This window comes from Rhizobium sp. N731, from assembly GCF_001664145.1.
Classification (GTDB): Bacteria; Pseudomonadota; Alphaproteobacteria; order Rhizobiales; family Rhizobiaceae; genus Rhizobium; species Rhizobium esperanzae.
In genome coordinates this window covers 2,817,684-2,873,180 of the sequence record NZ_CP013601.1, presented here as the reverse complement: position 1 = coordinate 2,873,180, position 55,497 = coordinate 2,817,684, and the positions used below count along the sequence as shown (strand labels likewise).

Annotated in this window: 53 protein-coding genes and 1 pseudogene (2 of these 54 running past the window's edge); 31 read left to right on the top strand and 23 right to left on the bottom strand. The window is 62.2% G+C overall.

Features of this window, described 5'->3' with window-relative positions:
* Positions 1-773, top strand: the 3' portion of a protein-coding gene (gene miaA / locus AMK02_RS14205) for a tRNA (adenosine(37)-N6)-dimethylallyltransferase MiaA (RefSeq protein WP_189636971.1). Its footprint begins 124 nt before the window's first position; 773 of the gene's 897 nt are visible here — the last part of the coding sequence; its start codon lies beyond the left edge, outside the window; its stop codon occupies positions 771-773.
* A gap of 37 nt (positions 774-810) precedes the next feature.
* On the opposite strand, the gene pdxR is transcribed toward miaA, so the two are convergent.
* Positions 811-2,289, bottom strand: a complete 1,479-nt coding sequence (gene pdxR, locus AMK02_RS14200) for a MocR-like pyridoxine biosynthesis transcription factor PdxR (protein ID WP_189637019.1) — start codon at positions 2,287-2,289, stop codon at positions 811-813.
* A 95-nt stretch (positions 2,290-2,384) separates the two neighbouring features.
* Here pdxR and AMK02_RS14195 point away from each other — a divergent pair, with 95 nt between their 5' ends.
* Both AMK02_RS14195 and AMK02_RS14190 read left to right on the top strand, forming a co-directional pair.
* On the top strand, positions 2,385-2,999 hold the full coding sequence (locus tag AMK02_RS14195; RefSeq protein ID WP_064806241.1) for a LysE family translocator: 615 nt from the start codon (positions 2,385-2,387) through the stop codon (positions 2,997-2,999).
* Between the two features lie 20 nt (positions 3,000-3,019).
* A complete protein-coding gene (locus AMK02_RS14190; protein WP_064803715.1) occupies positions 3,020-3,946 on the top strand; it encodes a dihydrodipicolinate synthase family protein in 927 nt (308 codons plus the stop codon).
* Here AMK02_RS14190 and AMK02_RS14185 read toward each other — a convergent pair.
* On the bottom strand, positions 3,931-5,955 hold the full coding sequence (locus AMK02_RS14185) for an ATP-binding protein (RefSeq protein WP_064803714.1): 2,025 nt from the start codon (positions 5,953-5,955) through the stop codon (positions 3,931-3,933). The genes AMK02_RS14190 and AMK02_RS14185 overlap by 16 nt on opposite strands.
* Positions 5,956-6,277: 322 nt before the next feature.
* Here AMK02_RS14185 and AMK02_RS14180 point away from each other — a divergent pair, with 322 nt between their 5' ends.
* Together AMK02_RS14180 and ilvN are read left to right on the top strand one after the other, a co-directional pair.
* Positions 6,278-8,068, top strand: a complete 1,791-nt coding sequence (locus tag AMK02_RS14180; protein WP_082929670.1) for an acetolactate synthase 3 large subunit — start codon at positions 6,278-6,280, stop codon at positions 8,066-8,068.
* 26 nt (positions 8,069-8,094) lie between these two features.
* A complete protein-coding gene (gene ilvN, locus AMK02_RS14175) occupies positions 8,095-8,667 on the top strand; it encodes an acetolactate synthase small subunit (RefSeq protein WP_011426035.1) in 573 nt (190 codons plus the stop codon).
* A gap of 195 nt (positions 8,668-8,862) precedes the next feature.
* Here the strand turns inward: ilvN and AMK02_RS14170 are convergent, their stop codons facing one another.
* Positions 8,863-9,711 carry an aldo/keto reductase gene (locus AMK02_RS14170; protein WP_064803712.1) on the bottom strand — a complete coding sequence of 283 codons (849 nt, stop codon included), beginning with the start codon at positions 9,709-9,711 and terminating at the stop codon, positions 8,863-8,865.
* Between the two features lie 152 nt (positions 9,712-9,863).
* On the opposite strand from AMK02_RS14170, the gene AMK02_RS14165 reads away from it, so the two are divergent.
* Positions 9,864-10,457 (top strand): LysE family translocator, encoded by a 594-nt coding sequence (locus AMK02_RS14165; RefSeq protein WP_064803710.1) that lies wholly within the window; start codon positions 9,864-9,866, stop codon positions 10,455-10,457.
* 27 nt (positions 10,458-10,484) lie between these two features.
* Here the strand turns inward: AMK02_RS14165 and AMK02_RS14160 are convergent, their stop codons facing one another.
* From AMK02_RS14160 to AMK02_RS14150, 3 genes and pseudogenes are all read right to left on the bottom strand, one after another.
* Positions 10,485-10,925, bottom strand: coding sequence for a DUF2269 family protein (locus AMK02_RS14160; protein WP_064803708.1), 441 nt, complete (start codon positions 10,923-10,925; stop codon positions 10,485-10,487).
* Positions 10,925-12,197, bottom strand: a pseudogene (locus AMK02_RS14155) (SDR family oxidoreductase). The gene AMK02_RS14160 and the pseudogene AMK02_RS14155 overlap by 1 nt, the downstream one beginning before the upstream one ends.
* 156 nt (positions 12,198-12,353) lie before the next feature.
* Positions 12,354-13,304: an IS110 family transposase gene (locus tag AMK02_RS14150; RefSeq protein ID WP_064800413.1), complete on the bottom strand. Its 951-nt coding sequence runs from the start codon at positions 13,302-13,304 to the stop codon at positions 12,354-12,356.
* A gap of 394 nt (positions 13,305-13,698) precedes the next feature.
* Between AMK02_RS14150 and nthA the strand changes: the two genes are divergently transcribed.
* From nthA to AMK02_RS14135, 3 genes are read left to right on the top strand one after another with little or no spacing between them, the layout of a single operon-like run.
* On the top strand, positions 13,699-14,367 hold the full coding sequence (nthA, locus tag AMK02_RS14145; RefSeq protein ID WP_189636970.1) for a nitrile hydratase subunit alpha: 669 nt from the start codon (positions 13,699-13,701) through the stop codon (positions 14,365-14,367).
* The gene (gene nthB / locus AMK02_RS14140) at positions 14,364-15,023 is read left to right on the top strand and encodes a nitrile hydratase subunit beta (protein ID WP_064803706.1); all 660 of its coding nucleotides are present in this window, start codon (positions 14,364-14,366) and stop codon (positions 15,021-15,023) included. The genes nthA and nthB overlap by 4 nt, the downstream gene beginning before the upstream one ends.
* Positions 15,010-15,381: a nitrile hydratase accessory protein gene (locus tag AMK02_RS14135; RefSeq protein WP_064803704.1), complete on the top strand. Its 372-nt coding sequence runs from the start codon at positions 15,010-15,012 to the stop codon at positions 15,379-15,381. The genes nthB and AMK02_RS14135 overlap by 14 nt, the downstream gene beginning before the upstream one ends.
* Positions 15,382-15,384: 3 nt before the next feature.
* Here AMK02_RS14135 and AMK02_RS14130 read toward each other — a convergent pair whose 3' ends face one another.
* From AMK02_RS14130 to AMK02_RS14120, 3 genes are read right to left on the bottom strand one after another with little or no spacing between them, the layout of a single operon-like run.
* Positions 15,385-16,167 carry an anti-sigma factor family protein gene (locus tag AMK02_RS14130; protein WP_064803702.1) on the bottom strand — a complete coding sequence of 261 codons (783 nt, stop codon included), beginning with the start codon at positions 16,165-16,167 and terminating at the stop codon, positions 15,385-15,387.
* Positions 16,164-16,679, bottom strand: a complete 516-nt coding sequence (locus AMK02_RS14125) for an RNA polymerase sigma factor (protein ID WP_064806236.1) — start codon at positions 16,677-16,679, stop codon at positions 16,164-16,166. The genes AMK02_RS14130 and AMK02_RS14125 overlap by 4 nt, the downstream gene beginning before the upstream one ends.
* 16 nt (positions 16,680-16,695) lie before the next feature.
* On the bottom strand, positions 16,696-17,076 hold the full coding sequence (locus tag AMK02_RS14120; protein ID WP_064803700.1) for a COG4315 family predicted lipoprotein: 381 nt from the start codon (positions 17,074-17,076) through the stop codon (positions 16,696-16,698).
* A gap of 340 nt (positions 17,077-17,416) precedes the next feature.
* On the opposite strand from AMK02_RS14120, the gene AMK02_RS14115 reads away from it, so the two are divergent.
* Positions 17,417-17,905, top strand: a complete 489-nt coding sequence (locus AMK02_RS14115; RefSeq protein ID WP_064803698.1) for an RrF2 family transcriptional regulator — start codon at positions 17,417-17,419, stop codon at positions 17,903-17,905.
* On the opposite strand, the gene AMK02_RS14110 is transcribed toward AMK02_RS14115, so the two are convergent.
* The 4 genes from AMK02_RS14110 to AMK02_RS14095 all read right to left on the bottom strand — a co-directional run bounded on the left by AMK02_RS14110 (position 17,906) and on the right by AMK02_RS14095 (position 21,266).
* Complete coding sequence (locus tag AMK02_RS14110; RefSeq protein ID WP_064803696.1) at positions 17,906-19,387, bottom strand: cyclic nucleotide-binding domain-containing protein; 1,482 nt, start codon at positions 19,385-19,387, stop codon at positions 17,906-17,908.
* Positions 19,388-19,480: 93 nt separating this feature from the next.
* A complete protein-coding gene (locus tag AMK02_RS14105) occupies positions 19,481-19,897 on the bottom strand; it encodes a cupin domain-containing protein (protein WP_064803694.1) in 417 nt (138 codons plus the stop codon).
* A 66-nt stretch (positions 19,898-19,963) separates the two neighbouring features.
* The gene (locus tag AMK02_RS14100; protein WP_064803692.1) at positions 19,964-20,719 is read right to left on the bottom strand and encodes an SDR family oxidoreductase; all 756 of its coding nucleotides are present in this window, start codon (positions 20,717-20,719) and stop codon (positions 19,964-19,966) included.
* A 67-nt stretch (positions 20,720-20,786) separates the two neighbouring features.
* The gene (locus AMK02_RS14095; RefSeq protein WP_064803691.1) at positions 20,787-21,266 is read right to left on the bottom strand and encodes a carboxymuconolactone decarboxylase family protein; all 480 of its coding nucleotides are present in this window, start codon (positions 21,264-21,266) and stop codon (positions 20,787-20,789) included.
* A gap of 131 nt (positions 21,267-21,397) precedes the next feature.
* On the opposite strand from AMK02_RS14095, the gene AMK02_RS14090 reads away from it, so the two are divergent.
* Entirely contained in the window at positions 21,398-22,324 is a 927-nt protein-coding gene (locus AMK02_RS14090) for a LysR family transcriptional regulator (RefSeq protein WP_064803689.1), read from the top strand.
* A gap of 83 nt (positions 22,325-22,407) precedes the next feature.
* The gene (locus AMK02_RS14085; protein ID WP_064803687.1) at positions 22,408-23,535 is read left to right on the top strand and encodes an ATP-dependent DNA helicase; all 1,128 of its coding nucleotides are present in this window, start codon (positions 22,408-22,410) and stop codon (positions 23,533-23,535) included.
* A 67-nt stretch (positions 23,536-23,602) separates the two neighbouring features.
* Here AMK02_RS14085 and AMK02_RS14080 read toward each other — a convergent pair whose 3' ends face one another.
* On the bottom strand, positions 23,603-24,295 hold the full coding sequence (locus AMK02_RS14080) for a MerR family transcriptional regulator (protein ID WP_064803686.1): 693 nt from the start codon (positions 24,293-24,295) through the stop codon (positions 23,603-23,605).
* A 400-nt stretch (positions 24,296-24,695) separates the two neighbouring features.
* On the opposite strand from AMK02_RS14080, the gene AMK02_RS14075 reads away from it, so the two are divergent.
* Positions 24,696-25,448, top strand: coding sequence for a pyridoxine 5'-phosphate synthase (locus AMK02_RS14075; RefSeq protein ID WP_064803684.1), 753 nt, complete (start codon positions 24,696-24,698; stop codon positions 25,446-25,448).
* Between the two features lie 234 nt (positions 25,449-25,682).
* Here AMK02_RS14075 and AMK02_RS14070 read toward each other — a convergent pair whose 3' ends face one another.
* Entirely contained in the window at positions 25,683-26,591 is a 909-nt protein-coding gene (locus tag AMK02_RS14070; protein ID WP_064803683.1) for an SDR family oxidoreductase, read from the bottom strand.
* Positions 26,592-26,714: 123 nt separating this feature from the next.
* Between AMK02_RS14070 and AMK02_RS14065 the strand changes: the two genes are divergently transcribed.
* Entirely contained in the window at positions 26,715-27,131 is a 417-nt protein-coding gene (locus AMK02_RS14065) for a winged helix-turn-helix transcriptional regulator (RefSeq protein WP_064803681.1), read from the top strand.
* Here the strand turns inward: AMK02_RS14065 and AMK02_RS14060 are convergent.
* From AMK02_RS14060 to AMK02_RS14045, 4 genes are all read right to left on the bottom strand, one after another.
* A complete protein-coding gene (locus AMK02_RS14060) occupies positions 27,128-28,342 on the bottom strand; it encodes an MFS transporter (protein WP_064803679.1) in 1,215 nt (404 codons plus the stop codon). The genes AMK02_RS14065 and AMK02_RS14060 overlap by 4 nt on opposite strands.
* A 108-nt stretch (positions 28,343-28,450) precedes the next feature.
* Positions 28,451-29,074, bottom strand: coding sequence for a TetR/AcrR family transcriptional regulator (locus AMK02_RS14055; RefSeq protein WP_064803677.1), 624 nt, complete (start codon positions 29,072-29,074; stop codon positions 28,451-28,453).
* 60 nt (positions 29,075-29,134) lie between these two features.
* Entirely contained in the window at positions 29,135-30,052 is a 918-nt protein-coding gene (locus AMK02_RS14050; RefSeq protein WP_064803676.1) for a bifunctional helix-turn-helix transcriptional regulator/GNAT family N-acetyltransferase, read from the bottom strand.
* A 237-nt stretch (positions 30,053-30,289) separates the two neighbouring features.
* Positions 30,290-31,009 carry an aspartate/glutamate racemase family protein gene (locus AMK02_RS14045; RefSeq protein ID WP_064803674.1) on the bottom strand — a complete coding sequence of 240 codons (720 nt, stop codon included), beginning with the start codon at positions 31,007-31,009 and terminating at the stop codon, positions 30,290-30,292.
* Positions 31,010-31,164: 155 nt separating this feature from the next.
* On the opposite strand from AMK02_RS14045, the gene AMK02_RS14040 reads away from it, so the two are divergent.
* The 4 genes from AMK02_RS14040 (at position 31,165) to AMK02_RS14025 (ending at position 36,245) form a co-directional block, all read left to right on the top strand.
* A complete protein-coding gene (locus AMK02_RS14040) occupies positions 31,165-31,629 on the top strand; it encodes an Lrp/AsnC family transcriptional regulator (protein WP_064803672.1) in 465 nt (154 codons plus the stop codon).
* A gap of 242 nt (positions 31,630-31,871) precedes the next feature.
* Positions 31,872-32,399 (top strand): BA14K family protein, encoded by a 528-nt coding sequence (locus AMK02_RS30155; protein WP_082929668.1) that lies wholly within the window; start codon positions 31,872-31,874, stop codon positions 32,397-32,399.
* Positions 32,400-32,687: 288 nt separating this feature from the next.
* Positions 32,688-33,953 carry an NAD(P)/FAD-dependent oxidoreductase gene (locus AMK02_RS14030; RefSeq protein ID WP_064806234.1) on the top strand — a complete coding sequence of 422 codons (1,266 nt, stop codon included), beginning with the start codon at positions 32,688-32,690 and terminating at the stop codon, positions 33,951-33,953.
* 345 nt (positions 33,954-34,298) lie between these two features.
* Positions 34,299-36,245, top strand: a complete 1,947-nt coding sequence (locus AMK02_RS14025; protein WP_064803668.1) for an elongation factor G — start codon at positions 34,299-34,301, stop codon at positions 36,243-36,245.
* 379 nt (positions 36,246-36,624) lie between these two features.
* On the opposite strand, the gene AMK02_RS14020 is transcribed toward AMK02_RS14025, so the two are convergent.
* Positions 36,625-37,671 (bottom strand): NAD(P)-dependent alcohol dehydrogenase, encoded by a 1,047-nt coding sequence (locus tag AMK02_RS14020; protein WP_064803666.1) that lies wholly within the window; start codon positions 37,669-37,671, stop codon positions 36,625-36,627.
* 203 nt (positions 37,672-37,874) lie between these two features.
* On the opposite strand from AMK02_RS14020, the gene AMK02_RS14015 reads away from it, so the two are divergent.
* The 3 genes from AMK02_RS14015 (at position 37,875) to AMK02_RS14005 (ending at position 41,625) form a co-directional block, all read left to right on the top strand.
* Positions 37,875-38,783 (top strand): AraC family transcriptional regulator, encoded by a 909-nt coding sequence (locus tag AMK02_RS14015; protein ID WP_064803665.1) that lies wholly within the window; start codon positions 37,875-37,877, stop codon positions 38,781-38,783.
* A 101-nt stretch (positions 38,784-38,884) separates the two neighbouring features.
* Positions 38,885-39,943, top strand: a complete 1,059-nt coding sequence (locus tag AMK02_RS14010) for a glycosyltransferase family 2 protein (protein ID WP_064803663.1) — start codon at positions 38,885-38,887, stop codon at positions 39,941-39,943.
* Positions 39,943-41,625 carry a hypothetical protein gene (locus tag AMK02_RS14005; RefSeq protein WP_064803661.1) on the top strand — a complete coding sequence of 561 codons (1,683 nt, stop codon included), beginning with the start codon at positions 39,943-39,945 and terminating at the stop codon, positions 41,623-41,625. The genes AMK02_RS14010 and AMK02_RS14005 overlap by 1 nt, the downstream gene beginning before the upstream one ends.
* 86 nt (positions 41,626-41,711) lie before the next feature.
* On the opposite strand, the gene AMK02_RS14000 is transcribed toward AMK02_RS14005, so the two are convergent.
* Positions 41,712-42,716 carry a sugar-binding transcriptional regulator gene (locus AMK02_RS14000; RefSeq protein WP_064803659.1) on the bottom strand — a complete coding sequence of 335 codons (1,005 nt, stop codon included), beginning with the start codon at positions 42,714-42,716 and terminating at the stop codon, positions 41,712-41,714.
* 82 nt (positions 42,717-42,798) lie between these two features.
* A complete protein-coding gene (locus AMK02_RS13995) occupies positions 42,799-43,833 on the bottom strand; it encodes a sn-glycerol-3-phosphate import ATP-binding protein UgpC (protein ID WP_064803658.1) in 1,035 nt (344 codons plus the stop codon).
* Positions 43,834-43,984: 151 nt separating this feature from the next.
* On the opposite strand from AMK02_RS13995, the gene AMK02_RS13990 reads away from it, so the two are divergent.
* The 6 genes from AMK02_RS13990 (at position 43,985) to AMK02_RS13965 (ending at position 50,519) form a co-directional block, all read left to right on the top strand.
* Positions 43,985-45,343, top strand: coding sequence for an extracellular solute-binding protein (locus AMK02_RS13990; protein ID WP_064803656.1), 1,359 nt, complete (start codon positions 43,985-43,987; stop codon positions 45,341-45,343).
* 13 nt (positions 45,344-45,356) lie between these two features.
* Positions 45,357-46,322, top strand: coding sequence for an ABC transporter permease subunit (locus tag AMK02_RS13985; protein ID WP_064803654.1), 966 nt, complete (start codon positions 45,357-45,359; stop codon positions 46,320-46,322).
* Between the two features lie 2 nt (positions 46,323-46,324).
* Complete coding sequence (locus AMK02_RS13980) at positions 46,325-47,245, top strand: ABC transporter permease subunit (protein ID WP_064803652.1); 921 nt, start codon at positions 46,325-46,327, stop codon at positions 47,243-47,245.
* A gap of 27 nt (positions 47,246-47,272) precedes the next feature.
* Positions 47,273-48,001, top strand: a complete 729-nt coding sequence (locus AMK02_RS13975) for a glycerophosphodiester phosphodiesterase family protein (RefSeq protein ID WP_064803650.1) — start codon at positions 47,273-47,275, stop codon at positions 47,999-48,001.
* A 3-nt stretch (positions 48,002-48,004) separates the two neighbouring features.
* Positions 48,005-48,721: an HAD-IA family hydrolase gene (locus AMK02_RS13970; RefSeq protein ID WP_064803648.1), complete on the top strand. Its 717-nt coding sequence runs from the start codon at positions 48,005-48,007 to the stop codon at positions 48,719-48,721.
* Positions 48,722-48,887: 166 nt separating this feature from the next.
* Positions 48,888-50,519 carry an FGGY-family carbohydrate kinase gene (locus AMK02_RS13965; RefSeq protein WP_064803646.1) on the top strand — a complete coding sequence of 544 codons (1,632 nt, stop codon included), beginning with the start codon at positions 48,888-48,890 and terminating at the stop codon, positions 50,517-50,519.
* 21 nt (positions 50,520-50,540) lie between these two features.
* On the opposite strand, the gene AMK02_RS13960 is transcribed toward AMK02_RS13965, so the two are convergent.
* Positions 50,541-50,999: a hypothetical protein gene (locus AMK02_RS13960; RefSeq protein WP_064803644.1), complete on the bottom strand. Its 459-nt coding sequence runs from the start codon at positions 50,997-50,999 to the stop codon at positions 50,541-50,543.
* Between the two features lie 180 nt (positions 51,000-51,179).
* Between AMK02_RS13960 and AMK02_RS13955 the strand changes: the two genes are divergently transcribed.
* The 4 genes from AMK02_RS13955 to AMK02_RS13940 form a co-directional block, all read left to right on the top strand.
* Positions 51,180-51,851 (top strand): TetR/AcrR family transcriptional regulator, encoded by a 672-nt coding sequence (locus AMK02_RS13955; protein WP_189636969.1) that lies wholly within the window; start codon positions 51,180-51,182, stop codon positions 51,849-51,851.
* 50 nt (positions 51,852-51,901) lie between these two features.
* The gene (gene ilvC / locus AMK02_RS13950) at positions 51,902-52,921 is read left to right on the top strand and encodes a ketol-acid reductoisomerase (protein WP_004668557.1); all 1,020 of its coding nucleotides are present in this window, start codon (positions 51,902-51,904) and stop codon (positions 52,919-52,921) included.
* 207 nt (positions 52,922-53,128) lie between these two features.
* Positions 53,129-54,190: a polysaccharide pyruvyl transferase family protein gene (locus AMK02_RS13945; RefSeq protein ID WP_064803642.1), complete on the top strand. Its 1,062-nt coding sequence runs from the start codon at positions 53,129-53,131 to the stop codon at positions 54,188-54,190.
* Between the two features lie 115 nt (positions 54,191-54,305).
* Positions 54,306-55,497, top strand: partial view of a Coenzyme F420 hydrogenase/dehydrogenase, beta subunit C-terminal domain gene (locus AMK02_RS13940; protein ID WP_064803641.1) — the 5' portion only. 110 nt of this gene lie beyond the right edge of the window; 1,192 of the gene's 1,302 nt are visible here — the first part of the coding sequence; it begins with the start codon at positions 54,306-54,308; the stop codon falls past the right edge of the window.

The following is a 55,497-nucleotide window of genomic DNA, read 5'->3' as shown; positions in this document are numbered from 1 at the left end:
GCATGCAGGTCTACGATACGCTGCGAGTGCTGACCGCGCGTCCGTCGGAAGAGGAGATGCAAGGCGTGCCGCATCATCTCTACGGCCAGGTGCCGGCGGGGGCCGGTTATTCCACAGGCGCCTGGCTGCGCGATGTCTCGGCGCTTTTGCCGGCGCTCAGAGCCGCCGGGCAGCTACCGGTTTTCGTCGGCGGCACGGGGCTCTATTTCAAGGCGCTGATCGGCGGTCTCTCCGACATGCCGGATATTCCCGAGGCCCTGCGGGAAGAATTGCGGACGCGACTCGTGGAGGAGGGGCCGGACGCGCTTTACGCCGAGCTTTCTGACGTCGATCCCGCGATGGCGGCAAGCCTCAACCGCCAGGACGGCCAGCGCATCGTCCGGGCGCTGGAGGTGATCAAAGCGACGGGACGCTCGATCGCTGATTTCCAGGGTCGGTCAGGGCCTGTGGTGATCGATGCCGACGGGGCCCGCAAAATTGTCGTTCTGCCGGACCGGGCGGTGCTGCATGCCCGCATCAACGGCCGTTTCGAAAAGATGCTGCAACAGGGTGCGGAAGACGAGGTAAAGGCGTTGCTTGCGCTCGGCCTGCCGGCCGACGCGCCTGTCATGAAGGCCATCGGTGTGTCGCAGATCGCGGCGATGCTGAAGGGCGAGATGACACGCGATGAGGTGCTGGAGAAGGGGGCTGCGGCGACGCGGCAATATGCCAAGCGGCAAATGACCTGGTTCCGCAATCAGATGGATGACAGCTGGGAGCGGCTGGCCCTATAATGCGTAAGCCCAGCCCGGGCCTCCGCTTCAGGTGCGGTTACGCGCCGCGCACCTGCAGCAGTTTGGCGAGTTCGCCCACCGCCGCCTGCAGTTGCTCCTGCGGAAAGCCGCCGAAACCCAGCATCAGGCCGGGGCGTCCCGGCTGCGCGCCATACATGGGGGAGATCGCCCGCACTGCGAGGCCGGCCGCAAGGGCGCGGGCCGCCAGCCGCACGTCGTCGGCTTCCTCGGGCAGCCATAGAAGGATGTGCATGCCCTGATCGCTCGGCTGAACATGGCACCCTTCCGGCAGAACCCGCTCGAGCGCCGCCAGCAGAACAGCGCGGCGTTCGGCATAAAGGCCGCGAATGCGCCTGATATGCGCCTCGAAATAGCCTTCCCTCATATAGGCGGCCAGAACGTGCTGTTCTGATATCGGCGAATGCCGGTCAAGAATGGCGCGTGCGCCGGCGAAGGCTTCTGCGAGCGGCGCCGGCGCGATGACGTAACCGAGCCGCAACGACGGAAAGAGCACCTTGCTGAATGTGCCGAGATAGATGACGCGCGACGGACGCAGCCCCTGCATGGAGGGGAAAGGATGTCCGGCATAACGCAGTTCGCTGTCGTAGTCGTCCTCCACGATCCAGGCTCGGTTCTGGTCGGCCCAGGCGATCAGAGCGTTGCGCCGCGCCATGCTGAGCGGCATGCCGATCGGATACTGGTGCGAAGGAGTGACGAATGCGGCGCGCGCTTCTGGACACAGTTCAAGGCCGCGTTCCACATTCATTCCTTGTGCATCGACCGGAATTCGATGCGTCCGTACGCCGAGATCGTCGAGCACCGCCGTCAGGCCGGGATAAGCGGGATCCTCGGCCCATACCGGGTCGTCATGCGACAGAAGAACCCGGCCAGCCATATAGAGACCCTGCTGCGTGCCTGACGTAACGATGACCTGCTCGGGCTCGCAATGAACGGCCCTTGCGCGGCGGACGTGGCCGGCGATGGCGATGCGCAGTTCGAGCACACCCATCGGATCATGGTAGCCCGACGGTGCGGCCTGCCTTGAGGCGCGCATTCGATTGCCGAGACGGCGCCAATTGTCGTCGGGCGCGATGCCGGAAGCGGGCACGGCAATAGCGAAGGGAACGGGCGGGTGAGGGGTCAGCGCACGGGCGATCGAGATCAGCCGTGCAGCCGGGGCAGGCAGGTCGATCGCCTCTGCGGCCGTCGGCGCGGGCGGTGGCGGCGGCAGTGCCGGCGCCATGTCCGTCAGGGCGGCAGCAACACGGGTTCCCGCGCCCACTCTCGCCTCGAGATAACCTTCGGCGGTTAACTGGTCGAAGGCTTCGACGACGGTGCCGCGGGCGATCTTCAAAGAGGCGGCAAGGCTACGCGTCGAAGGAAGGCGCTCGCCCGGCCGCAACTCGCCGCAGGCAATGGCGTTCCGCAGGGCCTGTGCAAGCCGGCGGCCGACATGGGCCGTTCTGTCGATCCCATGGAGAGACGGAATTTCGATGGTCGCCCGCCGCTTCGACATTGCAAAATGGTCCATGAAGATTCTTGAAAATGGCGCTTCATGATGAACCAATTTTAGAAGAGAAGGAAGGCCTCAGCGACTTCTGGAAAGCGGACATGCAGGATCTTCTCGTCGTCTATATCGCCTATATCGTCGCAGCCGGAAGCCCGGGACCAAGCAACATGGCGATCATGAATGTCGCGATGAGCCAGGGACGCCGACCGGCCCTGGCGCTTGCCGCCGGCGTGATAACGATGTCGACATGCTGGGGACTGATTGCCGTCACTGGCATTTCGACATTGCTCGTTGGCTATGCTCATGCCCTGTTATTCCTCAAGATCGCGGGCGGGCTTTACCTCCTCTGGCTCGCCTGGAGGGCGGCTCGCTCGGCGGCTGCTGCGGATGCGCCGGCACGCAAACTGGCGCGGCCGTCGACGGACTTGGGCGTGCTCTACCGCCGTGGGATCCTGATGCATCTCGGAAACCCCAAAGCGGTTCTGGCCTGGGTCGCGATCATGTCGCTCGGCCTCAAACCGGGCGCTTCGCCCGAGATGGCGGTGACGGCGTTCGGCGGCTGTGTGCTGTTCGGCTTATCGATATTCGCCGGTTATGCCCTGCTGTTTTCGACAGCGCCGATGGTGCGCGGCTATGCCAGGGCGCGCCGCTGGATCGAGGCAAGCCTCGCGGTGTTCTTCGCGGGCGCCGGATCGCGCCTGCTGTTCTCAAACTGACACTTTTTCAGGATCACATCATGTCTTGGGCTTCTCCATTTCATGGCCTTTCGGCCTTTCCGGCAACGCCTGCGAATATCGATGGCCGTGTCGACACCGAAACCCTCGGCCGCCTTCTGGAACGCTTGTGCGAGGCGGGCGTCGCCTCTATCGGACTTTTCGGCAGCACCGGGATCTATGCTTACCTCACGCGCGAGGAGCGGTTGCGCGCCGTCAAGGCCGCGGCGGAATGCGTCGCCGGCCGTATTCCCCTCATCGTCGGGGCCGGGGCTCTCAGAACGGACCACGCCGTGGGTCTTGCCAGGGATGCCGAGGCGGCCGGTGCGGATGCGCTTCTGCTTGCGCCTGTGTCTTATACGCCGCTGACCCAGGAAGAGGCCTACCAGCATTTCCGCACAGTGGCGAGGGCGACCAGGCTTCCGCTCTGCATCTACAACAATCCCGGCACGACGCACTTCACCTTCAGCCGCGAGCTTCTGCAGCGTCTTTCTGATATCGAGACGATCAGGGCGGTGAAGATGCCGCTGCCTGTTGATGGCGATTTGAGAGGGGAGCTTGCGCTATTGCGGGAAAAGACCGATCTCGCGATCGGCTACAGCGGCGATTGGGGCGCGGCCGACGCGCTGCTTTCCGGCGCAGACGCCTGGTACAGCGTCATCGGCGGTTTGCTGCCGCGCACGGCTCTCGGTCTGACCAAGGCCGCCATGGCAGGTAATGTCGATGAGGCCCGCCGGCTCGACAAGCTGTTCGAACCGCTATGGCAAACATTCAAGGCCTTCGGAAGCATTCGCGTCGTCTACGTGTTGCTCGAGCATCTCTCGCTCGCCCGGGCGGAGCTTCCGCGACCGCTTTTGCCGCTGAAATCAGGGGATCGTCAGCGTGTGCTCGATGTCGTCGAGCCGCTGATCGCCCTGGAGGGCGGTCAGAAGGCTCAATCCTTGTTGTAAAGGCTGCTCAGCGGCTTTTTCAGAATGCTTTCGCGCAGCGACGGGCCTGGTTCCCGGCGGGTGATCGGTGGCTGATCGGCCGGCGGCGCCGGTCGGGGAAAGACCGGCTCTTCGCGGCGCAATTCGCGGCGCAGCGCGTCCAGCCGCGGATCGATCGGGGCCGGCTCGGCGGGGTCCAGCCGCGGCGCCTGCGGTAGTAATTCGCGCCGGTAGGATTCGAGCGGCGCCGAAGCCGGCGCGGGCGGGGGGACGGGTTTTGTGTCGAAAGCCTCGTCGGCTTCCTCCGCCTCATCGGAACCCGGCATGGATGCCGCAACGCTCTGCTGGAAGTTCGAAATGTCGGGCGCGACCGTCACCGCCCGCATGCGGGTGACGATCTTGCGCAGATCGACCGTATCCGGATCTTCCTCGCTGTGCTTGCTGTTGGCGCTGGCAGCCTTCGGCAGCAGATTTTCCTCGACACGGGAGAAGCGCATGCGCATCGGCACGCTGATCGCCTCGCCGAAGGCGATCGCTTCGCCATTGCCGATCGACGAGATGAAGCTCGTCGTCGAGATCGACGAATTCGGGATGGCCGAACGGATGATTTCCTGGTCGCGGTCATTGGCAAGGCGCATGGCAAACAGCGTCGAGCACTGCGAGAGGATCGTCTGGTCGAGTTCGCCCGGCCGCTGGGTAATGATGCCGAGCGAGACGCCGTATTTGCGGCCTTCCTTGGCGATGCGGGCGATCGCCTGGCGCGTCGGCACGAAGCCCAGCGTCGGGTCGGAGGGGATGTAGCGGTGCGCTTCCTCGCAGACGACGAGCATGTGGATGGCGCCGTCGCTCCACAGCGCCACTTCGAAAGCCATGCGGCAGAGCACCGAGGCGACCGAATTGACGACTTCGGAGGGAATGCCGGCAAGCTGGAAGGTGCAGATTGGTCTGTTATCCCCGGGGATGCGGAAGATCTGCGCGAGGGTGTCGGTGATCGTGTCGCTGATCGTGTTGTTGGAGAACATGAAGTGATAGCGCGGATCGTTGATCGCGGCGATGAGGCGCATCTTCAGCGAGCGCAGGGAGGGCTTTTCCGCACGGCCTTCCAGGCGGCCGATGCGCTCGTCGATCAGCGCCAGCAGGTCGGCCATGCGGTAAGGGACCGGTGTATCGGCGGTGATCGAACTCTTTTCCGTCGTGCGGCGCACCAGCGAGTTGTCGCTGCCGCGGAAGGCGCGCTTGGCCTCGGGCATGATGTCGCGCAGCATGTCGAGCTCTTCGGGCACCGGTGGGCGGCCGCGGAAGACGACTTCGGCGAATTCTTCGAGCCGCATCAGCCAGAAGGGCAGGTCGAGCGTATCAGTATCGATGGTGACGGCGTGTTTGGGAAAGGCGGCGGCGAATTCATTGTGCGGATCGAGGATCAGCACGCGCAGCTTCGGATCCGCCGCGATCGCCTTGTGCAGGAGCAGCGACACGGCCGTCGATTTGCCGACGCCGGTCGAGCCGACGACGGCGAAATGCTTGGAGAGCATCGAGGGGATATGGATCGCCGCATCGATGCTTTCGTCCTGCGTCAGCTTGCCGATGACGGCGGTCGTCCCCGTTCCGGCATCATAGATGCGCATCAGGTCGGCGGCGCGGATGCGATGGGCGATGGCGCCGAGATAGGGATAACGCGAGATACCGGTCGAGAATTCCTCGCGCCCGTCCTCATCGACGCGGACTTCGCCGAGAAGCTCCGTCTCGATCTTGAAATAGTTGTCCTCGCCTTCGCCCCAGGCATGGCTGCCGGTATTCATGGAATAGACGAGGGCGACGACACGGTTACGGCCGACGCTGATCGAAATCAGCCGACCGACGGACCAGAGTTCGGTGAGATCGGTGCCGCCCTGTTCGGCGACGGCGGCAATGGTCGCCCTGGAGCCGCTGCATGCAACGACGCGGCCGAGAAAGCGATTCCCCGGCGTATGGCCGTCGCGTCGATCGTGCTCGCCTGCCTTGCCAGACATGCGCAAGTCGTTGTTGAGCAAAGGCTACTCCATGCGGTAGCGTTAAAGGATAAAGTCGATCCTTTAACAAATCCTTCATCCTATCGATTTTGGGAGGCGCGGGCGCGGGGCAGTTTTTTATTGCGGCATGCGTTGACGCTGCGAAATTTTCTGTCTATCACTTCCCGCCATGAAAATCGCAACGGCTCTTATCGTGGTGGGAAGGCGCATGGGCAGGATGGTGTAACCATCCGGCGATAGCCACCCATGCGCTAGATGACAGGCTCCTCCGGGGCCTTTTTTTGTGCCCGAAATCGGGCTCCCGGCCACAAACGCAAATCCCAGCATCAAACGGAAAAGACAGATGAGCACGGACAATCAGGCGGCAGGCAATCGGATGACGGGGGCGGAGATCGTTCTCAAGGCGCTGAAGGACAACGGCGTCGAACATATCTTCGGCTATCCCGGCGGCGCGGTCCTGCCGATCTATGACGAGATCTTCCAGCAGGACGAGATCAAGCACATCCTCGTTCGCCATGAGCAAGGGGCAGGCCATGCGGCCGAAGGCTACGCCCGCTCCACCGGCAAGGTTGGCGTCATGCTGGTCACGTCAGGTCCTGGCGCCACCAATGCGGTCACGCCGCTGCAGGACGCGCTGATGGATTCGATCCCGCTCGTCTGCCTGACCGGCCAGGTTCCGACCCCATTGATCGGCTCCGACGCCTTCCAGGAATGCGACACGGTCGGCATCACCCGGCCCTGCACGAAGCACAACTGGCTGGTCAAGGACGTCAACCAGCTCGCCGCCATCATTCACGAGGCCTTCCGCATCGCCCAATCCGGCCGTCCGGGCCCCGTCGTCGTCGATATTCCGAAGGACGTGCAGTTTGCGACCGGCACCTACACGCCGCCCGCCGATTACCCGATCCAGAAGAGCTACCAACCGAAGATCCAGGGCGACCTGAACCAGGTCCATGCGGCGATCGAGCTGATGGCGAATGCGCGCCGTCCGATCATCTATTCCGGCGGCGGCGTCGTCAATTCCGGCCCCGAGGCCTCCAAGCTGCTGCGCGAACTGGTCGAGCTGACCGATTTCCCGATCACCTCGACGCTGATGGGCCTCGGCGCCTATCCTGCTTCAGGCAAGAACTGGCTGAAGATGCTCGGCATGCACGGCTCCTACGAGGCCAACATGGCGATGCATGATTGCGACGTCATGGTCTGCATCGGCGCCCGCTTCGACGACCGCATCACCGGCCGCCTCAACGCCTTCTCGCCGAACTCGAAGAAGATCCATATCGATATCGATCCGTCCTCGATCAACAAGAACGTCCGCGTCGATATCGGCATCCGCGGCGATGTCGGCCATGTCCTCGAAGACATGGTCCGCCTGTGGCGGGCGCTGCCGAAGAAGCCGGAGAAGAACCGACTCGAAGGCTGGTGGAGCGATATCGCCCGCTGGCGGGCGCGCAATTCCTTCGCCTATACGAAGAACAACGACGTCATCATGCCGCAATATGCGCTGGAGCGGCTCTTTGCGCATACCAAGGACCGCGATACCTACATCACGACCGAAGTCGGCCAGCATCAGATGTGGGCAGCACAATTCTTCGGCTTCGAGCAGCCGAACCGCTGGATGACCTCGGGCGGACTCGGCACGATGGGCTACGGCCTGCCGGCGGCCCTCGGCGTGCAGATCGCCCATCCCGAGAGCCTCGTCATCGACATTGCCGGCGACGCCTCGATCCAGATGTGCATCCAGGAAATGTCGACGGCGATCCAGTACGACGCGCCGATCAAGATCTTCATCATGAACAACCAGTACATGGGCATGGTGCGCCAGTGGCAGCAGCTGCTGCACGGCAACCGCCTGTCGCACTCCTATACGGAGGCGATGCCCGATTTCGTCAAGCTGGCGGAAGCCTATGGCGCAGTCGGCCTGCGCTGCGATAAGCCGGATGAGTTGGACGATGCCATTATCGAGATGATCGAGGTCAACAAGCCGGTCATTTTCGATTGCCGCGTCGCCAATCTCGCCAACTGCTTCCCGATGATTCCCTCGGGCAAGGCGCATAACGAAATGTTGCTGCCCGACGAAGCCACCGACGAAGCGGTCGCCAATGCGATCGACGCCAAGGGCCGTCAGCTCGTATAAGAAAAAGTCAGAGGAAACCCAGGACCATGAACGCACACCTTCAGCCCACGGGCTCTGCCTATTTCATCTCTCCGGAAACGACCGCAGTCGAGAGCCACACGCTCTCGGTTCTCGTCGACAACGAGCCCGGTGTCCTTGCCCGCGTCATCGGCCTGTTCTCCGGCCGCGGCTACAATATCGAGAGCCTCACCGTCTCCGAGACCGAGCACCAGGCGCATCTGTCCCGCATCACCATCGTTACCCGCGGCACACCGCATGTGCTGGAGCAGATCAAGGCGCAGCTCGAACGCATCGTGCCTGTTCACCGCGTCGTCGACCTGACGGTGCGGGCTCGCGAACTCGGCCAGGACCGCCCGATCGAGCGGGAAGTGGCGCTGGTCAAGGTGATCGGCGAGGGCGAAACCCGCGCCGAGACGCTGCGGCTTGCCGATGCTTTCCACGCCAAGGTGGTCGACGCAACGATCGACCACTTCATACTGGAGATAACAGGCAAGTCGTCCAAGATCGACCAGTTCATCGCGATCATGAAGCCGCTTGGCCTGATCGAGGTCTGCCGCACCGGTATTGCGGCGATGAACCGTGGTGCGCAGGGGATGTGAGCCTGCTACCGCCGTCAGGTCCATGCCATAAGCTGCCCCTCACCCTAACCCTCTCCCCGTAAACGGGGCGAGGGGACGTGCCAAACACAACGTTGAGGTGGATGAAGCCGGTGCGGCATACCCCCTTCGCCCCGCAAGCGGGGAGACGGTGGCGGCAGCCGGATGAGGGCTTTTTAGCTGGGCAGCCGCTGTAGATCACAGCATCTCCAGCGGCTTTTTCCTGGCCGGTGGCGGGAAGGCGACGTCGAGCGCTTGCCAATCCTCCTCGGTGATATCAAGCGAGACACAGTCGCGGTTTTCGCGAACGCGTTCGGCATTCGAGGTCTTCGGGATGGCGATGACGCCGTCGCGTTTCAGGAGGAAGGCGAGCGCCAGTTGGGCTGGTGTCGCCTGGTAGGCCTTGGCGATGTGAATTAGTTCCGGATGATGGAGGACGTGTCCCTGCTCGATTGGCGAATAGGCCATAACGGGGATGCCGCGGCTCCGGCACCAGGGCAAAAGGTCGAACTCGACGCCGCGGCGGCTGAGGTTATACAGCACCTGGTTGGCGGCGACATTGGCGCCGTCGGGCACGCCAAGCAGTTCCTCCATGTCGTCGGTATCAAAGTTGGAGACGCCCCAGGCGCCTATCTTTCCGGAGGCCTTCAGCATCTCGAAGGCGGCGACGGTCTCGGCGAGCGGATAGTTGCCGCGCCAGTGCAGGAGATAGAGATCGATACGGCCCGTGCCGAGGCGTTCGAGGCTGTGTTCGCAGGCCTCGATCGTGCCTTTCAGGCTGGCGTTCCAGGGGTAGACCTTGCTGACGATGAAGACCTCGTCGCGCCGTCCTTTGATCGCCTGGCCGACGATCTCCTCGGCGCCGCCGTCGCCATACATTTCGGCGGTGTCGATCAGCGTCATGCCGAGATCGATGCCGGTTCTGAGGCTTTTGATCTCGGCCCTGGCATGGCCGGCATCCTCGCCCATGGCCCAGGTTCCCTGGCCGAGTGCCGGCACGGCTATGCTGTTCGGAAATTTTACGGAGGGGATGGGGTCGTCCTGCATGGCTCTTCTTCCTGCTCAAGAGATTGGGCCGCTTCGCCATCTTTCAAGTAATCCTGTCACCGTGACAATGATGCAATACCATCGGCGATTTAGGACAGTTATGCTGACCTAAATAAAGTGGGCTGCTGGAAAAGCCGGCTTCGGGAGGTCGCATGCCGCTGGATACGTTTCTCGCCCTCGTTCTCTTCGCCTTCACGACGTCGATCACACCGGGCCCGAACAATATGATGCTCTTCGCCTCGGGCGTGAATTTCGGCTTCCGCAGGACGATCCCGCATATGTTCGGCATCGGTGCCGGCTTCTTCTCGCTGCTCATCGGCGTTGGTTTCGGGCTCGGGGCGTTGCTGCACACGATGCCCGTGGTCTATACGGCGCTGAAGTTTGCGGGAGGCGCTTATCTCGTTTGGATTGCCTGGAAGACCGCTTCGTCGCGCTCGCTCAGCGAGGGCAAGAGCGGTGCGGCGCCGATGTCCTTCCTGTCGGCGGCGGCTTTCCAGTGGATCAATCCGAAAGCCTGGGTGATGGCGATGACCGCGATGGCGACCTATACCAATCCCGAGCTTTACCTCGCCAGCGTGTTGATCGTCGGTCTGGCTTTCGCGGTGGTGAACGTGCCGAGCGTCTCGACCTGGGCAGGCTTCGGCTCGGCGCTCAGGGAATGGCTTTCCGATCCGGTGCGGCTGAAATGGTTCAATATCAGCATGGCCGTGCTTCTGGTGGCGAGCCTCTGGCCGATGCTAAAATAGCGCAATCGACGGTTTCGTCAGCATCAGTCAAAAAATGCCGAGAACGGCCGAGAAAGCGGGAAAGCCGAACACGAACCAGACGCGATAGAGGCTGTGGTAGCTGGGCGGCAGGGCGCTTCCCGAGCTTGCCGCCGCGCGAGCGAGGTCGCGCAGTTGGATCTGGATCCAGATGACCGGCAGCCAGAACAGGCCCGTGACGACATAGAGCAGCAGCGACAGCGCCATCCAGCCTTCCGAGAGGTCCCAACCGATCGACCGCGCCAGGAGATAGCCACTCACCGGCTGGAGAAGAGCAGCGGTCGCCGTGAAGATCGTGTCGGCGATGACGACCGTCGCGGCGACATGGGCGATCAAGGCGGGATCGCGCGTGCGGTGCGCCATCACCATGAAAAAGGCGATGCCGGCACCGGTGCCGAACAGAACGGTCGCGCCGATCACATGGGCAAGCAGCAGCCATTGCTCAAGCATCAGCGTTCATCCAGGGTGGCAAGGGCCGTGAGCGTCAGCAGGATCGACGGTAGCACCTTGACGAGGGGGCCGAGCGGATCGAGCCAGAGGGCGGGTTCGAGAAGTGTGCCGCCTGTGAGATAGGCCAATGAGACGGCCAGCATGCCGAGGAGGGCGCGTCTGGCGAGCGGGCGGACAAGGACGGCGGCGCCGAGCGCGATATCGATGAGGCAGGTGACAAGCGTCAGCGCCGTTGCGCCCGCCTCGGGCATGAAGGGCAGGAAATGCGCGGAGGCCTTCGGCACCACCGGCAGCGGGATCAGGCCGGAGAGCAGCCAGAAAGCCGACAGGCCCGATATGACGAGCGGCTTCAGCAGATAGAGCCTGGCGAACCAGAGATCCTGTACGCCGGAAGGATTGGCCGCGAGCGTTGCCGCGGCGGATGTCGCGGCAAGGCCGCTCTCCCCCTTCGCGCTTTTAACGCCTTCCGACATGACGGTCATCGCCGTCGAGCGCAGCGGCGAACGCCAGCCGAGCAGGCCCGTGACATCGGCGAGCCAAGTTACCGGCCTTGCAATCCAGGGGGCGAGAGCGATCACGCTTGCGGGCGGCAGGCCCAGCCATTGCCGGTGCAGGCGCACGAGATCGGCAAGCGTCAGCACCTCGTCGGCGGCAGGAACGATATCCCCACGCAGATCGCCTGAAACCGCCCGCGACACGGCTTCCGCCACATCGTCCACGGAAAGCGTTTCGACCGGGCTTTCGGCGTGGACGAGCGGCAGCGCCAGGGGAAAGGCGGCAAGCGCCCGGATGAGCGATGAACCGCCATGGGGCATTGCGGCCGAGAACGAGGGCAGGGCGCAGGATGAGGTGAGGTAGGCCGCTTGCCGCCAGCGCCTCGTCGGCTCGCCGCTTGGTGGCGAGGAAAGGCAGATCGCCGGCGGCGCCCGCCGTCCTTGCCGATATCTGCACGATCAGAGGACGCGAGCGTTTTGCGGCGGCATAGAGCGCCAGCATTGCATCTGCCTGCGTGGCCGCCAGATCATCGGAAAGACCGTCCTGCAGCGCGCCGGCGCAATTGACGACGACATGCTGATCCTTCAGGAGATCCTCCCAGTCCTCGGGTTTCGTCATGCGGGACAGATCGGCCCGCCGCCAGTTTATCGCAGGCTGCCTCAAACGCGCCCGCACGGGATTGCGGCCGAGCCCGGTCACGGCATGCCCATCGGTGGCGAGCCGGGCCGCGACGACGGAGCCTATGAAGCCGGTTGCACCGAGAATCAGGATGTTCATGGCGGGAGATTAGCGGAAAAGTTTGATTGGGATAGAAGGGCTTGGCGGCGTTGTGGTGTATGGTAGAAAGAAAGGAGACGGTTTTACCGACCTGCTTTGAATTGGGGCGAGAGGTTGCCACGACTCCGCTTCCCCCCGGCGGGGAGCAACCATGTTTCATTTTTGCTGGTATTGTGGCGTCCATTCGGTCTTTCGAGAGAGGATTGTGTTGGCGAGAACGATGAGTTTGCGTGCGACGGCTATGACGGCGCACAGGTGATCCTTTCCGTTCTGACGCAAGCGGGCGTAGAAAGAGGCGAGATCCGGATTGTGCCGGGTTGCCGTAAACGCGCACATGAACAGGCTCTTTCGCAGGCGTTCGCGACCACCCTGGATGCGGCGTCTGCCATGATATTTTCCGCTATCATCGTCATAGGGTGCGACGCCGGCAAGGGCGGCGATCTCGGCGCGGCTGGCATGGCCGAGCTCGGGCAGCCGAATGATCAGGCACAGGGCGCTGCGCAGCCCGATGCCCTTAATAGAGGTCAGCAGATCGAGCCGTTGCGAAAGGTCACAATCGTCGCGAACCATCTTTTCGAGCCGCAGCAGATGGGCCTTTCGGCAGGTTTCGAGGCGGGCGACCTCGCGCGCATGACGGCGCTTGATCGCCTCCGACAAGGCGGTCTCGGCAAAGGTTTTGATCAGGGCGATCTGCTGCTCGATCTGTTCCAGATAGGTCAGTTCGGCCGCCAGTTTGTCGAGGCGTGCATCCGGCAGCGCCGGCAACTGCTCGAGACTTGCCGTGAAGAGCGCAATCAGCACGGCATCGAGGCGATCGTTCTTGGCTCGCTTGAGCCGGCTCTTGGCAAAGAAGCGCAATTGCGCCGGCTGCAGACGCGCCGCCGGCCGCTTGCCGGCCCGCAGATGCGCCAGCAACCGCCATTCATAGCCGCCGGAGGCTTCGAAGCCGATGCGGCTGACGTCATGCTCTTGAAGAAAGGCGTCAAGCGCCTTCAGGCCAGCAGCGTCATAAGTGACCCTCAGCCTTGCGCGGCCGGGATGGAGGGCAATGTCGAGATGGCTTTTGCCGACATCGATTCCGGCACAAATCATGCTATTATCGGTCATCTTCGTCGTCCCTGTCTTGGATACGAACCCCAAGGTTCCTGCAACCACACGGGCCAGATGAAGAGCCGGTTGCGATCCTGCTCCCCACAGCCCCCAACGGCTAAGAAGGTGACGATCCGACAACCAGCTGCCGGGCGGGCGGCCACCCGCCCGGCAGGCATCAGTATCCTACATTTTGCTCATCCAAGAAGATGCCGGCAGGCAGATGAGGGGGTGAGCGGCGAGCCGCGAATGCACGGAGCGCAAGCGAAGGGCAAATCATGAAGGGCGTGCCGTGCGGCCCCCCTCATCCGACCCTTCGGGCCACCTTCTCCCCGCTGGGGAGAAGAGGAGGAGCGTGCCGCGCGCATTGAGGAAACAGGGCGGCCGATCGCCGTTCCGGGAGGATATTGCCTTGCACGACGACCACAATGACGATCACGACCATCACCACGATCATGCCCACGACAACCATTACTCCGACATGCAGGCGCGCGTCAAAGCGCTGGAGACGCTGCTGACGGAGAAGGGTTTGATCGATCCGGCGGCGATCGATGCGATTGTCGAGACTTACGAGACGAAGGTGGGGCCGAGGAACGGCGCGCATGTCGTGGCCAAAGCATGGAACAATCCCGAATTCGCGGACTGGCTGAGGCGCGATGCGACGGCGGCGATAGCGAGCCTTGGTTATACCGGCCGGCAGGGCGAGCATATGCGCGCCGTCTTCAACACGGCCGATACCCACAACCTCATCGTCTGCACGCTCTGTTCCTGTTATCCCTGGTCAGTGCTCGGCCTGCCGCCGGTCTGGTACAAGGCGCCGGCCTATCGTTCACGGGCGGTGATTGATCCGCGCGGCGTGCTTGCCGAATTCGGCCTGACCCTGCCGGTGAACAAGAAGATCCGCGTCTGGGATTCGACGGCGGAGCTGCGTTATCTCGTGATTCCGGAGCGGCCGGCGGGCACGGAAGGCATGGATGAGGCCGCACTTGCCGGCCTCGTTAGCCGAGACGCGATGATCGGCACGGCCATTGCAGGCAGCTCGAAGATTTCAGCTGCCGGCAGCCAGAAGGCTCTGCCATGAACGGACCGCACGATCTCGGCGGACAGATGGGCTTCGGGCCTGTCGCGCCTGAAAAGGATGAGCCCTGTTTCCATGCCGGCTGGGAAAAGCGGGCGCTCGGCATTACGCTTTCCTGCGGCGCCTTTGGTGCATGGACGATCGATGAAAGCCGGCATGCGCGCGAGAATATCCCGCCGGCCGATTATCTCGCTGCCAGCTACTACGAGATCTGGATCCGCGGCGTCGAGACGCTGCTTGCGCGGCACGGCTTTGCGACGCGCGAGGAGCTGCTGTCCGGCCACAAGCTGCAGGATGGGGCTGCGCCGAAGCGGGTGCTGAAAGCGGAGATGGTGGCTGATGTACTGGCAAGGGGCGGGCCTTGCGATCGTCCCGTCGAAACCGCGCCGCGCTTTGCTGTCGGTGAGGCGGTGAGGACGAGGAATTTCAATCCGCCGACCCATACGCGGCTGCCGCGCTATGCGCGTGCCAAGACGGGCGTCGTCGAAGCGGTGCAGGGCTCCTTCGTCTTTCCCGACGACAATGCGCATGGCCGAGGCGAGAATCCGCAATGGCTCTACACTGTCGTCTTCGACGGCGGCGAGATTTGGGGCGAGGGGGCGGATCCGTCGCTGACGGTCTCCATCGATGCGTGGGAGAGCTATCTTGAGCGTTTGTGAGATGCCCTCGGAGCTCAGCCAATCGCTCGGTCTGCCGAAATCTCCGGAAGGCGGGCCGGTCTTTCCCGAGCCTTGGGCCGCCGAAGCCTTCGCCATGACCGTGCATCTGCATGAGAACGGGCTATTTGCCTGGCGCGAATGGGCCGAGCTCCTGTCTCGGGAACTTCATAAGCCCGGCCGCGCCGAAGACGGCAGCGATTATTTCGACTGCTGGGTGGCGACGCTTTCCGAATTGCTTGTCAGCCGCGGCATAGCGGATGCATCTGCCATTCTCGACCTGCAGAAGAGCTGGCAGCGGGCAGCCGAAGCCACGCCGCATGGGCAGCCGATCGAGCTCGCCAACGATCCGAAACGCTGACCCTCAAGAAGGGAACTGCCGGTAGCATTCCTCGGCGACGCCTCGCAGCGTCTCACGCGAGATTTCGCCGGTGACGGCGTAACCGAGTTCGCCGTCGACCCAGTAGAAGGTTTCGAGATTGCCCGACGAGGCGAAGCGGAAGCTCGTCGTGCGGTTTTCCCTGTTGCGGCCAACAATGACCGTCAGGCGTTCACCGGCCTGGTTCTCGTACATGAACATGGCGCCCGGCCTGCCGTCGACCGGCAGCAGGCGGCCGCCGACCAGCTTGAAGCCGAGCGACTGCAGGTCAGGGATCTTCAAATTCTCGACTGCCAGCCGCTTTCCGAGCCAGGTGGCGAGATGAGCCTCCTCGTCGGCGAAGACCTCGACGGGGTGGCGCACTTCTGCGGCATAGACGGTGAAGGCGGTCTCGGCCTGTTTCGGCAGGGTCTCGGAACCGGCAAGCTGCAGGTCCGGCTTTTGAAGAAGCGGGGGGCCATAACGGCCGCTGACCGCGCCGAGCGTGAAGACGAGCAGGGCCGCGGCGGCGGCCATCCAGCGCTTCGGCGCGGAGGAGGGCGCGCGTGGCGGGGTGACGAGCTGGGGATCGGTGTCCTTCGCCTTCTCATAGCCTGCGAACAGCGTCTTGATGCCGGTATTCTGCGCCTGCCATTCGGCGACCAACGCCGCTTCGTCGGGATTGTCGGCAAGGAAGGCCTCGACGCGGGCGCGGGCCGTTTCCGCCAGCTGGCCGTCGGCATAGGCGTGGAGATCGGCTTCGGTGACGATCGGGTTGGTCTCGTTCATTTCGGTCTCCGAAGCGTAATGACGTTATCGGCCTTCAGCCGCTCGGCGATGCGCTGGCGGGCGCGCGACAGCCGGGACATGACGGTGCCGATCGGGATCTCGAGCGCGGCGGCGACCTCGCTGTAGCTGTATCCCTCGATGACAACGAGCATCAGCACGGCGCGGTGCTCTTCCGAGAGACTGTTCAGCGCATCGTCGAGCCGGGCGCGCTCCAGCGGATCGGCCGGCGGTTCGGGAGCGGCCACGTCTTGTGCGGCGTCGAGCTCGACCAGGCCGTCGCGCGCCTTGCCGCGCCGGCCGTTTCGATAGAGATTGGTCATGATGGTCAGGACCCAGCCGCGCAGATTGAGGCCGCGCCATTGGCCGCGGCGCGTCAGGACCTTCTCGACACAGTCCTGGAGCAAGTCCTCGCCGTCGGCATCCGAGCGCGTCAGGCTGCGCGAATAGCGCCTGAGCGAGGGCAGGAGGGCCAGGATCTGGCCCTCGAACGTTTCAGGTGGGGGTGTCTTCACGCCGGCTCTCTTGGCATCAAGGTTTGGCGACATCCCAATTGCCGCCGACACCGTCGCCGGTGATGTCGCCAGCCTTCTTGTCCTTCACCCAGTAATAAAGCGGCATACCGTCCTTGGCCCATTGCTTCTTGCCATCCTTACGCTCGATGATCGAATATGCGCCATCGGCCTTGGCATCGGAAGCGGCCATCAGCGGCGGCCAGTTCTTGGCACAATCGCCGTTGCAGTTGGAAACGCCCTTGGCGTCTTTCTTGAAGGTGTAGAGGGTCATGCCGTTTTCGCCGGCGAGCACCTTGCCCTTGGCGGATTCGACTTCCTTGACGGGAGGGGCGGCGAAAGCAGCGGTCGCGGCAAGAGCGGCTGCCGCCGCGACGGACAGGAATTTCACGGATGTCATAATGTCTCTCCTCAGGTTGGGCACGCAATGCTGCGATACCTGAGATGAGACACGCGACGAGGCAATTTTATTCCGGCTGAGCGAAAGTTTTCGCGGAAAATGGCGGGTTGCAGTGGGGCACGCCGATCAGCCCTCATGTGAGGAGGCCTGAGGGCCGTCTCGAACCACGAGGGCGGGTGGCCGGCTCGATTACTTGCCGGATGCAGATATTGCTGCGGCCAGCGCGGTGGCCAGCCCCGTGGATGTCTTCGCTGTCATCGCAGTCATTTACATCAAATCGATTTGCGGATAGCATATATCCTTAATGTGGTTCACAGAACCAGCCATTAAGAGTTGCTGAATGATCTTGAAAAGCCAGGTCGAGTGGGCGCTGCATTGCTGCGCCATTCTCGCGGGCCTGCCCGAGGGCAGGTATCTCTCCACCAAGGCGCTCGCCGAGCTTCATGGTCTGCCGAAGGAATATCTCTCCAAGGCGCTGCAAAGCCTTTCACAAGCCTCGCTCGTCGATACCACGCTCGGCCCGAGCGGCGGCTACAGGCTTGCGAAATCCCCGTCTGAGATCAACTTCCTTGATATTGTCGAGGCGGTGGAGGGAAAGGCGCGCAGCTTCACCTGTACGAATATCCGGGAGAACAATCCGTGCCGGCCGGCAGGCTATTGCGACAGCAAGCCTTGCGCGGTTGCGCGCGTCATGTGGGAAGCCGACGAGGCTTGGCGAAACACGCTGAGGGCCGTGCGGCTCTCTGATCTCGTTGGCACCTTATCCGAGGAGGTGCCGGCGGACATCTGGCAAGGCACGTTCCAATGGGTGCTCCAGCGTGCCGGCTGATCATGCCCTGAAGATGGTCCTGATGGTCTTCAGGATTGCGTGCGCGTTGCGTGCTTGTTCCGGGGGCAGGTTAACGCCGTCGCGGAAGCGTTCGGCGCGGCCGGCGAGGGCTTCGGCGATCTCTTCGGCCAGGGCTGGGCGTTCGCTAAGCAGCGGGGCGAAGGCCGCCTGACCGATTTCATAGATCGTCACTGGGGTCAGGGCCTCCAAGGTGCAGACTTCCTGCATGCCGGCGAGCAGGCCTGTCTCGCCGAAGAAATCACCTGGCGCAAACCGTCCGCGCTCTTCGCCTTCGCGACGCGCCACGATGATACCGGCGCGCACCATCATCAGCGAGGGCAGCATTTCGCTCTCCCGCACGATCACATCGCCTTTGCGGAACTGCCGGACAGTCGTGGTCTCGGCGAGCCTCTGCCTCTCATCTGATGTCAGTGTTGCAAAGACGGGAATCGCTTCGATCAGCGCAAGCGGCGTGACGGTCGGCGGCTTGGCGTTTTCTTCCGTCGGCAGATCGGCGGTCAGCACCTGGGCTGCGGGTGGAACGGCCAAAAGCAAGCCGGCGGATTTGCAATGGCGATAGACGAGATCGAGCACCTCATTTCGCGCTGTCACGCGCTGACTGGGGCTCGTCACCCGAAACTGCAGCTCGACTTCGAGCGCGGTGGCGTCCAACCCCTTCAATGAGACGACCGGCGGCGGCTCGCGCACGATCGAATTGCAGCTCGTGAGCGCCGAGAGCATGACCTGGCGGATCGATGCCGGCATCCGGGTCGGAGCGATGCGGATGGTGAGGATCAGCAGATGGGTCTCGTCCGGCCGGCTGACATTGGTCAGGCCGAGTTTCGCCAGGAAGCTGTTGGGCAGGACGACGACATTATTGGCGCCGGTCAGGATGTGCGTCGCGCGCCAGTTGCTTTCGACGACGCGCCCTTCCGTGCCGTCGCTCAAGAGGATCCAGTCGCCGATAACATAGGGCCGGCCGAGCGTCAGCGCGATGCCGGAAAAGACGTCGGCGAGCGTGTTCTGGAGCGCCAGGCCGAGGATGATGGCGACCACGCCTGATGTGGCGACGAGAGTGCCGATCGGTACGCCGAAGACGAAAGCGAGGACCGAGAGTGCCATGCCGATATAGACGATGCCGATGACGAGATCCTGCAGCAGGCGGGCCTCACGCGGGCTTCCCTCCAGCACCAGATAGAGCCTGATGAAACCGATCACGGCCCATGCCAGGTGGACCCACCAGAGCGATTTGGCGACGATGACGAGCAGGGCCTGCGGGTCTTCGGACTGATATCCCTGAAAACGGTGGGGCTCGATGCCGCTGCCGGCGAGGATCAGCGTCATCACCGCAAAGAAGAGGATCTGCACCACCAGCCGCGTCGTCGGCCGCTGACTGGAGAGGAAATACCAGACGAGGATGCCGGCAAAGCCGACGACGATGAGGGAGATCAGCGGCTTGCCGAACAGCGCGTCGTAGATCATCTCTCTGTCTCCGGAAGGGGCGGGCGGTACATGATTTAGCAAGTCGGCCACCCGCGCAAGCATCGACGTGCGCGGGCGATCAAGGACCGACCATCAGTTCTGCAGCGGGAAGGTCAGCTCCTTCTGCTTGGTGTCGACGACGAAGACGGCGAGCAGGCGGGCGGGCTTGGTCTTGCTGCCGTTGGCGCTGACGCCGTGGCGGTCGCCCGGCATTTCCGAGAAGCTTTCTCCGGCCTGATAGACCTTGACCGGGCCGTCATTGACCTGGCTGCGGATCGATCCCTCGAGCACGGTGGCGTAGATGAAGGCCGAGTCCGGGTGGGTATGGCCTTCAGAGAAGCCGCCGGGGCCGTATTCGACCAGCACGCCCTTGATGCTCTTGCCGGGTACGTTCGGCAGCTCGTGCTCATAGACGAGCGTCACCTTGGCAGACTTGCTGCTGTCTCGGGCGGAAGCTCCGGTGGCTGCCAGAAAGGCGAGCGCGGCGGCGATGATTGATGCTCTGATCATGGCAATCTCCTTTGTTGCTGGGGTGGAGAGGACGCGCCCGAGTGGCCGCGTCCTGAGGCAAACCAATCACTTCGACTCGGCTGATTTGGCAAACCACTCTTCGAAGGTGATCGAACCGAGCCGCGGATTGTCGTCGGAGATGAGCGACTGATCGTTCAGCCTTGCGCCGAAATATCGCGCCTCGGCGTCGGCCTCGACGGTGCGCGGGTCCTTCATCGCCTTTAGATAGCGGGCGACGAGGTCGCTGAGGCGAGCGCGTTCGGGACCCGATATCTCGATCGTCTTGTTGGCCGGGGTGGAGAGCGCCACGTCGGCCATGGCGTCGGCGACGTCATCGGAGGCGATCGGCTGCACACAGGCCGGCGACAGGCGGACCGTCTGGCCGACCGTGCCGGATTGGGCGATGCCATTCAGGAATTCCATGAACTGCGTCGAATGCACGATGGTGTAGGGAATACCCGAGGCCCTGATCAGCTTTTCCTGAGCGAGCTTGCCGCGGAAATAGCCGCTTTCCTGCAGGCGCTCGGTGCCGACGACCGAAAGCGCGATATGATGCTTGACGCCGGCGGCCTTTTCGGCGGCGAGAAGATTGCGTCCCGAGGTCTCGAAGAATTCGAGCACGGCCTTGTCCTCGAAGGAGGGCGAATTGGCAAGGTCGAGTACGACCTCTGCGCCGGCAAGCGCTTCCGCCAGCCCTTCCCCGGTGATCGTGTTGACGCCGGAGTTCGGCGAGGCGGCAATCACCTCATGGCCGCGCTTGCGCAGGCGTTCGACAGTTTTCGAACCGATGAGGCCGGTTCCGCCGATGACGACGATTTTCATAACGGATCTCCCTTCGCTGTCGCGGCGCGGCAGCGTCAAATTTAATCTTCTCAATGAATTGCAGGGGTTAGTTCAGGCCAGCCTTGTCGAGGCCGTAGGCCTTGTCGGCCGTGCCCGGTACGGTCTTGAAGCCGACATTGACGCGGTTCCAGGCATTGATGGCCATGACCACGAAGGTCAGGTCGGAGATTTCCTTCTCCGAAAGCTGGCCGCGAACCCGCTCGTAGATCTCGTCGGGAACGCCGCCCTCGGGAAGTTTGGTCAAGACTTCGGTCCATGCCAGCGCTGCGCGCTCGCGGGGGATGAACAGGTTCGATTCCCGCCAGATGGCGACGTGATAGATTCTGAGCTCGCTCTCGCCATGGATCTTTGCCTGCTTCACATGCATGTCGAGGCAAAAGCCGCATCCGTTGATCTGCGAGGCGCGGATTTCGACCAGCGCCTGCAGCTTCTCGTCAATGACGCTGCTCCTCAGCGCCATGCTGAATTCCATGAATTTCTTGAAAAGCTCGGGGGAATGCTGGGCATAGTTCAATCGCTGGGTCATGTCGTTCTCCTCTAATTAAGGACAGTTATTATCCTTATGGATAAAAGATATCCTTAATTGCTGGACAGTAAAGCCATTCTCGCTTAGTCTGGCGGCATAAAGCCTATGCGCAAAAGTATGAGGGGGCTGTCATGGATATCGTATCGGCATTACGGACCTTTCAGCGCGTGGTAGAGACAGGATCGTTTTCGGCGGCAGCACACGATCTCGACGTGACTCAGCCGGCGGTTTCACGCCAGGTCGCAGCCCTCGAAAGCCATTTCAACATGCGCCTCTTGCATCGCACGACAAGCGGCCTGTCGCTGACGGCCGAAGGCGAGCGAATGATGCCGATGGCGCTGAGGATTCTCGACGCGGTGGAAGAGCTCGGCGATGCCGCCGGGTCGGATAGAGCGATCGCTTCGGGGAAGGTCAGGCTGAGCGTTCCGGCACCACTCGGGCTCTATCTCAGCGAGCGGCTGGGCGATCTTCTCGCTGCTCATCCCAAACTCTCGGTCGAGCTGCTTTTCAGGGAGCAAAGCTCCGACATGATTGAGGAGCGCCTGGACCTTGAAGTGCGCCTTGGCCCGGTCGCCGACAGCAGCCTCGTCTGCCGCCGGATCGGCTGGACGACGGCCTTCCTCGTCGCGTCTTCCGCCTATCTCGCACGCAGGGCGGCGCCGCGCGCACCGAAGGACATCAAGGATCATGAATGCCTGTGCTACAACAGGGCGGGTGAGGCCAATATCTGGTCCTTCTCGAGCGGCTCGGAAGACATATCGGTCAGGATCTCGCCGCGGCTGACGGCCTGCAACGCCGTCGCTATCCACAGGGCAGCCCTTGCCGGCGCGGGCCTTGCGGTGCTCTCGCACATCATCGCCAAGCCCGATATCGCCGCTGGCCGGCTGATCCCGGTGATGAAAGATTTTCAGCCGAGCCGGCTGCCGGTCACCGTCGTCTATCCCTCGCGACGCAACATGGCGCTACGCGTCAAGACGGTTCTGGATTTTCTGATCGATGCGATGGGGCAGGACCCGTCGATGTGCGCAGGCGGCGCGGACCGGGGCTGGGACCGGTGAGTGCAAGGATCTGCTGCCAACGGCCACGCAGTATCGGTTTCCGCCTTGCTTAAAAGCGGCGAATCCTGCCAAGTCGTCTGATCATGCAATTTGCGCCGCAACAAGACGAAGCCCTGAAGGCTGTTTCGAAATGGCTGAACGAAGGGCGCTCGCCGCTCTTTCGCCTGTTCGGCTATGCCGGAACGGGCAAGACAACGCTTGCCCGGCATTTTGCCGAGAATGTCGACGGCGACGTGCTGTTTGCCGCCTTCACCGGCAAAGCCGCCCAGGTGCTGCGCTCGCGCGGCGCCTCCAACGCCAAGACCATCCATTCGTTGATCTATCGCCCGCGCGGCGAGGAAGCGGTGGAGGACGAAGAGACCGGCAAGACCTCGATTGCGCCGATGTTTTCGATCAACCGGCAGAGCCCGGTCGCCAAAGCGGCGCTGATCATCGTCGACGAATGCTCGATGGTGGACGAGGCCCTCGGCAAGGATCTGATGAGCTTCGGAACGCCCATCCTGGTGCTTGGCGATCCCGGCCAGCTGCCGCCGGTTTCGGGCGGCGGTTACTTCACCAACCAGGAACCGGATTACCTCCTCACCGATATTCACCGCCAGGCGCGCGACAATCCGATCATCAAGCTCGCCATGCAGGTGCGCGAGGGCAACGAGGTGATGTATGGCGATTACGGAACGGCGAAGGTTATTCCGAAGAGCGAGGTGACGCAGCAGCTGGTGCTGGGTGCCGATCAGGTGCTCGTCGGCACCAACAGGACGCGGCGGCGCTATAATCAGCGCTTGCGCGAATTGAAGGGTTTCAGCGCCGATTATCCGCAGACCGGCGACAAGCTCGTCTGTCTTCGGAACGATCCTGCCAAGGGCCTGCTCAACGGCTCGCTGTGGCAGGTGATGACCTCGTCCAAGGAAACCACGAAGCCCGGCATCAATCTCCTCGTCCGCCCGGAGGACGACGACATGGATCGCGGGGCGGCGAAGATCAAGCTGCTCAAGCAGGCCTTCGAGGATGTCGAAGGCGAAATCCCCTGGAACACCCGCAAGCGTTACGACGAGTTCGACTATGGTTATGCCCTGACCGTTCACAAGGCGCAGGGCTCGCAATGGAACGACGTCGTGCTCTTCGACGAGAGCTGGGCCTTTCGCGACACGCGGGAACGCTGGCTCTACACCGCGATCACACGCGCGGCGGAGACGCTGACGATCGTGCGCTGATCCCGATCGCGTCGCGATCCCGATCAAGCGGAAGGGGCGGTGCGGCCGTCGGGGCGTTGTCCGTGCGTCAAGCCTGCACGATGCCGAGCAGGACGGCCTTGGCGATCGCCTGAAAACGGTTGTTGGCGCGGAATTTCAGGATGATTCCAGCTTCGAGATCCCTGGTTTCGTCATGCCTCAGGTCGAGCGCCCGAGCGATGCGCTGGGTGGAATAGCCCTCTGCCATCAATTCCAGGCAACGCAGTTCCTGCTCGGTCAGGCTGGAACTGTCCTGATTGTCGTTGAGCGGCTGCGTCTCCATGCCGTCGTCGAAATCCAGTAGATCGCCGACCTGCTGGAGTTGGCGGTGCAGCGTCGACATTTCGGCCGTCAGCTCGCGCTTGCGCACCTGCAAGGCCTCGCGAAACATCGCCTCGGCCGATTCCTGCGAATCGGCTTTGCGAAGCTCGTCCATCAATTCCTGGATAACCGCGATCGGCATGCCCGTTTCGCGGCAGACGGTGATGACAGCCATGCGCATCACGTCGTCCTGGCCATAGACCCGCATCAGGCCGATGCGATTGGCCGAGATCAATCCCTTTTCTTCGTAGAAATGCAGCGTCCTGTGCGTAACGCCGAATGCGTTGGCCATATCGGCGATAGGCACCGGACCTTCCGGTAGATCCGGCGGCAGCGCGGCAGAAGGCAGGAACCGGTATTTCGACCGGGCCTCCGAAGCGATACCGGCGGCAGCAAACAGGCGTTTGGAACCGTCTGGCATGAACCCTCCTAGGGCATCTTGTTGCACCTCATGCGGATTTGCCAGTTGCTTCCCGGTCGCGGCGAGTGGGGTTTCCTCTGAGCGTCTTACATGGGGAAAGAAGCAGTACGCGGCCTACGTTTACGCGACACAATGTCCACGTTATGCGTGAACGATCTTTTTTATAAGTGCTAAAAATAATCTCTTTTAAATGGGATAGCAACGCGACGGTGTGTTTTGCAGGCTTTGCGTGAAGGTTCTAGCAAAACACGCACTGCGCCCGCCGGGTACGTCCCTCACGACTGTACTGCCGATCCATCAATGATCGGCGTCGCATTCATCTGCGATTCTCGTTGGCCATCGCCGGGCACTTGGCTTAAAAGCGGGGCCTCCCGTTTCCGAGACCGATGGATAATCCGCCATGCCAGCCAAGCTCTCCGTGAACCTCAACGCCATCGCCATGCTGCGCAACCGGCGCGATCTCCCCTGGCCGAGCGTCGAAGCCCTCGGCCGAATCGCCCTTGCCGCGGGCGCCAGCGGCCTGACGGTGCATCCGCGCCCCGACCAGCGCCATATAAGATTTTCCGACTTACCCGTCATCCGCAACCTGATCGACGACGAATTCCCAAAGGCCGAGTTCAACATCGAGGGTTATCCCACAGAGGAATTCCTCGAACTCTGTGCCGGCGCCGCACCCGAGCAGGTGACGCTGGTGCCCGACGATCCCTCCCAGGCGACCTCCGATCACGGCTGGGACTTCCGCAAACACCAGGCGTTCCTCACCGACGTCGTCGCGCGGCTGAAAAAGATGGGATGCCGGGTCTCGCTCTTTGCCGACGGCGACGGCGATGCGGAAGCGGTCAAGATCGCCAAGGCGGTCGGCGCCGACCGGATCGAACTCTATACCGGCCCCTATGGCGGCTGTTACGATGCGCCCGAACGGGCGGCTCCCATCCTCGAAGCGCTGGGAAAGACCGCAGACGCTGCACTGGCGATCGGTCTTGACGTCAATGCCGGGCATGATCTGACCGTCGCAAACCTACCTGATCTGGTGAAGCGCATTCCCGATCTTGCCGAAGTTTCTATCGGCCATGGGCTGACCGCCGATGCGCTGGAATATGGCATGGCGGAAACGGTGCGGCGGTTTTGCAGGGCTTGTGGGCAGAAGGTTTGAGGAAGGTCGTTGCCCTTAGCGCCTAGAGGGGATCGAGTCACGACGTTCTGGCGGTGAGACGCACGGTGCATATTGAGTCTGCCGCGCCCAGGGACTTGGGCGCACTGGATTCCTGTGCTTGTCACAGGAATCCAGCCACGGCGCGTCTGCCCCGCGAGTGACTCATTTGCGGCAATGAGATTTTTCTCATTCAAAGCCTTATCCCTGCGGCAAGCCCAGGGATGAGCGAAGTGCTCAATGGCCCCCAGCGCTGCCAGCGGCCGTCAATGCAGCCTTATGCGCCACGAAGAAATCCTTCAGCGGCTGCGGCTGTTTACCCGTCAGCTTGGTGAAGTCTTCGGTGACGATTTCGAATTTGCCAGCGCGGATGTTGGCGTCGGCGGAGACCAGCATGTCGGCGATGAAGCCGGGGAGGCCGGCCCCGCGGATGCCCTGGCCGAACTGTTCGTCATTGACGTCGACCACGTCGAGCGGCTTGCCGGCGGCCTCGGAGACGGTGGCGGCGACCTGCCGGTTGGTCAGCAGTTCAGTGCCGGTCAGCGTATAGGTGGCGCTTTCGGAAGTGCCGGAGGCGAGGGCGGCTGCGATCGCCAGGGCGCAGTCGTCGCGCGCAATGGTCGAGATCTTGCCGTCGCCCGTGGCGCTGTACCATTTGCCGCCCTGCAGGTTGTGCGGCATCCCGTGCAAGTAATTGTCGTGGTACCAGGCGTTGCGGATGATCGTATAGGCGATGCCGCTTGTCTTGACGGCGTTTTCGCTGCCGAGGTGATCGGGCGCGAAGATGACGAGCGAATCGTCCGGGGCCGGCATCGAGGTATAGGCGATGTGCTTGACGCCTGCCTTGACGGCAGCAGCGACGGCGGCCTTGTGCTGGCTGAGGCGCTTGCCGGGGGTATCGAGCGCGTCGGTGCTGATGATCAGCAGCCGGTCGACGCCGGCGAAGGCCTTCTCCAGGCTGGCCGCATCATCGAAATCAGCCTTGCGGGTGACGACGCCCTTGTTTGCCAGCCCAGCGAGCTTTTCCGGGCTACGCGTCGCCGCGACAATCCTGGTGGGGGCGACCTTATAGGTCTCGATGAGATGGTGGATGACACGCTGGCCGAGCTGTCCGGCGGCGCCGGTGACCAGGATGGTTTCGCTCATACGTCATTTCCTTCTGCGTTTTGACGTTGGTCTCAAAAAGAGACTAACACTAGAATAGGAATTGACTTCGCGGTGTAAAGGAGGCAGTTTTTCGGCTGTACGTTACCAAAAGGGAACCAGCAGATGAGCGGCGAGGTCCTGAGTCTGAAGAGCAGGATGCCGGGAATGCGGCGCGAGATCGATCTCGCCGGTCTCGATTTTTCCAACTGCCCGGTCAGGGACATGATGCAGCATATCGGCGGCAAATGGTCGACGCTACTGCTTGAGGTGCTGGCGGCTCGGCCTTGCCGGTTCGGCGAGTTGCGGCGGATGCTCCCCGATATCTCGCAGCGCATGCTGACGCAGACGCTGCGCGACCTGCAGAGGGACGGTTATGTCCATCGGGAAGTCTTCCCGACCAAGCCGCCGAGCGTCGAATATTCGATGACCGATCTCGGCCGTTCGCTCTACCAGCCGCTGTCGCAGCTCTTGAATTGGGCGGAAGCGAACCACGAAGCAGTTCGTGACGCCCGCTTGCGTTTCGATTCTGCAGAGAGCTAGGCTTTGTTGCCGCGCCCTTCCGTCAGGAACAGCAGGAAGGCCAGTGCCGGGAAGGCGAAGCCGATCCAGGCCGTCATCGTCCAGCCGCCGGTCGCATAGGCCCAGCCGCCGAGCGCCGAGCCGAGCGCGCCGCCGGCAAAGAAGGTGGCCATGAAGAGGCCGTTCAGCCGGCTGCGGTGTTCCGGATTCAAGCCGTAAATGGCGCGCTGGCCGCAGACGAGATTGGTCGTCACGCCGAAATCCAGCGTGATCGCCGCCACGGTCAGAAGGATCAGGGCGGTGAGGGAGCCATCGCTTGCGAAATGGCTGATCAGGAAGGAGGCCATGCCGAGCAGCATGGCGAAGGTCGAGGCGATCCTGGTCATGCCGCGGTCGGCAAGCCGGCCAGCGATCGGCGAGGCGAGAGCACCGGCCGCACCGGCAAGTGCGAAGAGGGCGATGCCGTTCTGCGTCAGGCCGAAGGCCGGGCTTGCGAGCAGCAGCGGCGTCGTCGTCCAGAAAAGGCTGAAGGCGCCGAACATGCCGGCCTGGTAAAGGGCGCGGCGCTGCAGCACGCGCGAGGTCAGCGCCAGATGAGCCATGGAGGCAAGAAGTTCGCCATAGGAGAGCTTCGTCTTCGGCATGCGGACCGGCAGGTTGGCGCGAAGCACGATGGCGAGCACGAGCATCAGTGCTGCCGTGACATAATAGACGATGTGCCAAGAGGAGGCCTCGGCAACGAAGCTCGCGAAGGGCCGCGCCAGCATGATGCCGCAGAGCAGGCCGCTCATGACATTGCCGACGACCTGGCCCCGTGTGGCATCCGGCGCCATGTTGGCGGCAAAGGGAACCAACACCTGAACGGCGACCGAGGCGAGGCCGATGGAGAGCGAGGCGGTGAGGAACATCGCAGGCGTCGTCGACAGTGCGGCACCGATCAGCGCCACGGCAGAGACGGCGATTAGCAGCAGCACCAGCCGGCGGTTTTCCGTCAGGTCGCCGAGCGGCACGATCAGCAGCAGGCCGAGGCCATAACCGATCTGCGTCAGCGTGACGATCAGGCCGGTTGCGGCGGGGGAGAAGCCGAGATCGGCGCTGATCGGGCCGGCAAGCGGCTGGCCGTAATAGAGATTGGCGGCCACCAGGCCACAGGCGGCGGCAAAAAGGAAGGTGAGCCAGGGGGACAGCGCTCGTGGAATGACCTTGTCCGGCGTGGTGGCTGAAATGCTCATCAGAAACTCCGGTATTCAAAGATTATGAGAATTAAATGCAAGAATGCTGGCTGCGGCCACCCGATCCTTGACCGGATGCCGCTATTTCGATCGTCTGGGCGCACCCGTTCAGGTCACGAGCTTCATCGCCGCTTCGGCCGCGGCGACCATCTCCTGCCTGCTGCGTCCTGTTTTGCCGATGACGCGCAAGCCCTTGGTCAAGCAGAGAAAAGCGAGGGCGGCGGCATCAGGGTCCACCCTCTTCGGGATGGTGCCGTCGGCGTGGCCGATGCGGATGAGATCGGCCATCAGCTTCTCGTCGGCGGCAAAGGCAGTGACGACATGGGCGGCAGTTTCATCGTCGAGCAAGGCGAAGTCATTGGCGCCGCCGACGACGAGACAGCCTTTGCGGCCGGCCTCGCCATGCGAGAGCTCCGTATAATACATCACCATTTGAAAGACCTTTTCGCGGCCTGTCTCCGCTGACGCGATCATTGCTTCCAAGCGCCGCCGGCCGAGCTTGCGATAGCGGGCAAAGGCGGCAACGAAGATGCCGCGCTTGTCCTTGAATGCCTTGTAGATGCTGCCCGAGGCAAGGCCCATCGCCTCGGCCAGCTCGCTGATCGAGGTGGCGTGGTAGCCGCGCTCGGAAAACATCCGCAGGGCCGCATCGAGGGCTGCGTCCATATCGAATTCGCGCGGACGGCCGCGGCTGCGGGTTTTTTGGTCTGTTGTGATGTCGGCAACGGTCATGGCTCCTAATTAGGGAATGGTCGTTTCCAAATCAAGCAGAATTTCTGCGATGCAGCAAATTCAGAGATCGAGTACCCAGGTCTGGCCATTCGCCTCGGGGCCGAACTTCTTATGTCTCTCCTCGCAGACAAGGCGGAAGCCTGCTTTGATGTAGATGCCGCGGGCCGCCTCCAGCATGTCATTGGTCCAGAGCGAAAGCTGGCGATAGCCCTTCTGTTTGGCAAAGCGGATGCATTCGTCGACCAGCAGCTTGCCGAGCCCGAGGCCGCGGGCTGATTTGTCGACATAGAGCAGGCGCAGTTTGGCGATGCCATCGCCGCCATTGGTGACGAGGACCGAGCCGACATTGACGGCGCCGCGCTCGGCGATCCAGCAATATTCCTTCTCGGGATCGAAATTGGCGAGGAACTTTCCGGCGACTTCGGCGGCCAGCGCCTCGAAGCGCAGGTCCCAGCCATATTCCTCGGTATAGAAGCGGCTCTGGCTTTCGACAATCCAGCCGATATCGCCGGCGCGATGGGCGCGGATGATCGCCGGCGCGGGCTTCGCGGCCGGGTCTAGCAGGGCGCGGATCGTGTTCATGGCCGAGACGACCGCCTGCGGCTCGCCGGTTGCGAGCGTGGCGAAACGGGCGGCGATCTGCGCGTTGGCGCGCCGTCCGAGTTCTTCGAACTCTTCTCGTCCCCGGTCGGTGACAATAATGATCTGGCTGCGCAGATCGGCCGGGTCGGGGCTGGTCTCGATCAGCCTCTCGGTGCGGAAACGCTTGAGGATGCGGCTGAGATAGGCCGGGTCGAGATGCAGGTCGCGGGCGAGTGCGGTGGCACTGACGCCTGCATGTGAGCTGATTTCGAAGAGGATGCGGGCGTCCGTCAGTGTGTAGGGCGAGTCGAGATAGGCCTTGTTCAGGAGGCCGAGGAAATTCGTGTAGAAGCGGTTGAAGTCGCGGGCGGTTTCGATGAGGGCGATGTCGGACATGGTGATCTCCAGGGGGAGATCTCGCAATTTGCTGACAAGGCCCGCTCCTCGCTCGCCGTCATCCTCGGCCTTGTGCCGAGGATCTGCTGCCCTATCGACCGGAAGCAGATGCTCGGGACAAGCCCGAGCATGACGAAAGAAGGGTTGGCCGACTGTGTCAACACCCTGACAAAAGTCTCCGTATGAAGACCTTTGTCATGCATTTGGTTGACTGAGTCAACTAAATTGTCGGCTGCGTTACGCGGCTTCCTCTTCCGCCTCTTCCTCGGCGCCTAGAGCGAATTCCACCGCCGCCCGGGCATGGATCGCCGTCGTGTCGAAGCCCTGCATCGGCAGGCGATCGGGATCGAGGATCAGGCAGATCTCGGTGCAGCCGAGGATAATGCTGTCGGCGCCGTTTTCCATGGCGCGGTCGATGATATCGATCAGTTTCTCACGCGAGCGGTCGTGCACCCGGCCGGCGCAGAGCTCGTTGAAAATGATGTCGTGCACGGTGGTACGGTCGGCGGCGTTGGGCACCATGATGTCGAGGCCGAGGTTCTTCATGCGGTCGGCGTAGAAGCGGTGCTCCATCGTGTAGCGGGTGGCGAGCAGCAGCGGGCGCTTGCGGCCGGCGGCATGCAGCGATTTCGCCGTCTCGTCGATGATGTGGATCAGCGGCACGGAAATCCTTGCCGCGACCTCCTCGGCGATCAGGTGCATGGTGTTGGTGCAGATGAGGACGCAGCCGGCGCCGCCAGCCTGAAGGCGTTCGGCAACATCGCCGAGGCGGCGGGCGGCGCCAGCCCAGTCGCCGGCCTTCTGAAGAGCGACGATCTCTTCGAAATTGACCGAGTGCAGGATGAGGTCGGCCGAGGCGAGGCCGCCCTTGCGGGCGCGCACCATCTCGTTGACAAGACGATAATAGACCGCCGAACTTTCGAAACTCATGCCGCCGATCAGGCCGATCGTTTCCATCTCTTTATGCTCCCATGCTTCGAGTTTCGAAAATCATGCCGTATTTCCGGCGCGGCATGTTTGCGTTATTTGTTCTTCGCGCGAAATTTGTGCCACTATTTTGCGTGGTGTGATAAGATTGCGCAAGTTCAAGGCGCAGAGTTGACTTCACGCACATGCTGGACGATCGCGACAGACGTATTCTCGACATGCTGCAGAAGGATGCTGGCATATCCGTGACCGATCTGGCCGAACGTGTGGCGCTTTCGGTCTCGGCCTGTTCGCGGCGCATCCAGCGACTGGAGGAGACCGGCTATATCGCCAGGCGCATCGTCGTTCTCGACCGCGAAAGGATGGGCGTGCCGACGACGGTTTTCGCGCTGGTCAAGACGGCCCATCATTCGGACGAGTGGACGGAGAGTTTTCGCAGGATCATCAGCGATATTCCCGAGATCGTCGAGGCGCACCGGTTGACCGGCAACCACGATTACATCCTGAAGATCGTGCTGCCGCGCGTCGAGCATTACGATGTCATCTACAAGCAGATCGTGCGCAAGCTGGAACTCTTCGACGTCTCGGCTTCGATCTCGATGGAAGAGTTGAAGCATGGAATGGCGATACCCGTGGGTTACGTCCGATGAACAGTCATGTGCCGAGGCATGGCAGTATGAACGACGGAGATATTCGTCGCTTTTTCATGCTGGGGGAAAACTTCTCCGATCCGGGCGCCCAACACGATTGCACGCGCAGCCGATAATCTCCAGCGCCGGCGATAGCGATTCATTTGTCTCGCTACGGAACGTTTTTCGACATATTGCGTTCACCTTTAGTTCAGGAGGAGGGGAGGATATTTCCTCCAGTTGGAGGATAGAGGAGAACAGTCATGAGAAAGCTAACCGTCGCCGCGTTATGCTTGATCATAGGTGCCCCTGGCATCACGCCCGCTCAGGCGTTTCCGGCTATGAACCCACCCAAGATCGAGGCACAGCAGCAGCAGATAGAGCAAGTACGATGGCGTGGCCGAGGCGGACATCATCGACGAGATAACTTGGGCTGGGCCTTAGGCGGTCTAGCCGTCGGCACCATCATTGGCAGCGCATTGTCACAGCCCTATTACGGCTCGCCTTACCGCTATTACGGGTCGCCTTACGGCTATTACGACTCACCCTACCGCTATTACGGCTCGCCTTACCGGTATTATGGCTCGCCTTACCGATATTATGGGCCGCCCTACCGCTACTATGGCCGGTATTATGCTCCGCCCTATCGGAACTACGCATCGACCGTCTATTACGGGCGGGGCGGCAGCCATGTGAGCTGGTGCTACGCGCGTTATCGTTCGTATAGGGCTTTCGATAATACCTTCCAGCCCTATTATGGACCCCGTCGCCAGTGCATCAGTCCCTATTGATTGGCACTTGCGCATCGGCGCTGTGAACTGGTTCCAGGCCGGCCGATGTCATGATTTGTTCGGACGGCTTGTCTGTATCGAACGTCAGCAGAAGCCCAGTCTGGGCAGTAATAACTTTGCGTGATTTCGGCTCCGCAAGCTTCGCAGGCTTGGGCTGCAGCCGTAGTTTTGCGCGACACGCTCTGTCGACTGCGATCGGTGCAGGGGAGGCATTCCAAAACGGCAGTTGCAACCTTTGCGCCGAAGCCCACATTGGCTTTCAGCAAAATGGCGCAGAAGGGGCAGGGCATGAGCGATCATCACGTCGTCGTTGTCGGCGGCGGTTTCGGCGGGCTGCAGCTCGTCAACGGATTGAAGGGCGCAGGCGTGAAGATCACGCTCGTCGACCGGCGCAACCATCATCTCTTCCAGCCGCTGCTTTATCAGGTGGCGACCACCATTCTCTCCACTTCGGAAATCGCCTGGCCGATCCGCCGCCTCTATGCCGACCGGCCCGACGTGACGGTGCTGCTCGGCGAGGTCACCGATGTCGACAGCGGCGCGAAGACGGTTTCGTTACGCAACGGCATGACTCTGGGTTACGACACGCTGGTGCTGGCGACAGGGGCGACGCATGCCTATTTCGGCCGTGACGAATGGGAGCCGGTGGCGCCCGGCCTGAAGACGTTGGAGGATGCGACGACGATCCGCCGACGGGTGCTGCTTGCCTTCGAGAAGGCGGAGATGGAGGCCGATCCCGCCGTGCGCGATGCGCTGCTGACCTTCACCATCGTCGGCGCCGGGCCGACCGGCGTCGAGCTTGCCGGCATCATCGCCGAGCTCGCGCATTTCACCCTGCCAAACGAATTCCGCAACATCGATACGCGCAAGACCCGCGTCGTGCTGGTCGAGGCCGGCCCGCGGGTGCTGCCGACCTTCGCCGAGGAGCTTTCGGCCTATGCGCAAAAGGCGCTGGAGAAACTCGGGGTCGAGGTCCTCCTCGGCAAGCCGGTGACGGAGTGCGGCGCCGACGGCGTGCAGATCGGCGAGACCTTCGTCCCGAGCCGGACGATCGTCTGGGCCGCCGGCGTCACGGCTTCGCCGGCCGCCCGCTGGCTTGACGTGCCGGCCGACCGGGCGGGGCGTGTGGTCGTCGAAAAGGATCTGAGCGCGCCCGGCCTGCCCGATGTCTTCGTCATCGGCGACACGGCTTCCGTGATGCGCGAGAACGGTAAGCCGGTGCCGGGCATCGCACCCGCCGCCAAGCAGCAGGGCGGCTACGTCGCCAAGGTCATCCGCGCGCGTCTGTCGGGCAAGCCGACGCCGGCGCCCTTCAAATATTGGCACCAGGGGAGCCTCGCGACGATCGGCAAGAGTGCGGCAATCATCGATTTCGGCCGGATCAAGCTCAAAGGCTGGATCGCCTGGTGGATCTGGGGCATCGCCCATATCTACTTCCTGATCGGCACCCGCTCGCGCTTCTCCGTCGCCTGGAGCTGGCTGTGGATTTATCTCAGCGGCCAGCACAGCGCCCGGCTGATCACGCAGCGCGACACGATGCGGGAGGAGGGGTAGGCTGCTGCGTTGCCTGTCCGGGGGCCTCGAAGGACGAGGCCGGCCACCTTCGTTTCACCCAGCAATATCAGCGCACCACCCGCCCTCGTGGTTCGAGACGGCCCTGCTGGCCTCCTCACCATGAGGGCTGATCGTAGCGTCCGGAGGCGCACACGTCGCCCGCTGAAGCCTTGAATCAGGACGCGTTCAAGCTTGACACATCTCCCCGCCCACCCTTAGCATCCGACCCGCGTCTCCCCACCACCGGGAGGTCACGCGTCCAGCCGTAACAACGGACAGAGGTTCCAATGCGCCGAGTCACTTCTCACGAAAATCACATCCGAATTTCTGAGAAGTTGGTGGTTCATGCGCACTTTGAATCTGGGCATCCTCGCCCATGTGGATGCAGGCAAGACTAGCCTTACCGAAAGACTGCTTTTCAACGCCGGCGTCATCGACAGGCTCGGCAGCGTCGATACCGGCGATACACAGACGGACAATCTCGAACTCGAGCGGCAGCGCGGCATCACGATCCGGGCCGCGGTGGTGTCGTTTGCGATCGGCGACAGGATCGTCAATCTGATCGATACGCCCGGCCACCCCGATTTCATCGCCGAGGTCGAGCGGGTGCTGGGATTGCTGGATGCCGCGGTCGTCGTCGTTTCGGCGGTCGAAGGTGTGCAGGCGCAGACGCGCGTTCTGGTGCGGGCGCTGCGGCGGCTCGGCGTGCCCTTCGTCTTCTTCGTCAACAAGGTCGATCGCCTCGGCGCCCGCTATCAGGAGGTGATGGAGGCGCTTGCCGCGCAGCTTTTCGTCCGGCCGATCGCCATGTCCACCGTTATCGATGCCGGCAGCAAGCTTGCCCGGGTGGAGGCGCTCGCTCCGAGAGATGAGCCGCTTTTCTCGGCGCTCTGCGAGGCGCTTGGGGAAAATGACGAGGCGCTGCTCGATGACTATGTGCTCGCTCCCGATCGGCTGACAAATGAAAGGCTTGGGCGCTCTCTGGCCGATCAGGTGGCGCGCGGCCTCGTGCATCCCGTCTTCGCGGGTGCTGCGATGATCGGTGTCGGCATATCAGACCTGGCATCGGCCATTGCGACGATCCTGCCCGAGCGGCGCCCCGACGCGGATGGTCCGGTCGCCGGCAAAATCTTTAAGATCGAGCGCGGCTGGGGCGGAGAAAAGCTGTGTTATCTCTCCCTGACCTCGGGCACGGTATGGCTCCGGCAAAATCTGAACCTGCCGAAAGGCCCCGAACGCGTAACCGCGATTCAGCTGTTCGAGGATGGCCGGATCCATGGCGCCGAGAGCCTCCGCGCCGGGCAGATCGCGCGCGTCAGCGGTCTCGCCGGCGCGCGGATCGGTGACGCAGTGGGAGTCGATCGGTTTCCCGGTGGGCAGGCTCACTTTGCGCCGCCGACACTCGAAACCCGCGTGCTTGCCCGCCGCCCGTCCGACAAGGCGGCGCTCTGGCTGGCGCTGAACCAGATGGCCGAACAGGACCCGTTGATCAATCTGCGCCGCAACGAAGAGACGGACGAGGTGTTCGTCTCGCTCTATGGCGAGGTGCAGAAGGAAGTGATCCAATCGACGCTGCTCACGGATTTCAGTCTCGATGCCAGCTTCGAGGAAAGCATGGTCATCCTGGCCGAGAGGCCTGTGGGAATCGGGACCGGCCTGCAGATCGTCTTCAAGGAGCCCAATCCGTTTCTCGCGACCGTCGGGCTGCGCGTCGAGCCGCGTCCTGCCGGGGCGGGCAACAGCTTTGCGCTCGAAGTGGATGTCGGCCAGATGCCGGTCGCCTTTTACCGGGCGGTCGAGGAAACCGTGTTCGAGACGCTGAAGCAGGGAATTTTCGGCTGGCAGGTCATCGATTGCCATGTGGCGATGACGGCGGCCCGGCACAGTTCGCCGGCAAGCACTGCCGCCGATTTCCGGCAGTTGACGCCCTGGGTGCTGGCCACGGCGCTATCGGCTGCGCAGACCGTGTTCTGCGAGCCGGTCGACCGCTTTCATCTCGAAGCGCCGGCGGAAAGTCTAAGCGGTGTACTGACCTTGCTTGCGAGATCAGCCGCGATGACGACGGATTCGGTGATCGCCGATAGCGTCGCCCGGCTCGAAGGCACCATGGCGTCTCAGATGGTGCGGAGCGTCCAGCAGCAATTGCCGGGGCTGACGAGCGGGGCAGGGACGATGGAAACCGCTTTCGATCACTATGCGCCGATGGCCGGGCCTCCGCGCCTACGCCGGCGTTCGGGACCCGATCCGTTTAACGGGGTGGAGTATCTGCTGCGGTTGCGAGGGAGTGTATGAGAGGCGCATTTTGGTCATGGGATGGGGCACGCCGTGTGCCCCCCTCTGCCCTGCCGGGCATTTCCCCCACAAGGGGGAGATCGGCAAGAAGCCATGCTTCGCCCTAAACTGGCGGTTCATATGACGGTCGGTTGTTTGAGGAAGCCATCGCACGCAGCCGATCTCCCCACCTGTGGGGGAGATGCCCGGCAGGGCAGAGGGGGCACACGGCGTGCCGGTCCGAATCCAGCTACGGGCGGGTGCTCCGCGGTGGCGGGCGGGAGCGGCGCTTTCGGGCGATGCTTCGAGGCTCCGCCTTACGGGCTGCGCACCTCAGCATGAGGGCGGTGGAGTTTGCCGCAAAAAAAAGGCGGCCCTTTCGAGCCGCCTTCCATTATCCTCAGGCCGCCAGCGAGGCGATGTCGATGACGAAGCGGTAGCGGACGTCGCTCTTCAGGACGCGTTCATAGGCTTCGTTGACCTGGTCGATGTTGATTCTCTCGATCTCGGAGACGATGTTGTTCTTGCCGCAGAAATCCAGCATTTCCTGGGTTTCCTTGATCGAGCCGATCATGGAGCCGGAGATGCTCTTGCGGCCGGGGACCAGCGAGAAGGCGTGAACCGGGATCGGGTTCTCGGGAACGCCGACCACCACGAAGGAACCATCCACCTTCAGGAGGCCGAGATAGGTGTTCCAGTCGATCTCGGCGCTGACGGTGCAGATGATGAGATCGAACGTGCCGGCGAGCTTGGTGAAGGTTTCCGGGTCGTTGGTGGCGTAATATTCCCTGGCGCCGAGCTTCAGACCGTCTTCCTTCTTGGAAAGGCTCTGGGAGAGAACGGTGATATCGGCGCCCATGGCCGAGCCCAGCTTGACGCCCATGTGGCCGAGGCCGCCCATGCCGACGATCGCGACCTTCTTGCCGGGGCCGGCATTCCAGTGGCGCAGCGGCGAATAGAGCGTGATGCCGGCGCAGAGCAGCGGCGCGGAGGCATCGAGCGGCAGGTTGTCGGGAATGGACATGACATAGCCTTCCTTGACGACGATCGAGTCGGAATAGCCGCCCTGCGTCCTCGTCTTGCCGTCGGCTTCGAAGTCATTGTAGGTGCCGCTGAGACCCGGCATGTACTGTTCGCGGTCGAGGTCGCGCTCGGCGCAGCCGATGCAGGAATCGACGAAGCAGCCGACGCCGACGCGGTCGCCGACCCTGAACTTGGTGACGGCCGAACCGACGGCCGAGACGATGCCGGCGATCTCATGGCCGGGCACGATCGGATAAACGGCGTTCTTCCATTCGTTGCGGACGGTGTGGATGTCCGAATGGCAGATACCGGCAAACTTGATGTCGATGACGACGTCATCCGGGTTGGGGTTGCGGCGCTCGAAGGTGAAAGGGGTCAGCGGCTTGGAAGCGTCGGTGGCGGCGTAGCCTCTTGCAATAGGCATGGGAACCTTCCTTTTCGTTTATGGGAGGGGTTGAGCGGGATGGCGGACTATTGCCCGGAACGGCGGGAGAGGGTTAGAGCGATCCTCTCAGCTTTTTGCACGATCCTGCAAAAGTGAGGCGCCTATCTGTTTGCGAAACGGCCAAGGCACTCTAGATAGAGCGGTATAGACGGCGTCGGACAATCGACAGAAAGAGTTGCCGCATGACCTTGCCCTTCAGCCCCTATCAGGAAATCGTCGACATCGCGATGCGATTTGCACCTGGCGACGGTGAGTTCGCGACTGCCATCGGCAATCTTCATGTCAGCCGCCGCTCCAAACCGAGCGATCCCTTACACAGCAGCTACCGCCCGTGTTTCGCCTTCGTGCTGCAGGGGGCGAAAAGCCTGCAGCTCGGCACGGAGCAGATCAGCTACGGGACCGGCGACTATCTCCTGACCTCGCTCGACCTGCCGGTCGCCTGGCGGGTCACGGAAGCGAGCCCCGAGGTGCCGCATCTCTGTCTCGGGCTGGCAATCGATTCCGAGAAACTGCTGGAGTTGCTCAGCCGCATCGACGTTCCGCGGCCGGCTGCCCATACCGACGGGCAGCGCGGGATGGTGGTGAACGTCGCGCCGCCGGAGCTGATGGATGCCGCCGTCCGCCTGCTGCGCTTGCTCGATCGTCCAGGCGACATTCCCGCCATGGCGCCGCTGATCGAGCAGGAAATCCTTTACCGGGTGCTGACTGGGCCGCACGGCGCGCGGCTGATCAACATCGCCACAGCTGACAGCCACAGCAACCGGATCGCACGCGCCGTTGCCTGGCTGAAGGAGAATTTCGCGCGGCCGCTGCGCATCGAGAACCTTGCCGAACGCGTCAATATGAGCGTGTCGTCCTTCCACCATCATTTCAAGTCGGTGACGGCGATGACGCCCGTCCAATATCAAAAGCAGCTTCGCCTGCACGAGGCGCGCCGGCTGATGCTCGTCGAGCGTCTCGATGCCGGCACGGCCGGCCACCGGGTCGGCTATCAGAGCCCGTCGCAGTTCAGCCGCGAATACAGCCGCCTTTACGGCGCTTCGCCGGCCCGCGATGTCGACGGCGTGCGCGAGATCATCGCGGCGGAATAGCGCTAGGGACGTTCGGCGGCTGCTGCCGGCCCGCCATTAAAGGATGTTTGACGTTTCCCGGCTAGGCTGGCGCCAACAATCAAGCAGGCACCGTCGTCCGCATGACGCAAACACCGTTCCTTTCGATCGTCGCGCCTTGTCACAACGAGGAAGAAGGCCTGCGCGAATTCTGCCGCCGCGCCGCCGCCGCTGCTCAGAGCGTCGCCGGTGACGCCTTCGAACTCATTCTCGTCGATGACGGCTCATCGGATGGCACCTGGGAACTCATTTCGGATCTGGCAGCCAAGGTGCCGCAGGTGCTCGGTGTTCGCCTCCTGCGCAATCACGGCCACCAGCTGGCATCGACGGCGGGTCTTTCGGCGTCACGGGGCGAGCACGTGCTCCTGATCGACGCCGACCTTCAGGATCCGCCCGAGCTGTTGTTGATGATGATGCCGATCATGGAGCGCGGCGCCGACGTCGTTTACGGTCAGCGCACACGTCGCGAGGGTGAAACCTGGTTCAAGCTCGCCTCCGCTTCGCTTTTCTACCGCACGCTCTCCAGGTTCGCTTCTGTAAGCATCCCGCGCGATACAGGCGATTTCCGGCTGATGCGCCGGCGCGTCGTCGATATTCTTCTGGCGATGCCGGAGCGTGATCGTTTCATCCGCGGCATGGTCAGCTGGATCGGCGGCCGGCAGGTGGCTCTGCCTTACGAGCGGGACGCCCGTTTTGCCGGAACGACGAAATATCCGCTGCGCAAAATGATCAATTTCGCCCTCGATGCGATCACCAGCTTTTCAACGACGCCACTGCGCATTGCCACATGGCTCGGCATGATCAGCGCCGGTGTGGCGATGGCGTTGCTCGTCTATACCTTCGTTCGCTGGCTGCAGGGCGAGACCGTCACCGGCTGGTCGTCGATCATGGCCGCTGTCAGCGCCTTCAGCGCCATCCAGCTGATCTGCATCGGCATCATCGGCGAGTATCTCGGCCGTCTGGTGCAGGAGAGCAAGAGGCGGCCGATGTTCATGGTCGAGACGATCCTGCGGGGCGGCGACCAGGCCGAACTGCCGACGACTTTTTCTGAAATGAGCGCCGGCGACCGGCGCGCCGCGCTGGATTCGGCCTTCGCGCCGGCAGAGTTGCCGCGGCCGCAAAAGAGCAACCGGATCAAATAATGAATCGAATTGCTGCGCCTGTTCATGCCGCGGCCGTGCCGGAGGATTTGATCGCCCGGCAGGACTCCACCATTGCGATCGCCGTGTTCGTCGCGCTTGCGGCTGCATTGGTCGTCCTGTTTCACTTTCCGCCGGTTCTCGACTACGCCAATCACTACGCCCGGATTTGGCTGCTTTCGGGCGGCATCGGCGAACAGCCGTTCCCTGAGATCTATGCGATCGATTGGAACCGCACCTTCACCAATGTCGGGATAGATCTTCTCGCCGTCTGGCTGGGGCCGCTGGTCGGCGCCGACAGGTTGGCGCGGGCATTGCTCTTTCTGGCGATCGTGTTGCCGCCGCTTGGTGCGATCGGGCTGCACCGCTTGCTCTTCGGTGGCCGGCACTATTGGCAGATCGCCATGCTGTCGTTCGGCTGGTGCGCCACGATGATCGGCGGCTTCATCAATTTTCAGATCGGCCTCGGCATGGCCTTGTTCTTCTCGTGCATCGATCTGCGGCTGCAGGGCGGAAATCCGGTCTGGATTTTTGCCTGGCGGCTCGCCGCCGCACTGCTGCTGACGGTGATGCACATCTTCTCGCTGGGCTTCTATATAGCGATCGTCTGCGGCCTCGAATTTTCCTCGCGCATCGACATATTGCGATCAAAGGCCGCTTTGGCGAGGCTTACCGGCCGATTGGTGCTGGCGATCAGTGCCTGCGCCCTACCGCCGCTCGCGTTGTACCTCCGCACTGCTGCTTTACCAGATGCCGGGGGGAGCGGCCTTGGGCTTGCCTGGAACGATGGCGTCATCCTGATCCTGATAAACCTTGTCTCCGCCATCACGACCTATGTTCCCTTGGTGGACGTCGTGCTGTTTCTGCCACTGATCCTCATCTGCACGCGGGCCGCACGTACGGGCGACATGCAGGTGCATGCGGGGCTTGCCGTTACCGCCTGCGGATTGTTGCTTCTTTCCTGTATTTCGCCGCGACACGCTCTCGGCACCGGCTGGATCAGCTGGCGCTTTCCGATCATGACGGCGCTCGTCGCCATGGCGATGGTGTGCCCGTTTGCCAATTTGACACGCCGGCAGGCGCTGTCGCTGGCGCTGGTCATCAATCTTGCGGCCTTCGGCCGAGCCGGCTGGATCGGGTGGAATTGGTGGCTGGCGCAGAAAGATGTCGCGGCTGTCGAGGCTGTGCTGAGAAAGATACCCGCCGGCACGGCCGTGCTGCCTCTGGGGCATGAACCGGAGACCGCCAGCAGCCTTGCCCATTCCAATCGGCACTTTGCCTGGGGATTGGATACCTTCAGGCATTTGCCGACGCTCGCCGTGCCGTTCTCGCATGCTTTCGTGCCGACGCTCTTCACGGCAAAGGGCAAGCAGCCGCTTTCCGTCCTGCCGCCATGGTCCCAGATCGCAGTTCCCGAGGGCAATCTGGTGTCGATCGCCGTACTTTCATGCCCGGCAATGATGCGGGAATATATGGATTTTACGCCCTATTTGTCGGATTGGCGCAGGCGTTTCGATTTCATCCTCATTGCCAATGCCGATATCCCCGACCGTTATGTCGGCAGCTTGATGCCGGCGGGACTGACGCTCATCGAGGATGCCGGTTTCGCGCAGCTTTATGCGATCGACAAGGTAATGCCGGCGGAACCTCTCTCGATCCCGGCCGGTTGCGCCAGAGCGTCTTAGAGCGGTTCAGCTTTTCACGGAACTGCAGAACGGCTCTAAGCTTTTGGATTTACGCTCCAGGCTGCCGATGCCGTGCCTGTTCGGCTCTACGAACTGCCGGTCGTCCTGAGCTCGAGCGCAAGCTGTTGTGCCTGTCGTGCCGTGTCTTCGTCGCAAATCAGCACGTTGCCCAGGCCGGACAGCAGCACGGCTGCGATCGCCTGCGCCTTGTTCAGGCCGCCTGACGCGAAGACGACATTGGGAATGACGCGCAGGGCCTCCAGCTCGGGAGCGATCGCGCACCTGTTTATCGCATGGTCGATCGGCCGCCCGATCTTATCGACGAACTGGCCGAGCACGTCACCACAGGCACCGGCTGCGAGCAATTCCTCTATGTTGATGTTGCGTGGCAAGCCGTAGCGCATCAGCAGCGAACGCTCCGTCATGTCGCCGATGCTGAGCACGATGACGTCATTCGTCTCGATCTGTCGGAAGGCTGATTCAAAAACATCCTGCCGGACGATTGCCGTCCGCGATTCCGGGCTGCCGGCATAGATCGGAGCAGCCAGATAGGAGCATTCGGCATTGAGCTGGCGGGCAAGATCGCTTGCAATGTCAAAGGTATTGATTTCGATGCCGTGCGTCAGCCCGCCCATGACCGAATTGACGCAGATATCAGGCCGTCTGAGGGAAGGCATATGACGCACCATCTCGCGCAGCGTCGCTCCCCACCCGACGCCGACGCCGCGGATACCGCCGCCGTTCAGAAGCTGGACGAGATAATCGGCGGCCGCCTGGCCGAGCAGGACGGGAATGAGCTCCTCGTCCTCCGGTGTCGGTACGATGATCGCTCGATTAAGAGAGAATTCCGCTGCCAGTTGCTGCTCCAGGGCGACACAGGACGTCAGTCGAGAATTGAGGGTGATCGTCACAAGGCCAGATCGGCGCGCCTCGGCGATGATCTTGTTGACGCGAAGCCTGTTGGTCGAAAGTGCTTCTGCGATTTCACCCTGCGTGCGTCCCTCCATATAATAGAGCCAGACCACGCGCACCTGCATCTGCTCGTCGGGCAGCGCTACGGGCGCGATAGAAGCACTTCGGTTCTGTGACATGCGATAAACTGCGCCTCCGCTTCGACGCCATGGATCTCAAATCCCCGGCGCTTGTCAATCGCGGGGGGCTGCCGTCAGCCGGTCAATCGGTTCGCCGCCCCGTCGCTCTGTTGAAGGGATGCAGATCATCCCGTCGCACATGACAGGACATACGCTCGCCTTCCCGCAAGTGCTGATCGGTGAAGACGCTCGCCACGATACGCTTATCGCTGCCGTCGACGCGCAGATGCACGTTGTTCTCATCACCGACAGTCTCGATCAATTCGACATAAGCGTCGAACCGGAGATCGTGCCCCGATCCGGCTCCGAGATCGACCGCGCCCGGCCTGATGCCGATGAGATCCGTATCTCTCGGCAGCGGGAGGTCGCAGGGGCCGAACTCATCGAGATCGATCAGGTTCATCGGCGGAGAACCAATGAAGCCGGCGACGAAGACGGTTTCGGGGCGGCGATAGACCTCGATCGGCGTGCCGATCTGCTCGATCCTGCCGCCGTTCATGACGACCAGCCGGTCGGCCAGCGTCATGGCTTCGAGCTGGTCGTGCGTGACGTAGAGGCTCGTCGTCTTCAGCTGCCGCTGCAGCCTGCGGATTTCGACGCGCATCTGCACGCGAAGCTTCGCATCCAGATTGGACAAGGGCTCGTCGAACAGGAAGGCGGCGGGATCGCGGACGATGGCGCGGCCCATGGCGACGCGCTGGCGCTGGCCGCCCGAGAGCTGGCGGGGGCGCCGGTCGAGAAACTCGCCGATCTCCAGAATGCCGGCGGCATTGGCGATCCGCCGGTCGATCTCGCCGCGCGGCACGCGGCGGTTCTTGAGGCCGTATTCGAGATTCTGGCGAACGGTCATATGCGGATAGAGCGCGTAGTTCTGGAAGACCATGGCGATGTTGCGGTCGGCCGGATCGACATGGCCGACGTCGTTTCCTGCTATCCTGAGGTGCCCGGAGCTTATCGCCTCGAGGCCGGCAATCATCCGCAGCAGGGTCGATTTCCCGCATCCCGAAGGCCCGACCAGCACGATCATTTCGCCGTCCGCGACAGTCAGATTGATCCCTTTTACCGCGGGAACCGGTCCGTAATTCTTCCTCAGATCGATCAGTTCGATAGCCGCCATGCATCCTTCCTCCGGGGTCGTCATACATTTGTAACATGCTATTGACATTTGTAACAAGTGACCCCAACCTTGTTTTATCGCCACTCTGGGAGGGGTTGACCGGCGCTCGACGCACCGGTCGGCGAACAAAGGCAATGGAGAGGAAAACGAAATGACGGCAATGTCTTCGATAGGGTCCCGTATCGGGCGGACGATCCGGTCATTCGCGGCGGGCGCTGCCCTGGTGACGCTTGGATTGGCAAATGCAAGCCACGCCAGCGCCGCCGATCGTGTCAAGATCGAATGGTGGAATGCGGCAGGCGGTCGCCTGGCCGAGATCACCAACCAGCTGATTAAGGACTTCAACGCCTCGCAGGACAAATACGAGGTCGTCGGCATCGGCAAAGGCAATTATGAAGAGACCATGGCGGCAATGGTGGCCGCCTATCGCGTCCATCAGCAGCCCGTGCTGATCCAGGCGGCCGAGCGCGGCTTTCTGACCATGTACAATTCGGGCGCGATCATTCCGGCGCCGGAGCTGATGGAGAAGGAAGGCTACAAGATCGACTGGAATGATTTCGTCGCGCCGGTCGCCGGTTTCTATCTGGTCGACGGCAAGCCGGCGGCGATGCCCTTCAACAGCTCGACGCCGATCTTCTGGTACAATGCCGATCACTTCAAGGCAGCCGGCTTCGACAAGCCGGGCGAGACCTGGCAGGAGCTCGACAAGCAGCTGCGTACTATCAAGGAGAAAGGTGTCTCGAAGTGCCAGATGGCGCTTGCGAACGACTTCTACTGGAGCCTGATCGAGAACTATGCTGCGATCCAGGACCAGCCTTACGGCACCAAGGCGAATGGCTTCGGCGGCCTCGACACCGAATTCATCTTCAACAAGAGCCCGTTGGTGGTCGGTCAGGTGACGCGCTTGAAGACTTGGATGGACGCCGGCATCCTGCAGATCGCCGGGCAGGGGCTCTCGCCAGACCAGCTGTTCACCTCCGGAACCTGCTCGACCTATGTGGCCTCCACCGCGGCGCATGCCGCCGTCGAGAGCGGCGCGAAATTCAATTGGAGCGCGACCTTCCTGCCGCATGAGGAAGGCATTGAGCCGAAGAACAGCACCATCGGCGGCGGCGCGCTTTGGGTCCTGAAAGGCAAGTCGGAGGAAGAATATGCCGGTGCTGCCTCCTTCCTGAACTTCCTTGCCTCACCGAAGACGCAGGTCTGGTGGAGCAAGCAGACCGGCTATGTGCCGGTGACCAACGCCGCCTATGAGCAGGCCAAGTCCGAGGGCTATTTCAAGGACCACCCGACCCGCGAGATCGCCATTCTCCAGCTCACACGCGGTACCCCAACCGACAACTCGCGCGGCTTCCGCTTCGGCAATCACAATCAGGCGATGGCGCTTCTGGTCGAAGAGATCCAGGGTGTCTGGACCGGCCAGAAGACACCACAGCAGGCGCTGGATGCCGCGGCGGCCCGCGGAAACCAGATCCTTCGCCAGTATGAGCAGCTTCATGCAGCAAAGTAGAACCTTGGGAAAGATGGAAGGCGCCGCCCGGCGCCTTCGCATCCCGGATCTTCTGTCGACGGGCCGCTCGGTCGCGCAGCCGTCGGAGGCCGGATTGAAGTCCGCCCACTTCAACAAGCCGTGGCTCGCCTTCGGCCTGGTTGCGCCGCAACTGCTGATCCTCCTGTTCTTCTTTTTCATACCGTCCTACAAGGCGCTATCGCTGGCCTTCGTTCAGGTCGATCCCTTCGGCGGCACGCAGATTTTCGTCGGGCTCACGAATTTCTACAATCTCTTCGCCAGCCCGGAATATCGCGGCAGCGCGCTGTTCACGCTCTGGTTCACCGTTGCCCAGAACGCCGCAACGCTTCTGCTTGCCGGTCTCTTTGCCTTCGCGACCGATTTCGTGATCAGGGGCAGGGGGATCTACAAGAGCATCATCCTGCTTCCCTATGCGATCGCGCCTGTAATCTCGGGCGTCATCTGGGCCTTCCTGTTCAATCCGGCGGTGGGGCCGGTCGCGCAGCTTCTGCATGGGTTCGGCTTCGAATGGGACCCGAACCGGCGGCCTTTCGATGCGCAGCTTCTGGTGACGATCGCTTCGGTCTGGAAGAATGTCTGCTACGACTACATCTTCCTCGTCGCCGCCTTGCTGGCCGTGCCTGCCTCGCTGCTGGAGGCGGCAAAGCTCGATGGCGCAAGACCGGTGCGGCGCTTCTTCACCATTTCGCTTCCCCTGATCTCGCCGACGATCTTCTTCCTCGTGGTGATGAACTTCGTCTACGGCCTGTTCGAAACCTTCGGCATCATCGACGCGGTCACCCGCGGCGGCCCGGCGGGGGCGACGAACAGCCTGGTCTACAAGGTCTATCAGGATGGTTTCGTGCAGCTCGACCTCGGCTCGTCAGCCGCGCAATCGGTGCTTTTGATGCTGATCGCCATCCTCTTCACCATCGTTCAATTCCGCGCGCTCGAGCGCAAGGTCAATTACCAGGTGTAGCCATGCCCGAACGCCATCTCGGCCTTTCGATCTTCTGCCACGCCATATTGCTGATCGGCGCGGTCTTCGTCTGCCTGCCGCTCTATTTCGCCTTCGTCGCCGGCTCGCTCACCTTGCAGGAGGTGCAGCAGGCGCCGTTTCCGGTTTTGCCCGGCTCGCATTTCTTCGAAAACCTAGCCGCCGCCTGGCAGCAGGGCGAGTTCTCGCAGCTGTTCCTGAATTCGATCATCGTCACCGCCGGCATCGTCGTCGGCAAGTTGGCGATCTCGCTGATCGCCGCATTCGGCGTCACCTATTTCCGCTTCCCGTTCCGGATGACGGCGTTCTGGCTGATCTTCGTGTCGCTGATGCTTCCGGTCGAAGTCCGCATCATCCCAACCTATGAGGCGGTCGCCGATGCCGCCGGGCCGGTCCGTTGGCTCGCCGGCATCATCGGCCTTTCCGGCGTCGTCGAAGGGCTGACGGGCTACAGCATCGAAGCCTCGTTGAAATGGAACATGGTCAACAGCTATGCCGGCCTGATCCTGCCGCTGATCGCCTCTGCCTCGGCAACCTTCCTGTTCCGGCAGTTCTTCCTCACCGTTCCCGACGAGCTTTGCGAGGCGGCCAAGCTCGACGGCGCCGGCCCCTTGAAGTTCTTCAAGGATATCCTGCTGCCGCTGTCGAGCGCCAATATCGCGGCGCTCTCGATCATCCTGTTTCTCTATGGCTGGAATCAATATTTGTGGCCGCTGCTCTTCACCACCGACAAGGAGATGGGAACGGCGGTCCTGGGGCTGAAGCAACTCGTTCCAGTCTCGGACTCGGCACCTGCCTGGAACATTGCGATGAGCGCTGCGCTGCTCGTCATGCTGCCGCCCGCGGCCGTCATTCTCTTCATGCAACGCTGGTTCACCAAGGGGCTGGTGGACTCCGGAAAGTAATACGCAAATCTCAAGGATATTCAGACGATGGTGCATATCATCGGCCACCGCGGTGGCCGCAATCTCTGGCCTGAAAACAGTCTTTCGGGCTTCCGCAACCTTGCGCAAATGCCGGTCGATGGCGTGGAGTTCGACATCCACCTGACGCGCTCGGGCGAAATGCTCGTCATTCACGATCCGACGCTCGAACGCACGACGGATGCGCGCGGGCCGGTCGCCGACCTCGGCCCGGTAAAACATCGCGAAGTCAGCCTCAAGGATAGCGACGGGGAGGTGATCCCCACCTTGGAAGATGTGCTTGCCGTCTTCAAGAACACGCCGCTCGAGCTTCATATCGAACTGAAGACGCATGCCGATGGCACGCCCTACGAGGGGCTGGCCGCCAAGGCATTCGCCGCCGTCGAGCGGTTTGGTCTGACGGAGCGCTCGATCCTGACGAGCTTTCATCCCGAGGTGCTTGCCGATATCCGCAAAGCCGCGCCCGGGATTCGCACCCTGTCGTCCTTTGACGCCAAGTCGGCCGAGCGTCTCGGCCTTGCGAGCGGCCTCAGCCTGATGAAGCAATACTCGGATATCATCGCCGTCGAGAAGTCGCTGCTTCAGGCGAAGTGGGACGAGATCACCAAGCTCGTGCCGCTCGACCGGCTCGGCGCCTGGGTTCCGAACGAGATGAGCGATCTCGAATACTGGCTTGCCAAACCGATCCGGCAGATCACCACGGACCGGCCGGATCTCGCCCTGCAGGCGCGGAGGTGAGGCGTGCTCGATGACCGCATCGATCATCCCGGTACCCGAGGCGTCATGGACAGCATCGACCTCGTGATCTTCGATTGCGACGGCGTGCTGATCGACAGCGAGCCGATCGCCAGCCGTACGCTGGCGGAAACGCTGCAAGGCGCCGGCATCGCGATCAGCGCGGCGGAGGCGCATGTCAAATTCACCGGCAATTCGGAAAGCATCATCGCCGAGATGTGCCGGCGCGAATACGAGATCATCGACGTCGCCGCGCTGTTCGAGAAATGGCATCTTCATCTCTTCGAGGAATTCGCGCGCTCGCTGACGCCCATTGCCGGCATTGCCGAGGTCGTCAACAGTCTCGACCGTCCGAAATGCGTCGCGTCGAACAGCACGATGCGGCGGCTACGCAACAGCCTGGGCAAACTCGATCTCTGGAGCGCCTTCGGCGAAGACGTCTTCAGCGCCGAATTCGTCTCTCGGCCGAAGCCGGCCCCCGATCTGCTTCTGCATTGCGCCGAGCGCTTTCGGGCCCGGCCGGCCAACTGCGTCATGATCGACGACAGCGTTCATGGTGTGGCGGCGGCAATCGCCGCAGGCATGACGGCCATCGGATTCGTCGATCCGGCCGACCCGAGGCCCGGTCGCCGCGCCGTGCTCGATGCCGCCGGAGCTGCGGCCGTTGCGACAGGCGCGGGGGAGCTCACCGCCATTCTGGAAAATGTCGGAGGGAGGCTGTGATGGCGCGCCGGGCGGAGGGCGCGTTCAGCGCCCAGCCTCCTTGCCATGTTGCCGTGACCGCGTAATGTCAGCGTCCCTGGAGGCGGGGATCTTTCCAGGCAACAGACTTTGAATTCGACCGCAGCTGCTAATCAACCCGATCCCTGGCGATCCGAAACGAGAGACCATGACCGACACATCTCATACCGCAGAAGCCGGCGCCAAATATGTCATCGGCGTCGATGTGGGCACCGGCAGCGCCCGGGCCGGCCTGTTCGATATGGCCGGCAGCATGCTTGCCTCCGCCAAGCGGAATATCAGCCTGTTTCACGAAGCCGGTTCCATCGTCGAACAATCGAGCAGCGAAATCTGGAGCGCCGTTTGCGCCGCCGTGCGAGAGGCGGTTGCCGCAACCGGCATCGATGCGGCTTCCGTAGTCGGGCTGGGATTCGACGCCACTTGCTCGCTCGTGGTCCTTGGCGAAGGCGGCAAGTCGCTTCCCGTCGGGCCTTCGGAAGATCCGGAACGCGATATTATCGTGTGGATGGACCACCGCGCCGTCCCACAGGCGGAGCGCATCAATGCGTTTGGGCATGATGTGCTGCGTTATGTCGGTGGTCGTATTTCGCCCGAAATGGAAACCCCCAAACTTCTCTGGCTGAAAGAAAACCGCCCCCAGGTTTTCGATGCCGCTTGGCAATTCTTCGATCTTGCGGATTTCCTCACCTGGCGGGCGACCGGCGATCTGTCGCGCTCGACCTGCACGGTCACCTGCAAATGGACCTATCTCGCTCATGAAAAGCGGTGGGACAGCGGTTATTTCCATCAGATCGGTCTCGGCACGCTGGCCCGGGAAGGGTTTGCCCGCATCGGCAAAATCATTGTCGAGCCCGGCTCCGCGCTTGGCGAGGGGCTGACCGTGGCTGCGGCGGAGGAACTCGGCCTGGGCCCGGGAACGGCCGTGGCAGCCGGGCTGATCGATGCCCATGCCGGCGGTGTCGGAACCGTTGGCACCGATCCGCAAGCCAATCTTGCCTATGTTTTCGGGACTTCTTCCTGCACGATGACATCGACGGCAGAACCGTCTTTTGTGCCCGGTGTCTGGGGACCTTACTATTCGGCGATGGTGCCGGGTCTCTGGTTGAACGAGGGCGGCCAGAGTGCCGCCGGCGCGGCGATCGACCACCTTCTCTCCTTTCATCCGGCGGCCGGAGAGGCGAAGGAGCTCGCCAAGAGCGCCGGCGTTGCGCTGCCGGTCCTGCTTGCCGACATGGCTACCGCCAAGGCGGGCCGGTCTTCCGACGCGGTCAAGCTGGTGGCTGGGCTGCACGTCGTTCCCGAATTCCTCGGCAACCGTGCGCCCTTCGCCGATCCGCATGCCCGCGCGGTCATTGCCGGTCTCGGCATTGAGCGGGATATCGACAACCTGGTTGCGCTCTACATCGCGGGGCTTTGCGGCATCGGCTACGGCCTCAGGCAGATCATCGAAACGCAGGCCGAGGCGGGCGTGACCGTCGAGAACATCGTCATCAGCGGCGGGGCCGGCCAGCACGATTTCGTCCGCCAGCTGCTCGCCGATGCGAGCGGCAAGCCGGTGGTGGCGACGAAGGCCGAGGAGCCGGTATTGCTGGGAGCGGCCATTCTCGGCGCTGTCGCCGGCCGGCAATTTGCCGATGTTGGCGAGGCAATGAGCGAGCTCACCAGGGTGGAAAAGCGTTTTCAGCCGTCAGAGGGCGAGATTTCAGATATCCACCGCAAGCGTTACGAAGCGTTCAAGGAGCTTCAGACGTTGGCGCGCAAGCTTCGCAGCGATGGCTGACATCGAGACAAATGTCGCGGGCTAATTATTGATGGCGATGATCGCCCAATGGCTTTCCTCGCAGGCGTTGTCGTCGCAGACTGCACCCATCCAGACGGCGCCATTTGCGAGCATGACTCCTTCGCTGTTGACGAAGAGATCCTCATATTGCTGGCGCCCGACCGCGCTGCGGGTCTCCAGAGTCACCAGATCGTCGAAATTCTCGATGAAATCCTCGGCGTTTTCGACATCATAGGTTTCGCCATCTGCCTTTACGCTCAGCGGATATTCGGCGAGGCCGGCGATGGTCTCCGGGTCGCCGGAGCGCATGGCCAGAACAAGCTGGCGCAGCGGCCGGTCGAAGCCGGCAGCATTGCCGTGCAATTCCTCGATGCGGTTATAGACCTCATTCTCCGACTGTGCGGCGGCGCGGCCGGTGAAGGGCGTCGTTGCTAGGAGCATCACTCCGGCTAAGAGAAGGGCAGCAGATAGACGCGACATGGAAGGCTCCCGGCAAATGACTTCTGCAGCATTATGCAATCTCAATCCGGCGTCCGCCTATCCAATTCTGGTGCGGCACCGGCCTTTCCCGTATAAAAATCTGCCGGGCCTGCTTGACGGCCCGATCGGATTGCCGCATAAAGTCAGCGAACCGTACCGTACGGTACGTATGTGGGAGCCATGACCGTGTCCGTCGAAACCGCAGAGCCGAGCGAATTTTCGCCGCGCCAGAACGCCGTTCTGGAGCAGGCGCTGCGGCTGCTCGTTGATGGCGGCGAGAAAGCGCTGACGACCTCGGGTGTTGCGCGAGCTGCCAATTGCTCGAAGGAAAGCCTCTACAAGTGGTTCGGCGACCGCGACGGGCTGCTCTCGGCAATGATCGCCTATCAGGCGAGCAAGGTGCGCACTTTCGAGCGCAACGGCGAAAGGCTGACGGCGGCGAGCCTGCACGACCATGTGGTCATTTTCGCGCGTGACCTGCTGGAGGTGCTCGCAGGCGATGTCTCGCTGGCGCTGAACCGACTGGCGATCGGCCAAATCAACAAGACGGAGGCGAACCGCGACGGCTCGAAGCTCGGCAAACTGCTGCTCGAACGCGGGCGCCGCCAGATCGACCGGCGCGCCATGGCGCTGATCGATGCCGGCAAGCGGGCAGGTCTGCTGCGTTTTTCCGATGCCGACGAGGCCTATCATACGCTTTATGGCCTTGTTGTGTCCGATCTGCATGTGCGCATGCTGCTCGGCGAACCGGGCCTCAAGGATACCGCGCGCCAGGCGGAGAAGGCGGTGACCGCCTTCCTTCGGCTCTACGGCACGGAGAAGGTTCTGGCGGAGATGCCGGTTCTCGGCTGATTTCGCCTTAATGACAGTCAACAGGACAAGCACAAGGGAAGGAACTTCAAATGCGCGTCTATTACGATCGTGATGCCGATCTCAACCTCATCAAGGCCAAGAAGGTCGCCGTCATCGGCTACGGCTCGCAGGGCCGCGCCCATGCGCTGAACCTGAAGGACAGCGGCGCTCAGAACCTCGTCATCGCTCTCAAGGCCGGTTCGCCGACCGTCAAGAAGGCCGAAGCCGACGGCTTCAAGGTCATGACGGTTGCTGAAGCCGCCGGCTGGGCCGACCTGATGATGATGGCGACGCCGGACGAGCTGCAGGCCGACATCTACAAGGCCGATATCGCGCCGAACATCCGCGACGGTGCTGCGATCGCCTTCGCACACGGCCTCAACGTGCATTTCGGCCTGATCGAGCCGAAGGCTTCGGTCGACGTCGTCATGATCGCTCCGAAGGGCCCTGGCCACACGGTTCGCGGCGAATACCAGAAGGGCGGCGGCGTTCCCTGCCTCGTTGCCGTTCACCAGAACGCTTCCGGCAATGCGCTTGAGCTCGCTCTCTCCTACGCCTGCGGCGTTGGCGGCGGCCGTTCGGGCATCATCGAAACCAATTTCCGCGAAGAGTGCGAAACCGACCTCTTCGGCGAACAGGTCGTTCTCTGCGGCGGTCTCGTCGAGCTCATCCGCGCCGGTTTCGAAACGCTCACCGAAGCTGGCTATGCGCCCGAAATGGCCTATTTCGAGTGCCTGCACGAAGTGAAGCTGATCGTCGACCTGATCTATGAAGGCGGCATCGCCAACATGAACTACTCGATCTCCAATACGGCCGAGTGGGGCGAATACGTCACGGGCCCGCGCATCATCACCGAAGAGACCAAGGCCGAGATGAAGCGCGTCCTCAAGGACATCCAGACCGGCAAGTTTACCTCCGAATGGATGCAGGAATACCGCTCGGGTGCGGCCCGCTTCAAGGGCATCCGCCGCAACAACGACAGCCACCAGATCGAGGAAGTCGGCGCCAAGCTGCGCGGCATGATGCCCTGGATCGGCAAGAACAAGCTGGTCGACAAGTCGGTCAACTAAGCTGTTTCGCTAGCTTAAACGGGAGGTCGGGGTAAAAGCTCCAGCCTCCCGACTGCTGATAACCCCCGGCTGAGCCGGGGGTTATTTGATTCATTGCGACATGCTGAAGAAAGCTGCTCCCGGACAAGGAGGCGAGCTTCGGTTTGTTGGGAACGGAACTGGAGCTGGTCGGTTAGTGGGATTTATTCGATCTGCTTCAGGGATCAGATGTCTAAGGCCGGAATTCTTACCTTTCATCGCTGCATAAATTATGGCTCCTATTGGCAGGCACGCTGTCTGGCCGAAGGCCTCGCGTCCATGGGAGTAGAAGCCGTTCTCCTGGAACACATGTCCGATCGCGTGAACCGCGCGGAATGGCAATGCGCGCTGCAACCGCTGCTTCCTGCCGCAACGCCAAGGGAAGACTACCCGCTCTACAAAGCGAAGATCCGGAAATTCTTTCACTCGTTTGCCAGCTTACCTCTTTCATCGCCTTTTCCCTTGGAAAACCCGGCCGCGATGGACGACTATCCGCTCATTGTCGTCGGCAGCGACGAGGTGTGGAACCTTCGCCATCCCTGGTATGGCGGGTATCCGCTTTTTTACGGCGAAGGCCTGCGATGCAGGCGGCTTGTCTCCTATGCCGCGACGTTTGGAAGTTTGACATTGTCGGAGCGACTGGAGGGGTGGGCGGAAAAGCTGCGAAAGTTTTCTCATATTTCGGTGCGGGACCTCCATTCGGAGCGGATCATCCACGAAACATTGGGATTGGAGCCCGAACTCGTTCTCGACCCGTGCCTGCAATTTCCACAGACGATGAACGCGAGCAGGGATGACGGGGAGGCGGCAACCTATATAGCCGTCTACGGGCACAGTTTTCCCACGTGGTTTCAGAATGCAGTGCGCCGGTGGGCAGGAGACCGGGACTATCCGCTTGTCAGCATCGGCTATCGGAACGATTGGGCCGACAAGCAATGGATTGATGCCAGCCCGGAGGACTTCGCCAGCTTCATTTCCGAAGCAAAGGCTGTCGTGACGAATTTCTTTCATGGATGCGTGTTCTCGCTTGTCAACGAGAAGCCGTTTGCATGTGTCCTCTCCGATTATCGCTCCAACAAGATTCGCGATCTAACGCGGCTCGTCCGAGCTGAACATCATGTTCTGACTGCGGATAAGACCCCGTCGCATCTGGATGTTATCCTCGGTAACCCACTTCCTACGGGCATTTCGCAGCGAATATCTTCGCTGCGCGATAGATCCAACGCCTATCTCAGCCATGCCTTGCAATAGCTCCGATCAGAAGAATCGGCTCGCGCCGGGCATCGCTCCCAAGGATATTGCAGGCTCCGGCTTCTGCATCGGCTGCGGCTCCTGTGTCGCAAGGTCAGCGCGACCTGATGTGCACATGGCTCTCGACCGGTACGGGCAAATGAAACCGGCAGGCCCGAAGACGTGGTTGCAGGGCGGTGATGAAGAATTTGCGCGAATTTGCCCGTTTTCGCCGGTGGCGCAGGACGAGGACGAATTGGCGGCCGAATATTTTGCCGGTGCGAAAAATCGAGACCCTCTACTGGGGCGTTTCGAGGCCGCTTTTGTCGGCCATGTCGAGGAAGGGGAATATCGTTCGAACGGCAGCTCCGGCGGCATGGTCACCTGGATGGCGGCGGAACTGCTGCGTCTGGGCCTTGTCGACTGTGTTGCTCACGTCAAGGAGAGCGATGATCCGCAATCGGAAGGACGCCTGTTTCATTATTCGCTGTCGCGCAATCTGCAGGAACTTCAGGCAGGCGCCAAATCTCGATATTATCCTGTCGAGCTTTCCCGCGTGCTTCATTCCATTCGTGAGGCGCCGGGCCGGTATGCCGTGGTTGGCATTCCCTGTTTCATCAAGGCGGTGCGACTGGCCTGTGCCGGTGACCCGGTATTGAAAGAGCGAATTGCCTTCACGCTTGGGCTGTTTTGCGGCCACATGAAAAGCGCGCGCATGGCCGAGAGCTTCGCATGGCAGATGGGGCAGGACATCAGGAAGGTTAAACGGCTCGACTACAGGAAGAAAACCCAGGATCGGCCTGCGAATTGGTATCGGGCTCAGCTGACACTCGAAAACGGAGAGACGTGCGCCCAAGACTGGTGGCATCTGGTCGATGGGGACTGGGGGGCGGGCTTTTTCCAGAATTCCGCCTGCAATTTCTGCGACGACGTTGTTGCAGAAACGGCCGATATCGCTTTCGGGGATGCCTGGAAGGAGCCCTACTCCTCTGATGGAAGAGGAACGAACGTGGTGATCGTCCGCTCAAATGCACTTCTGGATGCGATTCATGCGGGGATCGCTGAGAAGAGGATCGCACTGTCTTCTGTCGATTCCGACTTTGTTATAGCCACTCAGGCCGCCGGGTTCCGTCAGCGTCGCGAGGGCCTCGCATTCCGGTTGAGCTGGCCGCGTATGGGTATGCGCCCGCGCAAACGCGTCCGTGCCGGCAGCCATGGCCTGTCTCGGCAGCGCATGGCGGTCTACATCATGCGCTATTGGATCAGCTTTTGGAGCCATCGCGTCTTTGCGATCGCGGTTTTCTTGCGCAGCCCCAGACTTTACATTC

Bases quoted from the DNA above. Each gene is read 5' to 3' on its own strand.
- pdxR (WP_189637019.1), bottom strand. From the start codon at position 2,289: ATGTCGAAGCGGCGGGCGACCATCGAAATTCCGTCTCTCCATGGGATC.
- AMK02_RS14195 (WP_064806241.1), top strand. From the start codon at position 2,385: ATGCAGGATCTTCTCGTCGTCTATATCGCCTATATCGTCGCAGCCGGA.
- AMK02_RS14190 (WP_064803715.1), top strand. From the start codon at position 3,020: ATGTCTTGGGCTTCTCCATTTCATGGCCTTTCGGCCTTTCCGGCAACG.
- AMK02_RS14180 (WP_082929670.1), top strand. From the start codon at position 6,278: ATGAGCACGGACAATCAGGCGGCAGGCAATCGGATGACGGGGGCGGAG.
- ilvN (WP_011426035.1), top strand. From the start codon at position 8,095: ATGAACGCACACCTTCAGCCCACGGGCTCTGCCTATTTCATCTCTCCG.
- AMK02_RS14170 (WP_064803712.1), bottom strand. From the start codon at position 9,711: ATGCAGGACGACCCCATCCCCTCCGTAAAATTTCCGAACAGCATAGCC.
- AMK02_RS14165 (WP_064803710.1), top strand. From the start codon at position 9,864: ATGCCGCTGGATACGTTTCTCGCCCTCGTTCTCTTCGCCTTCACGACG.
- AMK02_RS14160 (WP_064803708.1), bottom strand. From the start codon at position 10,925: ATGCTTGAGCAATGGCTGCTGCTTGCCCATGTGATCGGCGCGACCGTT.
- AMK02_RS14150 (WP_064800413.1), bottom strand. From the start codon at position 13,304: ATGACCGATAATAGCATGATTTGTGCCGGAATCGATGTCGGCAAAAGC.
- nthB (WP_064803706.1), top strand. From the start codon at position 14,364: ATGAACGGACCGCACGATCTCGGCGGACAGATGGGCTTCGGGCCTGTC.
- AMK02_RS14130 (WP_064803702.1), bottom strand. From the start codon at position 16,167: ATGAACGAGACCAACCCGATCGTCACCGAAGCCGATCTCCACGCCTAT.
- AMK02_RS14120 (WP_064803700.1), bottom strand. From the start codon at position 17,076: ATGACATCCGTGAAATTCCTGTCCGTCGCGGCGGCAGCCGCTCTTGCC.
- AMK02_RS14115 (WP_064803698.1), top strand. From the start codon at position 17,417: ATGATCTTGAAAAGCCAGGTCGAGTGGGCGCTGCATTGCTGCGCCATT.
- AMK02_RS14110 (WP_064803696.1), bottom strand. From the start codon at position 19,387: ATGATCTACGACGCGCTGTTCGGCAAGCCGCTGATCTCCCTCATCGTC.
- AMK02_RS14105 (WP_064803694.1), bottom strand. From the start codon at position 19,897: ATGATCAGAGCATCAATCATCGCCGCCGCGCTCGCCTTTCTGGCAGCC.
- AMK02_RS14100 (WP_064803692.1), bottom strand. From the start codon at position 20,719: ATGAAAATCGTCGTCATCGGCGGAACCGGCCTCATCGGTTCGAAAACT.
- AMK02_RS14095 (WP_064803691.1), bottom strand. From the start codon at position 21,266: ATGACCCAGCGATTGAACTATGCCCAGCATTCCCCCGAGCTTTTCAAG.
- AMK02_RS14090 (WP_064803689.1), top strand. From the start codon at position 21,398: ATGGATATCGTATCGGCATTACGGACCTTTCAGCGCGTGGTAGAGACA.
- AMK02_RS14085 (WP_064803687.1), top strand. From the start codon at position 22,408: ATGCAATTTGCGCCGCAACAAGACGAAGCCCTGAAGGCTGTTTCGAAA.
- AMK02_RS14080 (WP_064803686.1), bottom strand. From the start codon at position 24,295: ATGCCAGACGGTTCCAAACGCCTGTTTGCTGCCGCCGGTATCGCTTCG.
- AMK02_RS14075 (WP_064803684.1), top strand. From the start codon at position 24,696: ATGCCAGCCAAGCTCTCCGTGAACCTCAACGCCATCGCCATGCTGCGC.
- AMK02_RS14070 (WP_064803683.1), bottom strand. From the start codon at position 26,591: ATGAGCGAAACCATCCTGGTCACCGGCGCCGCCGGACAGCTCGGCCAG.
- AMK02_RS14065 (WP_064803681.1), top strand. From the start codon at position 26,715: ATGAGCGGCGAGGTCCTGAGTCTGAAGAGCAGGATGCCGGGAATGCGG.
- AMK02_RS14060 (WP_064803679.1), bottom strand. From the start codon at position 28,342: ATGAGCATTTCAGCCACCACGCCGGACAAGGTCATTCCACGAGCGCTG.
- AMK02_RS14055 (WP_064803677.1), bottom strand. From the start codon at position 29,074: ATGACCGTTGCCGACATCACAACAGACCAAAAAACCCGCAGCCGCGGC.
- AMK02_RS14050 (WP_064803676.1), bottom strand. From the start codon at position 30,052: ATGTCCGACATCGCCCTCATCGAAACCGCCCGCGACTTCAACCGCTTC.
- AMK02_RS14045 (WP_064803674.1), bottom strand. From the start codon at position 31,009: ATGGAAACGATCGGCCTGATCGGCGGCATGAGTTTCGAAAGTTCGGCG.
- AMK02_RS14040 (WP_064803672.1), top strand. From the start codon at position 31,165: ATGCTGGACGATCGCGACAGACGTATTCTCGACATGCTGCAGAAGGAT.
- AMK02_RS30155 (WP_082929668.1), top strand. From the start codon at position 31,872: ATGAGAAAGCTAACCGTCGCCGCGTTATGCTTGATCATAGGTGCCCCT.
- AMK02_RS14030 (WP_064806234.1), top strand. From the start codon at position 32,688: ATGAGCGATCATCACGTCGTCGTTGTCGGCGGCGGTTTCGGCGGGCTG.
- AMK02_RS14025 (WP_064803668.1), top strand. From the start codon at position 34,299: ATGCGCACTTTGAATCTGGGCATCCTCGCCCATGTGGATGCAGGCAAG.
- AMK02_RS14020 (WP_064803666.1), bottom strand. From the start codon at position 37,671: ATGCCTATTGCAAGAGGCTACGCCGCCACCGACGCTTCCAAGCCGCTG.
- AMK02_RS14015 (WP_064803665.1), top strand. From the start codon at position 37,875: ATGACCTTGCCCTTCAGCCCCTATCAGGAAATCGTCGACATCGCGATG.
- AMK02_RS14010 (WP_064803663.1), top strand. From the start codon at position 38,885: ATGACGCAAACACCGTTCCTTTCGATCGTCGCGCCTTGTCACAACGAG.
- AMK02_RS14005 (WP_064803661.1), top strand. From the start codon at position 39,943: ATGAATCGAATTGCTGCGCCTGTTCATGCCGCGGCCGTGCCGGAGGAT.
- AMK02_RS14000 (WP_064803659.1), bottom strand. From the start codon at position 42,716: ATGTCACAGAACCGAAGTGCTTCTATCGCGCCCGTAGCGCTGCCCGAC.
- AMK02_RS13995 (WP_064803658.1), bottom strand. From the start codon at position 43,833: ATGGCGGCTATCGAACTGATCGATCTGAGGAAGAATTACGGACCGGTT.
- AMK02_RS13990 (WP_064803656.1), top strand. From the start codon at position 43,985: ATGACGGCAATGTCTTCGATAGGGTCCCGTATCGGGCGGACGATCCGG.
- AMK02_RS13985 (WP_064803654.1), top strand. From the start codon at position 45,357: ATGGAAGGCGCCGCCCGGCGCCTTCGCATCCCGGATCTTCTGTCGACG.
- AMK02_RS13980 (WP_064803652.1), top strand. From the start codon at position 46,325: ATGCCCGAACGCCATCTCGGCCTTTCGATCTTCTGCCACGCCATATTG.
- AMK02_RS13975 (WP_064803650.1), top strand. From the start codon at position 47,273: ATGGTGCATATCATCGGCCACCGCGGTGGCCGCAATCTCTGGCCTGAA.
- AMK02_RS13965 (WP_064803646.1), top strand. From the start codon at position 48,888: ATGACCGACACATCTCATACCGCAGAAGCCGGCGCCAAATATGTCATC.
- AMK02_RS13960 (WP_064803644.1), bottom strand. From the start codon at position 50,999: ATGTCGCGTCTATCTGCTGCCCTTCTCTTAGCCGGAGTGATGCTCCTA.
- AMK02_RS13955 (WP_189636969.1), top strand. From the start codon at position 51,180: ATGACCGTGTCCGTCGAAACCGCAGAGCCGAGCGAATTTTCGCCGCGC.
- ilvC (WP_004668557.1), top strand. From the start codon at position 51,902: ATGCGCGTCTATTACGATCGTGATGCCGATCTCAACCTCATCAAGGCC.
- AMK02_RS13945 (WP_064803642.1), top strand. From the start codon at position 53,129: ATGTCTAAGGCCGGAATTCTTACCTTTCATCGCTGCATAAATTATGGC.